At 43.2% G+C, this 57,671-nt stretch carries 47 protein-coding genes (2 of these 47 only partly in view); 31 read left to right on the top strand and 16 right to left on the bottom strand.

Translation table 11 applies throughout. The annotated features are described in order from the left end of the window. Positions 1-242, top strand: the end of a protein-coding gene (locus IW644_RS07635; RefSeq protein WP_442864431.1) for a M23 family metallopeptidase. Its footprint begins 610 nt before the window's first position; 242 of the gene's 852 nt are visible here — the last part of the coding sequence; its start codon lies off the left edge, out of view; its stop codon occupies positions 240-242. A gap of 127 nt (positions 243-369) precedes the next feature. Here IW644_RS07635 and IW644_RS07630 read toward each other — a convergent pair whose 3' ends face one another. Further along, positions 370-2,193, bottom strand: a complete 1,824-nt coding sequence (locus IW644_RS07630) for a M61 family metallopeptidase (protein ID WP_269917108.1) — start codon at positions 2,191-2,193, stop codon at positions 370-372. A 188-nt stretch (positions 2,194-2,381) separates the two neighbouring features. Here IW644_RS07630 and IW644_RS07625 point away from each other — a divergent pair, with 188 nt between their 5' ends. The 4 genes from IW644_RS07625 to IW644_RS07610 all read left to right on the top strand — a co-directional run bounded on the left by IW644_RS07625 (position 2,382) and on the right by IW644_RS07610 (position 5,634). Continuing rightward, positions 2,382-3,065 carry a PilZ domain-containing protein gene (locus IW644_RS07625; RefSeq protein ID WP_269917107.1) on the top strand — a complete coding sequence of 228 codons (684 nt, stop codon included), beginning with the start codon at positions 2,382-2,384 and terminating at the stop codon, positions 3,063-3,065. Positions 3,066-3,129: 64 nt separating this feature from the next. After that, positions 3,130-3,591, top strand: a complete 462-nt coding sequence (locus IW644_RS07620) for an Mpo1 family 2-hydroxy fatty acid dioxygenase (RefSeq protein ID WP_179983429.1) — start codon at positions 3,130-3,132, stop codon at positions 3,589-3,591. A 140-nt stretch (positions 3,592-3,731) separates the two neighbouring features. Next, positions 3,732-4,805, top strand: a complete 1,074-nt coding sequence (locus IW644_RS07615) for a sensor histidine kinase (RefSeq protein WP_269917106.1) — start codon at positions 3,732-3,734, stop codon at positions 4,803-4,805. A gap of 1 nt (position 4,806) precedes the next feature. Beyond that, positions 4,807-5,634 (top strand): LytR/AlgR family response regulator transcription factor, encoded by an 828-nt coding sequence (locus IW644_RS07610; RefSeq protein WP_269917105.1) that lies wholly within the window; start codon positions 4,807-4,809, stop codon positions 5,632-5,634. A 120-nt stretch (positions 5,635-5,754) separates the two neighbouring features. Here IW644_RS07610 and IW644_RS07605 read toward each other — a convergent pair whose 3' ends face one another. Further along, a complete protein-coding gene (locus IW644_RS07605; protein WP_269917104.1) occupies positions 5,755-6,759 on the bottom strand; it encodes an ATP-dependent 6-phosphofructokinase in 1,005 nt (334 codons plus the stop codon). A 210-nt stretch (positions 6,760-6,969) separates the two neighbouring features. Between IW644_RS07605 and IW644_RS07600 the strand changes: the two genes are divergently transcribed. Further along, entirely contained in the window at positions 6,970-7,812 is an 843-nt protein-coding gene (locus IW644_RS07600; RefSeq protein ID WP_269917103.1) for a DUF6279 family lipoprotein, read from the top strand. A 157-nt stretch (positions 7,813-7,969) separates the two neighbouring features. Here the strand turns inward: IW644_RS07600 and IW644_RS07595 are convergent, their stop codons facing one another. The 3 genes from IW644_RS07595 to IW644_RS07585 all read right to left on the bottom strand — a co-directional run bounded on the left by IW644_RS07595 (position 7,970) and on the right by IW644_RS07585 (position 11,968). After that, a complete protein-coding gene (locus tag IW644_RS07595) occupies positions 7,970-8,764 on the bottom strand; it encodes a TIGR03915 family putative DNA repair protein (protein WP_269917102.1) in 795 nt (264 codons plus the stop codon). 50 nt (positions 8,765-8,814) lie between these two features. Continuing rightward, positions 8,815-10,056: a putative DNA modification/repair radical SAM protein gene (locus IW644_RS07590; RefSeq protein WP_269917101.1), complete on the bottom strand. Its 1,242-nt coding sequence runs from the start codon at positions 10,054-10,056 to the stop codon at positions 8,815-8,817. Positions 10,057-10,327: 271 nt separating this feature from the next. Then, complete coding sequence (locus IW644_RS07585; protein WP_179983436.1) at positions 10,328-11,968, bottom strand: response regulator; 1,641 nt, start codon at positions 11,966-11,968, stop codon at positions 10,328-10,330. 121 nt (positions 11,969-12,089) lie between these two features. Here IW644_RS07585 and IW644_RS07580 point away from each other — a divergent pair, with 121 nt between their 5' ends. The 3 genes from IW644_RS07580 to IW644_RS07570 all read left to right on the top strand — a co-directional run bounded on the left by IW644_RS07580 (position 12,090) and on the right by IW644_RS07570 (position 14,037). After that, positions 12,090-12,662: a VC2046/SO_2500 family protein gene (locus tag IW644_RS07580; RefSeq protein WP_269917100.1), complete on the top strand. Its 573-nt coding sequence runs from the start codon at positions 12,090-12,092 to the stop codon at positions 12,660-12,662. 78 nt (positions 12,663-12,740) lie between these two features. Further along, complete coding sequence (trhO, locus tag IW644_RS07575) at positions 12,741-13,736, top strand: oxygen-dependent tRNA uridine(34) hydroxylase TrhO (RefSeq protein ID WP_269917099.1); 996 nt, start codon at positions 12,741-12,743, stop codon at positions 13,734-13,736. Positions 13,737-13,794: 58 nt separating this feature from the next. Beyond that, on the top strand, positions 13,795-14,037 hold the full coding sequence (locus IW644_RS07570; RefSeq protein ID WP_012518428.1) for an EF-hand domain-containing protein: 243 nt from the start codon (positions 13,795-13,797) through the stop codon (positions 14,035-14,037). Between the two features lie 370 nt (positions 14,038-14,407). On the opposite strand, the gene IW644_RS07565 is transcribed toward IW644_RS07570, so the two are convergent. From IW644_RS07565 to IW644_RS07545, 5 genes are all read right to left on the bottom strand, one after another. Continuing rightward, on the bottom strand, positions 14,408-16,369 hold the full coding sequence (locus IW644_RS07565; RefSeq protein WP_269917098.1) for a hypothetical protein: 1,962 nt from the start codon (positions 16,367-16,369) through the stop codon (positions 14,408-14,410). A 173-nt stretch (positions 16,370-16,542) separates the two neighbouring features. Next, complete coding sequence (locus IW644_RS07560; protein WP_269917097.1) at positions 16,543-17,076, bottom strand: hypothetical protein; 534 nt, start codon at positions 17,074-17,076, stop codon at positions 16,543-16,545. Between the two features lie 236 nt (positions 17,077-17,312). Continuing rightward, positions 17,313-18,638: a DEAD/DEAH box helicase gene (locus IW644_RS07555; RefSeq protein WP_269917096.1), complete on the bottom strand. Its 1,326-nt coding sequence runs from the start codon at positions 18,636-18,638 to the stop codon at positions 17,313-17,315. Between the two features lie 287 nt (positions 18,639-18,925). Then, a complete protein-coding gene (locus IW644_RS07550; RefSeq protein ID WP_269917095.1) occupies positions 18,926-19,579 on the bottom strand; it encodes a CoA transferase subunit B in 654 nt (217 codons plus the stop codon). Then, positions 19,579-20,286: a CoA transferase subunit A gene (locus IW644_RS07545; RefSeq protein WP_179983446.1), complete on the bottom strand. Its 708-nt coding sequence runs from the start codon at positions 20,284-20,286 to the stop codon at positions 19,579-19,581. The genes IW644_RS07550 and IW644_RS07545 overlap by 1 nt, the downstream gene beginning before the upstream one ends. Positions 20,287-20,406: 120 nt before the next feature. Here IW644_RS07545 and IW644_RS07540 point away from each other — a divergent pair, with 120 nt between their 5' ends. After that, complete coding sequence (locus IW644_RS07540) at positions 20,407-21,300, top strand: LysR family transcriptional regulator (protein WP_269917094.1); 894 nt, start codon at positions 20,407-20,409, stop codon at positions 21,298-21,300. 28 nt (positions 21,301-21,328) lie between these two features. On the opposite strand, the gene IW644_RS07535 is transcribed toward IW644_RS07540, so the two are convergent. Continuing rightward, entirely contained in the window at positions 21,329-22,087 is a 759-nt protein-coding gene (locus IW644_RS07535) for a hypothetical protein (RefSeq protein WP_179983448.1), read from the bottom strand. Positions 22,088-22,181: 94 nt separating this feature from the next. After that, positions 22,182-22,886, bottom strand: a complete 705-nt coding sequence (locus IW644_RS07530) for a sensor histidine kinase (protein WP_269917093.1) — start codon at positions 22,884-22,886, stop codon at positions 22,182-22,184. A gap of 210 nt (positions 22,887-23,096) precedes the next feature. On the opposite strand from IW644_RS07530, the gene cysB reads away from it, so the two are divergent. Then, the gene (cysB, locus tag IW644_RS07525) at positions 23,097-24,071 is read left to right on the top strand and encodes an HTH-type transcriptional regulator CysB (protein ID WP_118494818.1); all 975 of its coding nucleotides are present in this window, start codon (positions 23,097-23,099) and stop codon (positions 24,069-24,071) included. A gap of 82 nt (positions 24,072-24,153) precedes the next feature. Here the strand turns inward: cysB and IW644_RS07520 are convergent, their stop codons facing one another. The 3 genes from IW644_RS07520 to pabB all read right to left on the bottom strand — a co-directional run bounded on the left by IW644_RS07520 (position 24,154) and on the right by pabB (position 27,793). Beyond that, positions 24,154-25,527: an L-serine ammonia-lyase gene (locus tag IW644_RS07520; RefSeq protein ID WP_269917092.1), complete on the bottom strand. Its 1,374-nt coding sequence runs from the start codon at positions 25,525-25,527 to the stop codon at positions 24,154-24,156. Positions 25,528-25,680: 153 nt separating this feature from the next. Continuing rightward, positions 25,681-26,253 (bottom strand): CoA pyrophosphatase, encoded by a 573-nt coding sequence (locus IW644_RS07515; protein ID WP_269917091.1) that lies wholly within the window; start codon positions 26,251-26,253, stop codon positions 25,681-25,683. Between the two features lie 103 nt (positions 26,254-26,356). Next, positions 26,357-27,793, bottom strand: a complete 1,437-nt coding sequence (pabB, locus tag IW644_RS07510; protein WP_269917090.1) for an aminodeoxychorismate synthase component I — start codon at positions 27,791-27,793, stop codon at positions 26,357-26,359. 267 nt (positions 27,794-28,060) lie between these two features. Between pabB and IW644_RS07505 the strand changes: the two genes are divergently transcribed. After that, entirely contained in the window at positions 28,061-29,590 is a 1,530-nt protein-coding gene (locus IW644_RS07505) for a fumarate hydratase (protein WP_118494812.1), read from the top strand. A 283-nt stretch (positions 29,591-29,873) separates the two neighbouring features. Next, entirely contained in the window at positions 29,874-31,163 is a 1,290-nt protein-coding gene (gene rmuC / locus IW644_RS07500; RefSeq protein WP_269917089.1) for a DNA recombination protein RmuC, read from the top strand. A 42-nt stretch (positions 31,164-31,205) separates the two neighbouring features. On the opposite strand, the gene IW644_RS07495 is transcribed toward rmuC, so the two are convergent. Beyond that, complete coding sequence (locus IW644_RS07495; RefSeq protein ID WP_269917088.1) at positions 31,206-35,174, bottom strand: S8 family serine peptidase; 3,969 nt, start codon at positions 35,172-35,174, stop codon at positions 31,206-31,208. A gap of 515 nt (positions 35,175-35,689) precedes the next feature. Here IW644_RS07495 and IW644_RS07490 point away from each other — a divergent pair. The 18 genes from IW644_RS07490 to IW644_RS07405 all read left to right on the top strand — a co-directional run. Further along, the gene (locus tag IW644_RS07490; RefSeq protein WP_269917087.1) at positions 35,690-36,877 is read left to right on the top strand and encodes a thiamine pyrophosphate-dependent dehydrogenase E1 component subunit alpha; all 1,188 of its coding nucleotides are present in this window, start codon (positions 35,690-35,692) and stop codon (positions 36,875-36,877) included. Further along, entirely contained in the window at positions 36,877-37,854 is a 978-nt protein-coding gene (locus IW644_RS07485; protein WP_061095031.1) for an alpha-ketoacid dehydrogenase subunit beta, read from the top strand. Before IW644_RS07490 ends, IW644_RS07485 begins: the two co-directional genes overlap by 1 nt. A gap of 16 nt (positions 37,855-37,870) precedes the next feature. Continuing rightward, complete coding sequence (locus IW644_RS07480; protein ID WP_269917146.1) at positions 37,871-39,577, top strand: dihydrolipoyllysine-residue acetyltransferase; 1,707 nt, start codon at positions 37,871-37,873, stop codon at positions 39,575-39,577. Positions 39,578-39,721: 144 nt separating this feature from the next. Continuing rightward, complete coding sequence (locus tag IW644_RS07475; RefSeq protein ID WP_269917086.1) at positions 39,722-40,639, top strand: 23S rRNA (adenine(2030)-N(6))-methyltransferase RlmJ; 918 nt, start codon at positions 39,722-39,724, stop codon at positions 40,637-40,639. A gap of 109 nt (positions 40,640-40,748) precedes the next feature. Beyond that, complete coding sequence (locus IW644_RS07470; protein WP_269917085.1) at positions 40,749-42,632, top strand: protein kinase domain-containing protein; 1,884 nt, start codon at positions 40,749-40,751, stop codon at positions 42,630-42,632. Then, entirely contained in the window at positions 42,619-43,479 is an 861-nt protein-coding gene (gene tesB, locus IW644_RS07465; protein ID WP_179983459.1) for an acyl-CoA thioesterase II, read from the top strand. Before IW644_RS07470 ends, tesB begins: the two co-directional genes overlap by 14 nt. 11 nt (positions 43,480-43,490) lie before the next feature. After that, a complete protein-coding gene (locus IW644_RS07460; protein ID WP_269917084.1) occupies positions 43,491-44,015 on the top strand; it encodes a gamma carbonic anhydrase family protein in 525 nt (174 codons plus the stop codon). Between the two features lie 513 nt (positions 44,016-44,528). After that, on the top strand, positions 44,529-45,650 hold the full coding sequence (locus IW644_RS07455; RefSeq protein WP_269917083.1) for a pyridoxal-phosphate-dependent aminotransferase family protein: 1,122 nt from the start codon (positions 44,529-44,531) through the stop codon (positions 45,648-45,650). A gap of 314 nt (positions 45,651-45,964) precedes the next feature. Continuing rightward, positions 45,965-46,678 carry an SIMPL domain-containing protein gene (locus IW644_RS07450; RefSeq protein ID WP_269917082.1) on the top strand — a complete coding sequence of 238 codons (714 nt, stop codon included), beginning with the start codon at positions 45,965-45,967 and terminating at the stop codon, positions 46,676-46,678. Between the two features lie 12 nt (positions 46,679-46,690). Further along, complete coding sequence (locus tag IW644_RS07445; RefSeq protein WP_269917081.1) at positions 46,691-47,146, top strand: GAF domain-containing protein; 456 nt, start codon at positions 46,691-46,693, stop codon at positions 47,144-47,146. A 2-nt stretch (positions 47,147-47,148) separates the two neighbouring features. After that, complete coding sequence (locus IW644_RS07440) at positions 47,149-47,439, top strand: hypothetical protein (protein WP_118494789.1); 291 nt, start codon at positions 47,149-47,151, stop codon at positions 47,437-47,439. A 16-nt stretch (positions 47,440-47,455) separates the two neighbouring features. Beyond that, entirely contained in the window at positions 47,456-48,124 is a 669-nt protein-coding gene (gene proQ, locus IW644_RS07435) for an RNA chaperone ProQ (RefSeq protein ID WP_269917080.1), read from the top strand. A 3-nt stretch (positions 48,125-48,127) separates the two neighbouring features. After that, positions 48,128-50,170, top strand: coding sequence for a carboxy terminal-processing peptidase (prc, locus tag IW644_RS07430; RefSeq protein WP_269917079.1), 2,043 nt, complete (start codon positions 48,128-48,130; stop codon positions 50,168-50,170). An 86-nt stretch (positions 50,171-50,256) separates the two neighbouring features. Further along, positions 50,257-51,591, top strand: a complete 1,335-nt coding sequence (locus tag IW644_RS07425) for a sodium-dependent transporter (protein ID WP_269917078.1) — start codon at positions 50,257-50,259, stop codon at positions 51,589-51,591. Between the two features lie 73 nt (positions 51,592-51,664). After that, positions 51,665-53,140 carry a Na+/H+ antiporter NhaC gene (gene nhaC, locus IW644_RS07420; RefSeq protein ID WP_269917077.1) on the top strand — a complete coding sequence of 492 codons (1,476 nt, stop codon included), beginning with the start codon at positions 51,665-51,667 and terminating at the stop codon, positions 53,138-53,140. Between the two features lie 47 nt (positions 53,141-53,187). After that, positions 53,188-55,797, top strand: coding sequence for an aminopeptidase N (gene pepN, locus IW644_RS07415; RefSeq protein WP_269917076.1), 2,610 nt, complete (start codon positions 53,188-53,190; stop codon positions 55,795-55,797). After that, on the top strand, positions 55,784-56,026 hold the full coding sequence (locus IW644_RS07410) for a DUF2835 family protein (RefSeq protein WP_269917075.1): 243 nt from the start codon (positions 55,784-55,786) through the stop codon (positions 56,024-56,026). Before pepN ends, IW644_RS07410 begins: the two co-directional genes overlap by 14 nt. A gap of 341 nt (positions 56,027-56,367) precedes the next feature. After that, positions 56,368-57,671: the 5' portion of a DUF1302 domain-containing protein gene (locus IW644_RS07405; RefSeq protein WP_269917074.1), read on the top strand. It continues 757 nt past the right edge of the window; 1,304 of the gene's 2,061 nt are visible here — the first part of the coding sequence; the start codon lies at positions 56,368-56,370; its stop codon lies beyond the right edge, outside the window.

Below are 57,671 nucleotides of genomic sequence, written 5' to 3'. Positions count from 1 at the left end.
CCGACGATCTCTATTATTCAGGCAACACCTTGATTCTAGACCACGGTATGCGTGTTTTTTCAACGTTTTTGCATATGGATAGCTTCACAGTTGAGGTAGGCGATACCGTCAAGCAAGGTGAACAGATCGGAACGATTGGGTCCACTGGCCGCTCCACCGGTCCGCACTTGGACTGGCGTATTAACTTAGGGAAAACTCGACTAGATCCGCAGACCATAATCTCTGCTTCTCCCGAACACTAAAAGCCTATAGAACTCAGTGGTTAAAGCAGTATAGAAAAGGCGCTTTCAGGTAGAACTCGAAGGCGCCTTTTTAGTAATCTTTTTAAGTATTTTTTTTAGTATTGTTATTTAGTAATAAAGCGTTGCTTTATTTACCTAACCACTGATTAAGTTTCTCTTCATCAGTAATTTCAAAGTATGCCATTTCTTGTCTGGCCTGAGTGACTTCAAGAGGCAGCGTTAAAAGTCGCCCATCGCGAATCAGTGTTATGTCTACCGTCGAGGTCTGCGCGTTATCCAATAAGCGCTGTAGCTTTTGAACATTAACAATATGGCCGTCTAGAGCAATAATGACATCGTTAAGAAGAATACCTGCCTTCATCGCAGCAAGACCTTCAAATACCTGAACTACCGTTAGTCCAATCGATGCGGCTTTTAACGTGGCGCCAAGCTGATTTTTAATTGAAGGCAGCTGTGAAAAACCGCCTTTATCGTCAGCTGACACACGTGTACGGGTGTTGTAATTAACGCCCATGTCGGAAACCAATGAAGCCAACTCTACATCGTCTGTGCCATAAACAACACTGTCTAAATAGTCTGAAACATCAATGCCAAAATGGGAACTGCAAAGCGACTGAATCACGTTATCGGGTGTGCCACACTCGTCAACGCCATAATGCTTCCAGAGCAGTTGCATTAAGTTGTCTAAGGTTACTTGATTGTTTGACCTTTTGCGAAGCAGTAAATCTAATCCAAGGGCAATAATGCCGCCTTTGGTATAATAACTAACAATATTATTAGTAGCGCTCGCATCTTGTTTGTAAAACTTTGTCCAAGCGTCAAAGCTACTTTCAGCTGCACTTTGTTTAAAACGCCCAGCGTTTTGTAACAGACGACTGACATTTTGAGCCACAATATCGAGGTATTTTTGTGGCTCAATAACACCAGCTCTTGCTAGGGTTACGTCATCGTAAAAGCTTGTAAAACCTTCATAAATCCAAAGCTGGTTGGTGTAGGTTTCCTGAGATAGATCAGGTTGAACCATCACCTCAGGCTTGATGCGCTTCACATGCCATGTATGAAAGAATTCATGACTACACAAGCTTAAGAAGGTTATGTAGCTGTCGGTTTTGTTTTCGCCTTCACCTATCTGTGGCAAATCAAAACGCGGATAAAGAAGGGCGGTTGAGTGCTTATGCTCTAAACCACCAAAGCCGTTATCGGCAAGCAGAGTCATAAACAGATAATTATTTATGGGTTGTGGAGCACCAAACAAGTCCAAGTGATGCTTGCAAATAGGGGCGAGGTCTCTAGCTATGCGCGGGTAATCAATATTGTTGTTGCCAGAGAAAAGCAACGTAAAAGTAATACCGTCTACGTCGAAGCTGTGGGTGTCTGCAATACCAACGTAAATAGGGTGATCTATGAGTTCATCATAATTCTTTTCGGCGTAATGCCAGCGCTTCGAAGTCGTACTTTCGCTGCGAATTGGCATAGAGGTGTAAGCCTTCCAATTTGCGGTAGATGGGTCACTATCATCGAGTTCAATGTCTAGTTCGCAGGCTGATTGCTCAAAACCCGAAACCCGTAAAAACGCACTCGTACCATTTATAAATGCGTACTGATCGTTCATAAAGGCAGAGCGAATTGACAAGTCATTGGCATAAACCGTGTAGTTAACGGTGCAAGGTTTACCGTCAGTTTCAACACGCCACGTTTGTTTATCGAGCTTAGTTACCGGAACCCTATCGGAGTTTTCGTCGCTAGAATTCTCTATGTGGCTGGTACTTAACGTAGCACTCAATCTAATTATGCTTTTAGCAAAGTCGCGAACCATGTAGCTTCCTGGGATCCAGCTTGGAAGAGTAAGTGTTAGCGATGAATCTTTATGTTCAGGAATGTGTAGCGCAACAGTAAATTGGTGTGCACGCCAATTTGAAATAGTTAACGTATAGTGAAGAGCAGAAGGCATAGACGTCCAATAGGGTAAAAAAAGATACCTTAACTATATCAATCTATTAGGTTAATCCCAATAGATAGGCAAGCAGCCTGTAGATCTTTACGTTTATAGAAGTCGGTTTACCATCATAGTGTTGATTAGTTTTGATTTGATGCGTAAATTGGATGAACTTACATTAAATCCAGCAATAACAAATACAAATGGCTGACAAAATACAAAGCGACTTATTGAACGAAGATAATTTGGAATCGTTGCGAACGTTAGTACCTGGCGATATCGTCGACTTACAAATTGCGATGCCTGCTGCGCCGAAGCGTGTAAAAACAGACTATATTGGCATGCTTACAGATGAGTGCTTGCTTTTTCATATCCCCACCTCGGCCAAGTGGATAACCGTTCGCGATGCACTCACTGTAGGTAACGAAGTTGTCGTTCGTTCCATACTTGAAGGCGATACTGGCCAAGTTATTGCTTTTAAAGTAAAAGTTTTAAAGTTGCTCGCTAAGCCTTCAGGTTTACTTATCACAACGTTTCCTAAACGCATCGAAAGTATAGGGCTTCGCGCGGTTAAGCGCGCGCAATTGGGCGTATCTGTTACATTGGAGTCTGAAGTGTATCCAGAAGATGAAAATGTGACAGGTATAATCATTGATTTGAGTGAAAAAGGATGCAAAGTTGCACTTCAGGTCAAGCCAAATTGGCCTGTAATGCTTGATGAAGCCGAAGTTCGGCTAAACTATTCTTTAGACGGTAAAGAAGTAGCCCTCACAGCAAGGGTTAAAAACCATAAGCATGAAAGCGATATGGTTTATTATGGGCTCGCCTTTACCTGTGATGAAAAACTGATAAAAACGCTGTTGTCCCGACATACATTGTTGACCTAGTGGTTCGTTAAACGTGTTTTCGGGGCGATTTAGATAATTATTAAAAACAGGCAAAGGGGCAGGTATGAGAAGCATTGAGCGGCTTTTAATGCAGTATGGCGAAAGCCATCAAAACAAAACGAACGTTATCATTCACGCTATCGCCGTACCAAGTATTTACTTCGTTTCTATTGGCTTGCTTTGGAGCTTGCCGGTACCCGATTTTATTGCCCAGTTTGATATAACCTGGGCACACATTATTGCAGTCCCCGTGCTCTATTATTACTTCATGTTGTCTGGGCCAATAGGTGCAGCAATGACACTGCTCACCATATTATGCTTTGGCGCTGTTAATACGTTAGAGCACTTTAATATCTCAGTATGGTTATTCTCTTTAGTTTTGTTTGTCGTCATGTGGGTATTGCAGTTTATTGGGCACCATATAGAAGGCAAAAAACCATCGTTCTTCGAAGATCTACGCTTTCTTTTAGTTGGTCCTGCTTGGTGGTGGGTTCACTGGCTAAAGAGAATGAATATAAGCTATTAATATAAGCGACCATCTATTGAAAAATGCTTTATTTCAAGAATTTGCCCTGCGACCAGAGGTATAAGGTGTACGACCAAGCCGCTTGGGTCACAGCAAGGCTGGCGTATAATCTTCATATTAGTTTTTAAATTGGTAATATTGTGAGTCGCTTTCAGCGTGTAATAGAAAGTAATGAGCGGTTATTTTGGACGTTGCACAGCGCAGGCTGGGCAGGGTTTGCGATAATTTATTACATCGGTTCGTTTCTTCATGATGTAAGGCCCATTTGGGTTTTTATAATCATGCTAAACGCCTATGCAGGGTGGTTGTTAACCATTCCACTGCGCTACGTTTATCGTTGGGCAAGGAAACAATCGCCGCTAAACATGATCATAATAGTGATAGTGTCGTGTTATCTAATAGCGTTATTGTGGGCAGTAGTGAAAAACATTAACTACTGGGAAATATATAAACACGGGTATCGCCCAGACGAATGGTATATGTATTTCACCAACACCATTAACTCATTGATAATGGTGGGCTGCTGGAGTGGCGTGTACTTCGGCATCAAAAACTTTCAGATGCTGCAAAAAGAAAAGCAAAATGCGCTTAAAGCCAGCACCATGGCTCACCAGGCGCACATCAAAATGCTTCGCTATCAGCTTAACCCGCATTTTCTTTTTAATACGCTGAATGCTATTTCTACCCTTATCCTTTTGAAAGAAAATGATACGGCGGAGGCTATGGTCTCGCGCTTAAGTGATTTCTTGCGCTACTCGCTAGACAATGACCCGATAAAACGCGTCCCGTTAGGTCAAGAGATAAAGGCGTTAAGACTTTATCTTGAAATAGAAAAGGTGCGTTTTGATGATAGGTTAGATGTACAGTGGGATATCGACGAAGAGTGCGAAAGTGCGCTTGTACCCAGTATGATCTTGCAGCCAATTATTGAAAATTCAATAAAGCATGCCATATCTAAGATGGAAAATGGTGGTCGTATTTCCATAACGGCACGTACGTTTGGTAATGATTTATTGATGGACGTGGCTGACAACGGCCCAGGCGCAGATATCAAAGATGGCAACCTTAGCCGTGAAAATGGTGTGGGCTTAGCCAACATAAAAGAGCGTTTGCAATCCCTTTATCATCGTAATTTTGCATTCTCTATAGAACACAATCAGCCTTCCGGTGTGCGGGTTAGAATTCGCATACCGTATGAAGTTAAGGACGCATAACATGACAAAGCAAGTAATTAAAACCATTGTAGTGGACGACGAACCTTTAGCGCGCAGAGGCCTTCGTGCAAGGTTGGAACGCCATGATGATGTACAGGTTCTTGCAGAATGTCAGAACGGTCTTGAAGCTGTGAGCAGTATTTCTCAACATCGTCCAGACTTAGTGTTTTTAGACATTCAAATGCCGGGTTTAAATGGCTTTCAAGTTATTCACAAGCTTCGTGAATTAAAGCAGCCAATTCCAATGATTGTTTTCGTAACTGCCTACGACAACTATGCGATTAAAGCTTTTGACATACACGCGCTAGACTATCTGTTAAAGCCAGCGGACGATGAGCGTCTTGGCGCTGCGTTAGATAAGGTTCGTGAATACTTCTCAACCCAACATCAAGATGAGCAGTCTCAAAAGTTGGTGAGCCTAGTGGCAGAACTAACCGGTGATGATTGCGAGGAAATTCTACGTAAATTAGCTAACGGAGAGCCGGTTGAGACGAACCCTTACCCTGATGTTTTAGCGATCAAAGATGGTTCTGAAGTAACCCGTGTAAACGTACAAGACATTCAATGGATTGATGCAGCAGGCGATTACATGTGCGTACATGCGCTTGATGGCATGCACATAATGCGTAAAACCATGAAAGAGCTTGAGCAAGAACTAAACCCGCAATTTTTCGTTCGCGTGCACCGTTCCGCCATAGCTAATATTCGTTTTGTCAAAAAGCTAGTCAGTCACATCAGTGGCGAGTACCACTTAATACTCCAAAACGATACAGAACTTAAGGTAAGCCGTAGTCACCGCGATAAAGTCAAAGCGGCTATGAAAATGTAACTTAGCTCAAGTAGTAAAATGTTTAAGGCGTTGTTTAGAAATAGACAACGCCTTTTTTGTTTGTGGTTTTAAGTAACTAACAAATCTCTTGCTATTTAATTATAGCCTCTAACCGTCAATTCAGTTGCTGCTGTATCGCTCATTCATAAGCGTACGCATAGCGTCAACACGGGCTTCGTTCAGGGGTTTAGTGTTTTCCCACGTTTTGTTAAGGGGGACAGTAACAGGGCGTTGATTTACTTCACCCACCATAATGTTAGTAATGTCACTACCGACTAAACTTATAGCGAACTCTCCGAGCGTCGTTGCGAGCAACCTGTCTTGGGCAACAGGCGAGCCACCACGTTGAACATGGCCTAAGGTTACCGGCCTGACGTCACTGATATCGTGGCTCTGTAATGCCTCAGTAAGGCCAGCTAAGCCATTTGGCCATACGTTTTCAGCAACGACGACGATGAAACTAACTGGCCCTTTTAACGCGCGCTGGGCTTTTATTTGAGCAACAAGTTTCTCTATTTCTTTTTCAGCAGATTCAAAAAATTCCGGTACAACCACGTAGTCGGCTGCAGAAGAGAGTGCAGCATTCAATGCTAAAAAGCCCGCGTTCCTGCCCATGACTTCTATAAGAAATATACGCTCAAATGCATCTGCAGTATCTCGAACTTTATCGATAGAGCTCATCGCAGTGTCTATAGCGGTAAAATAGCCGATGGTTGCATCTGTGCCGCTAATGTCGTTATCTATCGTGCCGGGAACTCCCAAAATTTGGCCGTCCCATTCTTTCCCTAATTCCGCTGCACCACGAAATGAGCCGTCGCCGCCAATCACAATAAGCGTATCAACTTCTGCTTTCATCAAATTGTTAGCTGCTTTTTTAATGCCTTCTTGGCGCTTAAGCTCTTTGCACCTTGCACTGTGCAAAATAGTACCGCCTTGTTGGATCAAGTTGTGGGTAGTGTCAAGCGATAGGGGAATGTACTCTTGTTGCAACAGTCCATTGTAACCATGCTTATAGCCAAGCAGCGTATAGTTAGCTTTCTGGCATGCGATAATTGCAGCACGTATACATGCATTCATACCTGGTGCGTCGCCACCAGAGGTTAAAATTGCGACACGTTTTGACACATTAAAGTCCTTCTTTTTACCAGTATTACAGTTAAGGTAACGTTAAGGTAACAAGACGTAAAGTGAACATATGTATTGTAGAGAATTTAAATAATTTAAAATAACAAAGCAGAACGAGTAGCGAGCGTTTCAGCACCTACGTCTGTTTTTTAATTGAAGTTAATAAGCGAATTTGCAGCAAATGACGTAGTTAACAAAAAAGGATGAGTTATGCGTGTACTGTTAGTATTTATCTCTGTTGCGTTTCTTGCATCATGTAGTTCCAAATTGGCCTACAACAACCTGGATTGGTGGGTTTACTGGTACATGGACGACTATATTGAGCTTAAAGATGAGCAAGAAGAAAAATTTGATGACTATCTTCAAAACTGGCTACGCTGGCACAAAACCTCTGAACTTAAACGTTACCAAGCTCAACTTACCGATATTAAACGTCAGATCAAAGAAGGGGCCTTAGATTCAAACTCTGTCCATGAACACCTTGCAAACGCAAGAGCGCATTGGGAAAGAGTGCGTGATGAAGTTAGCCCTGCATTAGCAGAAATAGCCAAAACACTCGATGACGAACAAGTTGTTACGCTTTTTGCTGCCCTCGAAAAAGATAACAAAGAGGAAGAAGAAGAGCGAAAAGAGGCGCTGGAAAAGTCTGAAGAAGAACGGTTAAAAGAGCGTGTCGAGAGCATTGAGGAGACTATCAGTGAACGCATAGGCAAGCTAACTAGCGAACAAAAGCAGATAGTGTCCACTTACGCGACCCAGTTTATTTCTACGGCGGGGGAATGGCTTACCTATCGTAGGAATATTCAAAATGCGGCGCGAAAGCTATTTGTAACCCGTAAATTTAACGATAATTTTGAAGCGGAACTGGTTGATCTAATGCAAAACCCAGATAGCTATAAAAGCGATATTTACAAGCAAAGCAGCGCACACAATATGACCGTTAGCGCTACGTTAATATCCGAGCTTTTCACCACACTAACTGACGAGCAACGAGAAACCCTTATAGAAAGTATTGATGATCTAATTGATACTGTTGAAAATTTTAGAGACTAAGTTGGTATTACAAAGAGATACTAATCCAAAGTAGAATTACACAAATCAGCGCTAAATAAAGCTTGGCTCAGATGTACTAGCTCAGAGTTTATGGGCCAAGCTCGTTTATGGTTATTCGTTTGTGTTAGCTCGTTAATACAAGCTCATTTGTATTGACTCAGTGCTTATTGCCATCGTTTATCATTTTTCTGGCCCGAGCGTCCGATTGCTTAATCATATCGTCTATCAGCGACGTCTCTGGCATATTTTTCCAATACTTTTTAGGCATTTGATTTAACATCGCACTTGTCTTGATACGCGCTGGATTAAATATATTGGCGTAATAAGTCAGCCAGTATTTTTCAATGCGATCATCATCGGGTACAACGCTTGGATCGGGGTTATCTTCTAATACTAGGGTTTCGGTATCCCAATGAGCTGCACGATAGGGCGTTAATATAGACCACCGCATATTCTTAAAACGTGTTTGGAAGAAGTTAAGCTTTATCTCTAAACTGAAATGCTCTGGTTCATACCAGGCTACAAAATGCTCTTGCCCCTCTAGATTTAATTCTCTGAACCTCAGGAAGGCACTCATTTTGTAAGCATCACGTTTTACCGCTTTCGCCATCGCGAAAAGCTGGATGACATCGTCATCAGTTTTCATTTGTATGAGTTGCTTATTTTCATAAACGACACGCCATAACACTCGGTAACAAAGCGCAAATCGTTTATCATCGTTATGGCATAGGGCATACTTTAAAAGCATCAGTGTGGGTTTAGGAATACTAAGCTTGCTTCGCGGCCTTTTACTTTCGCATTGCTCATCATCACTACCGAACAGATCGTTTTGTACAGAATGAGCGCTCTGCCAAATAATATGTTCAGGGGGAATGCGCTCAGCAATGCATTCTCGCGAAGCTTCTCGCCATTCATCAAAGCCAGGTATTGAAGTAATGGTAATGGTCTTCATATAAAGCTACCTTTTAGACTACGGTTGGCTTAGCTGCATTAACAACACACTCAAGCGCTAAACAACTCAAACTGTTTAGGCTGTTTAAACTGAAGCTCGAAATTATTACTGTCGAGTAAATGGATATCAGGGAAGTAATCTCCAACGCTGATAAAAGGCTTCAATTTTTTAAGAGGTAGCCGCATTTTAGTAAGGTCAATCCAGTTGAGCTTTGTATTACGCCTTATAGATAAAATCTTTTGTACCGTTCGCGCACCAAGACCGGGAACGCGTAGCAGCATTTGTTTGTCAGCTTTGTTCAAATCAATGGGAAATAGATGACGGTTACGTAATGCCCATGAAAGTTTCGGGTCGTAGTCCATATCTAACATGTCGTCTTGCAAGATTTCATCTAGGCCAAAACCGTAAAAGCGTAAAAGCCAATCTGCTTGATACAAGCGGTGCTCTCGTATCAATGGCGCCGGTTTTAGCGGTAAAACTTCCGAAGCATCAGGGATAGGGGAAAATGCTGAGTAATACACACGCCGAAGCTTCTGATCGCTGTAGAGCTTAACGCTTGTGCCTAAAATGGTTTTATCGTTTGACCCATCGGCTCCTATAATCATTTGCGTAGACTGCCCCCCAGGTGCGAACCGTGGAGGGCGTTTGCCCGAATATGTTTTGTCTACTTTATGCTCTGCGATTTTTTCTTTTAACGTATTCATCGAACCGTGAATATCGCCAAGATCTTTTTCTGGGGCATACTTGTTTAGCGAAGACTGTGTAGGCATTTCCACATTAATACTAAGTCTGTCAGCGTAGAGACCTGCTTCTGCTTGTAGTTCTGGCGACGCATTCGGGATAGTTTTAAGGTGAATATATCCTTTAAACCCGTGATCAAGACGTAGCGATTTTGCAATACGTACCATGCTTTCCATAGTGATATCGGGCGAACCCACAATTCCAGAACTTAAAAACAAACCCTCAATGTAATTGCGCTTATAAAAATTTAGGGTTAAATCTACCGTTTCTTTAACTGTAAAACGCGCCCGTTGAACATTGCTTGAAACCCTATTAATGCAATAATGGCAATCATAAATACAGTAGTTTGTCATAAGGATCTTAAGCAGCGAAACACACCTTCCATCTGGTGTGAAGCTATGGCATATCCCCGAGCCACCGGTAAGCGAACCTATACCGGTCTTTTCGGTTTTTCCAGCTTGTCGTTTACCTGCTGAACCACTTGCGCAAGACGCGTCGTACTTGGCCGCATCGGAAAGAATCTCAAGTTTTTGTATCAGTCTGTCATGCATCGCCGATGTTTACTTCCTTTAACCAATCACAGTTAAACAGCCTAGTGTTTTTAACCAAAGTATCGATATGAGCGTTTTTTTGGCATAAGCTGCATGGTATTGCGTTATAGCATGTATATTTATACAGTACAATTGGTTACGGCAGTAGAGGGGAAAGATTTAATGTTAGCCAACGCGGCTTACAACACAGATGTATAGGCTAATAGCAATGATTAACCAGCGATAGAAAAAGGTAGGGTTGCTTTAAAAAGAACTAATATGTCACTGGGTATCAAAAGCCAATATATTTAGAAAGTTCATCTCGAATATTTTCGTACTTTTCTTTGTATGGCGCCTTAAGCGTCATATCATCAATCAGCTTAAACAAACGCTTACATTCGTTTATTAACTTCATTTCCGCTTTATCTTCTTTTATGGCTATTTGAAGAAGGCATTGAAGCAGGTTAAGTGCAACACCTGTATTAACAGGTGCAAAACCTTGAGCAAGGGCAAACGACGCTTTAGCGCGTTCAAAGTCTTGTTGCTGGTAATGTTGGATGCCCTCACGGTTAAATTGCTGATAACTTGCGAGGCTTTTTTGTGCGTTTTGCGCTTGTGTCTTTAACATGTAAGAACTGTTTTGGTCGAGTTCTTCACCCCTCGATGAAAGTAGAGAACTTAACTGCAGCGCGTCGTCGAACTCTCCTAGTTTGTACATAACGTTAATACTATCTGGAATGAACGCTGTAGGTACTTCTGCGTATTTATCATCAAGCTGTATTTGAGATGTATTGAGATGACGCTTTGCGTCTATGAGTTTACCATCAATCGCGCTTATCCTTGCATTTACAATATTGCCAAAAATTTCTACGTCAAACTCCCTGTCAATTTTATATAGGTGCTCATCAAACTTACCCCGCTGTAATGTGAGTAGGGCTTCTTGCTGATACTTATTGCGCTGGCTTTTGTCATCAGCAGATTCAGCGACATCAAGTAAACTACGTATCATTGTGCACCAATGTAAACTTGCTTTATGTACAGTGCGTTTTGATAGGTTCCAAATTGCTTGGCTAGAGTTGGCTGCTAGTACTAAATCGTCATTTTCCCGGCCAATTTCACAAGCCTTATAATGACGAGGTAATGAAAACGGGGAAAGCTTGATAGCTTCCCTAATTGCATCTAGGGCTTTTTCACCTGCGTCCAAGGCGTGATGCGCTTGCGCAAGAATATCATGAGCATCTGCATTGAAACGGTTGCGTTTTAACGTTTTCTTGGCAATGGATATCGCTTTTTCATATTCATTCAACAGCAAATAGGTTCTACCAATTGCTATTTGTGCCCATAGCACAGGCCTACCTTCAATATATTCTTTTAGTACATCTAGAGCTTTTTGGGGTTGAGAAATACGCCAATAGAGTTCAACTAGCAGTTGTTCGCAGTGTCCTTTGTAGTGGCGAGGGTTTTCTAAAAGTGTCTCAATATGATCTATGGCACTGTTGTATTCACCTTGCTCTATAAGGTTGAACGCTTGTTGAAGAAATTGTCGTTTTTGCCACGCACGAACGATGCGAGATTTTAACTGTACTTGTGAAAAGGGTTTAATTAGAAAATCGTCTGGGCGACGTTCAATACTGCCAAGCACAACCGGTCGAGCACTATCTGCACTGATAAGAATAAATACTGAGGTTGGGTTGATAAGCCTTCGCGTGCGCAACTCTTCTATAAGTTCATAGCCATTTTTGGTATCAGCACCCAAGTGTAAGTCGCAAATTACAATATCAAATTTGTGCTTTTTACACAGCGATACCGCTTGTTCAGCAGAAGATTTAGTGACGACATCAGACGCCCCCATTGAATGCATTAGCCCTTTCAAAAGAAGAAGGAAAGGACGTTGGTCCTCAACAATCAGTACTTGTTTGTTGCTAAATTGCATTTCGAATCCGTGAATAAACACACTATCAGTTAGTAGAAGTATATCTAACTTTAGGAAATAAGCTTAAGAAAAACATTATCTTGCCGACAACATACGTATACAACAACCGCATTGTGTACGTATGTCGCCAGATTTATCCTCAGCAAATGAACAAACAACACTAGACCCCAGTATTTACTGGGAGCGAAGTGGTGTACTTGCTCGCGCGTCGTCGCAGGGGGCCTTGTTCTCGTTATACCTTGCAATGCAGCAACATAGCGTAGCTGAACCGTTTGAAATTGAAGCGGCAACGTCAGACGCTGACACCGCCAATAGTATAGAGGCGCAACTTGCAGCGTTAAACCACTACAAGCGCCCCTCATTATCCGTTAGTGAAAATGAGTGGACAGACATGCATGTGCACTCAAATTTACTCGCTACTGACTATGAAAGTGCACGCCTTTTTCTTAGCATGAAGCCTGCGCCGTTAGCTCAAACCGATGACGCGAAGCGCATCCCGGATGACGTTGTAGACAACTGCAGTCTAGCTACGCAGAAACGACTGAAAAAGCAATATGACAACGCCATAAAAGAAGATAATACGTTACTTTACGATGTTATATCTTCGCAAGGCGACGCCGATGACGGGAAATATGGGAAAGATAAGCACCAAGCTACAACGCCAGACTTTTCTTCATTTGAAAATATCGCCTAGTTTTTAACGCGCAGTTTTGTTATATTCCGCGCCGCATTTTTGCACTGGTCTTACGCTCCAATCAGCAAAGGTTAAAATATGTCTAAATATATTGTATGCGCAATGTATAAATTTGTTGCGCTTGAAAACTTTAAAGAAATCCGCCAGCCGCTTCTAGAAACTATGGAAGCAAATGGTATAAAAGGTACGCTTCTACTTGCTCACGAAGGCATTAACGGTACAGTTTCAGGTACCCGTGAAGGTATCGACGCATTGCTCGCTTATCTGAATAGCGATGAACGTATCAATCCTATCTCCTACAAAGAATCACTTCACGACGAACAGCCGTTCTATCGCACTAAGGTGAAACTTAAAAAAGAAATCGTGACCATGGGCGTTGAAGGTATCGACCCTCGCCAAACTGTAGGCACTTACGTCAAGCCTAAAGACTGGAATGCGCTAATAAGCGACCCAGATGTAACCGTAATTGACACGCGAAACGGTTATGAAATAGAAATTGGCACTTTCAAAAACGCCATTGACCCTAAAACCGACACGTTTCGCGAATTCCCAGAATACGTAGAAAAAGAACTCGACCCGTCAAAAAACAAAAAAGTAGCCATGTTCTGTACTGGCGGCATTCGTTGTGAAAAGTCGACAGCGTATTTGAAAGAGCAGGGGTTTGAAGAGGTTTACCACTTAGAAGGCGGCATTTTACAGTATCTTGAAGATGTGCCGAAAGAAGAGTCTATGTGGGAAGGCGACTGCTTTGTATTCGATAATCGCGTTGCGGTAAACCACGACCTTGAAAAGAGTCATTACGAACAGTGTTACGCGTGTCGACTCCCTATTACTGAAGAAGATAAGCAAAGCGATAAGTATGAGCCTGGCGTAAGCTGCCCTCATTGTTACGGCACGCATACCGACGACCAAATTGCTCGCTTTAGAGAGCGCGAAAAGCAGGTTCAGCTAGCAAAAGAGCGTCAGCAGGAACACGTGGGTACTGAAGCGCGTTTGACCATGGAACAAAAGCGTAAGGAAAAAGCAGAAGCTCAACGTTTACGCGCACTTAAAGCAAAAGAAAATCAGGCGTAGACAGTCAGAAAGAAGGGCGTTACACTCGTGTTTATTGCAGTTGAAATAAGGAATGCGAGTGAGCACTCAACTTTCAGAATCTAAAATTGAAGAAATTAGAAAGGACTTCAGCTTTTTCGATCGTGATGGCAATGGCCAAATCGATTTACCTGAGTTCATCGAGCTTCTAACCGTAATTTCGCCAAAGACTAAAGCTAGCCACGTACAAGAAGGCTTTAAGCTTATCGATAGTAACGACGATGGTTACATCGACTTCGAAGAGTTTTTGGAGTGGTGGCAAGAAGGGTGGTGGGAGTACTAAGTTTACTTAGTAAGACCTATCGTTTTTTGGTGCTTTTCAATACGCTTTCCAAAGCGTGTTGGGAAACGTCTAGACCACGCTAAAAATACAAGTAAAACGAGTGCTTTTAAGCACTCGTTTTTTATTTGTGTGATCTGTTGATGGTAACTCAGTTTCGACTCGCGAGAGAATTACCTAAATTACGATTTCCTGTTTTAAATGATAGCAGTTCATACTTTGCGTTTGTCGAGACCATTGGTTGTATTCGAATAAAATTATCACACTAACAGTAAAGTAAAAAACCAACTCCATTATTAGTGCTTTTCGTTCCCTTAAACAATTATTCGGGCTGAGTAAGAGGGGGCGTTTACTCCCCCTTTGTTGGTTTTAGTTAGAAGGAGGTTACGGTGTTATAGTTCACCAGTCGTATTCCTTCAGTTTTAGGAAAAACTTCTTCTTGAAATGTATCAATTTCAGGATCGTCATATACGCTGAGCATGTAGTAAGCAAACTCATAGTTTGCGTTCAAATCGATACCATTAATGGAAGGCAGAGTGAAGACATTTTGTTCTTGTGTCGGGCCTGGCGCGTGCACAGTATGTAGCACATATGTGAAAGGCGATGTGCTTCGATCTAAGTAAGAGACTGTTGCTTCCAGCGTATTCGGTTTTACGTCGCTGGTAACACTATAAGCTATTTCGCTATCTTCAAATACCATCTCCGGTGAACTTTGCACCGAAAGACCAAAGTCTATAAATGAGATATCGTAATACGAGGCATCCTGGTCGATGTTGAATGCTAGTGTGCCCATATTAAAATTGCTACGCTGTGTATCCGCTAGCGCGGCAAGCACTAATGGCCATTCAAAAGCCTCTGCTTTTGATAATCTAAAAGAATTGGTGGTGTGAGCTCCTGGCGCGGTTGTGAACCTCTCTAGCACGATACCACTAGTTCCTTCCGTTGAAGAACGCCCGCTTGTTATAAAAAAGGCAGGCGTGGCTGTGTTAACAGTTATCATAGGAGCTTCCGTAAGCACAATTTCCGCAGCGCCACCATCTGGAATATCTGAAATGCGGATTGCTCCTGCAAGCGAGTGCTCATTAAGTCGAACACCATAGGAAAGTCGAGAATTGTAGGCTACTGCAAGATTCTCAGCATGACAAACTGTAACGATACCCTGAAGATCTCCTTCAGCGTTACGATCGAAGTGTGTTTGATTAGCCACTTGTGAAGGGGGATATGGTGTATCGGTACTCACCTCTATGTAAGCATCATTATCGAAGTTTACATCACCGGTGTTTAAAAATAGCATAATATCTTTACACTGCTCATCTTCTTCCGGCTTGTACAAACTGGTAAAAGGAGCATAGGTGCCACCTGGTGCCTCAATATAAGACTCGTAGAAAGTCTGGTACTGTTGGTCTTGCCAGTAAACGGTGAAGTTAACTGTGCCGTTACCCCGGTTGGGGATGATGACGTCTCCATCTGCTGGATCGAATTCGATTTCAACTGGCTCGCTGCCTTCCTCCCATGTCCATATATTCATAGGCGTATCACAGTGACTGTAGGAATAGTTCTCGCAGTGTGTTTTGATAACAATGTTTGAAGGCATGTTTTCTTCCGAGTAAGTCTCGGTGGTGAATGTGCCCATCATGTCACCAAATTTGTAAGCAAGCACAGCTGATTCAGCGTAGTTATCTGGTGCGCTGTAGCGCACCATGAAGGTGTCGCCATTTTCAATGTAAACTGGATCGGAGGTCCACTCCCCGTCATTTATCTGCAAATCAGCGTTAGTTACATCAGACAGGATTTCGGTCTCAATTCCTGAGACGGTAAAAGGGCCGAGGATAACCACTTCGCCTAGCGTATGTTTATTTTTATCTTCGATAGTAATGCTGTCTGGTAAAATATCAGCGCCGTCATTTTGTTGTGCTACATATATAGTAAATGTACGTACCATATCACCGATTGTGAACGTTACATCCCGAGAAGGATTAACAGCCTGTCCGTTCACAATATCTACATAGATGTCAGGTGACATACCGCGAAAGGTAAGTTTATCTCCATTTTCAACTGTTCCGGGTTCCGATGTCCACTCTTCATCGTTCACTTTATACTCACCACCCTCGATAGAAATATCTACAGGTGCATCAATATCCGAGACTGTAAAAATAGGAGTGTCGATCATTTCACCCAGTACAGCGTTGTAGATATTAGCAACAGTAATATCGGCAGGTGAAGTATCAGTCTGTTCAATCGGAAGTACAGGTGGTTCTTGTGTATCTGAGCCGCCAGAGCCGCAACCCATAAGTACGGCAGATATTGCCGCGGTGAAGATGATTTTGTTTTTCACTTAGCTTCCTTGTTTTACTTCTAGTTTTATCCCTACGGGATGGGCCTATCCCATCCCGAGAGTAAGCGCGCAACAATATACGGAGTATGAGTACGAAAAGGAAGCATTATTACCATAAATGTTAGTTGCCTATTCTGAAGTAAAGATTTGATAACTATACTACCAAGTAAAGGCTACCAGTCTGCGCTGTATTTTTTATTAGCTTTTGCTGCCTCGACTTCTAGTGGTGCTTGGTCGTAGCCGTACTCAGCCATATCGAAGAAATGTTGAGTAACAACCTCGTCTAAGCTAGCTCTTTCAATTTGTAACACGTGGACCAACTCATGGGCTAATTTTGGTCTATTAAGTACAAAGTCTTTACGCGCGTAAATCGAATAACCAAAGACTTGTGCGTTGTTAATGATTCCTTCGCCGACAAGCCCAACTGCTTCACCAAATACCTTCAAAGCAAAGTTTTCATAGGGATAGGGTACTGCATCAACGTATACAATTCTTACCTTCTCGGGGTGTTTAACACCTATGTTGGACGCAAGTAACCTTTCCTTTTCGTTTAACGGTACGCCAACTTCAAGCCCCTTATGGTCAGTTTCATGCGCCCATTCAATGTATTGAGGCAATAAGACACTCGCAATTATCTTTTCATAAAAAAGTGCGGAAATAATGAGTACAGCAACGAGTAATATTGAGAAGAGTTTTAATGCTTTCATGTCTATAAAGTCCGTTTTAAAGAAAGGCTAAAGAAGCTTTAAAGGTAATTAGAATAACTAATAACGCTAGAGGATAATCTCTCGCTATATATGCAAATTAAAGCATGTGTTACGAAGCTATGATAGAGAAAGTATGTAAGAGAATATTTGTTAGGAATAAATGAAGCGATGACCGCCGCTATTAACGCTAGTCTATGATAATTAGCGGCGGATTAGTGTTAACTAATAAACGGGTTTTACTCGTCGTCGTCCTGCTGTGTATTCCTTGGTTTGCGTTTCACAGGAACCATTCCGATATCTTCACCCAGCATGGTATCAACGCGCTTTTTCACATTTGGTTTAACAGGTTTAGCCACACGCTTTTTACCATTTTGCGCGTTGGCTTTTTTCGACACTTTTTTCTTTGGCTTGAAACCCTTGAACGAGGCTGCGAATTCGTCGTGCGGTGAGCACTCTAAAGCATATTGAAGGTGACTTTTAAGCCCTTCAAAACTGTTCCAATCGCGCGGGCCAATTAACGAGAAAGCTTCGCCTTTTTGCCCAGCGCGACCTGTGCGGCCAATACGGTGAATATACTCATCGGCGTTTTTGGGTAGGTCGAAGTTAACTACCAAGCCAACCTTTGACAGGTCCAGACCACGGGAGGCGAGGTCAGTGGTAACCAAAATACTGTGCTGCCCACGAGCAAATGCACTCATTACTGCTGCGCGTTGGCTTTGTAGCATATCACCACGAAGAGCAATAGCTTCTAAATTCTCTTCGTTAAGCAATGCTGCAATTCTATCGGTATCTTCACGGGTAGCAGTAAATACGATAGCTTGGTTGTAGGTACGTTTGGCCAACTCAAACTGTAAGATTTGATCTTTGTTATCAACGTTGTCTGCAAAGAAGCACTTCTGCTCAATGTCGCCATGCTCTGCCGTTGAGTCTCCTACCGCTACGCGCACAGCACCTTGGGTCAACTGCGTTGTCATATGCTTAAGCTCAATATTATCGAGCGTGGCAGAAAACAGCATAGTTTGACGTTTTCTGTGATCAGCATAGTCGTTAATCATTTTAAGCTGAGCAGAGAAGCCTAAATCTAACATTCGATCGGCTTCATCAAAAATCAGCAACTCTAGACCGTTTAGATACACGCTTTTGTCTAGAAGGTGATCGGCAACACGACCTGCTGTACCCACGATGATATGAGGGTTGCGTCGAAGCGCTTTAACTTGGTCGTTGTAGTTTTCACCGCCCACAATAAGCGAGCAAGTAAGATTTAGCCCAGTACACATTGATTTTGCTTCAATGAAAACCTGTTTAGCGAGTTCACGTGTAGGAGCAAGGATAAGTGCACGCGGGTCTTGTCTGCTTAGCGCTTTTTGCGACATTAGCCGGTTTAAAGCAGGTACTAAAAAGGCGAAGGTTTTACCTGACCCTGTTTTTGAAGACGCGATGATATCCTTACCTTGTATTGCAGGAAGCATAGTACGCTCTTGAATTTCGGTTAGCGTCGAAATGTTTTTCGTTTCGAGCTTTGAAATAATTTTATGATGGACAGGTAAATCAGTAACTAGCAAGAATGGTGAGCCTTTTTAAAAATAACGTTCGTGCGCATTATCCCTTAATGCACAGTGTATTAAAAGGCTTATTGCGTTACCCGCTATAAAGTCAGGTGTATGGCACTGATAACGAACAAACAACCGCTGTGTTGGGGCAGTATAGTCTTAAAATAAACGAATTAGCATGTTGCCTCACGAGTCGCGCTTACCTTGAACACATTATGTGCTACATAGTAAGCGCAACCTAATTAAACGCAAAAGTATAATGTTGTATGTAAACGTGTCGTGTTTATGTATTAAACTTTCTAAAACTGCATCTCTGGTACGTTTTCAGGTACAACAAGGTTTCCACCGGTTTTCTCTTTGATTTCGTCTACGCTAACGCCTGGTGCGCGCTCCTGAAGAACAAAGGCGCCGTCTTCAACGCTCAGAACCGCTAAGTCAGTAATTATGCGTGTGATACAGTTCACGCCGGTTAAGGGTAATGTACATTCGCTTAGTAACTTAGGGTTACCGCGTTTATCGGTATGGGTCATGGTAACAATTATGTTTTTCGCGCCAGCAACAAGGTCCATGGCGCCGCCCATACCTTTAACTAGTTTGCCCGGTATCATCCACGAGGCAATATTGCCCGATACATCAACTTCAAAAGCACCTAGCACAGTAAAATCTACATGTCCGCCACGGATCATGGCAAAGCTCTCGGCACTGTTGAATATCGATGCGCCGGTTATAGCTGTCACCGTCTCTTTACCTGCGTTTATCATGTCGGCGTCAACTTCACTTTCAGTGGGGTAACGCCCCATACCCAAAAGGCCGTTTTCCGACTGCAGCATAACGCTAATATCATCGGGGACATAATTAGCCGCAAGGGTAGGGATACCAATGCCTAAATTCACGTAATCTCCATCTTTGAACTCTTGGGCTACGCGCATTGCAATCTGTTCTCTGCTAAGCATTATACGGTCTCCTTACTAACTACACGGCGCTCTATGCGTTTCTCAAATGAACCTTTAATCACGCGATTTACATAAATCCCTGGCGTATGGATTTCGCTAGGGTTAAGCTCGCCAGGCTCTACAATTTCTTCTGCTTCTACAACAGTGATCTTGCCGGCGGTTGCTGCCATAGGGTTAAAGTTTTGTGCCGTGTGGCGATAAACACAGTTACCGTAAGTGTCTGCTTTCCAGGCTTTTACAATTGCAAAGTCGCCAGTAATGGCATGCTCAAGAATATAAGGGCGCCCATCAAACTCTTTAACTTCTTTCCCTTCACCAACCGGCGTGCCATAACCTGTGGCAGTGTAGAATGCGGGAATTCCTGCACCACCAGCTCGCATTTTTTCGGCAAGTGTTCCTTGTGGAGTTAGTTCAACTTCTAACTCACCGTTGAGTAATTGCTTTTCAAACAACGCATTTTCACCCACATAGGAAGATACCATTTTTGATATTTGTTTATCTTCTAGTAAAAGGCCTAATCCAAAACCATCAACACCACAGTTGTTAGACACTACGGTAAGGCCTGACACTCCCATCATCTTAATTTGACTAATTAGGCCTTCTGGAATTCCACAAAGGCCGAAGCCTCCAGCAATGACCGTCATACCATCTTCAAGGCCTGCCATGGCTTCATCGTACGAGGATACAACTTTGTTAAACCCTGCCATTTTTTATCTCCAATGCTTTTGTTAAAAATAAGTATCAGCATTGTTGCAAGATATGTAAAATCGAATTAATCTTTCAATTGATAAATATTATTTATTAATTAGCTTTAAAGGATGACACTTATGGATGTCTCATACCGTCAAGTAAAGGCGTTTGTTGAAGTGGCTAAGTCCTCAACCTTTGCGGAAGCTGCGGTGAACCTGCACCTAACCCAACCCGCTTTGTCTTCTGCGATAAAAAAAATGGAAGAGCAATTAGGCGGTAAATTGTTTCAGCGTAATACACGCAACGTAAGCTTAACGCCTGAAGGAGAGGTGTTATTCCCGAACGCGCTGCGTTTACTTCATGACTGGGACAACACTTTTTCAGACATGCAAAACCTATTCGCTTTGGCGAAGGGTCAACTCACTGTATGTGCCATGCCTTCCTTTGCCGAGTCACATCTACCCAATATATTATCGATGTTTCATCAACGTACTCCTAACGTAAACCTAAGAATAGTGGATGTTGTTATGGAGCAAGTTATTCACGAAGTAACTACCGGGCGCAGTGAAATAGGCTTTTCTTTTGAGCCAGAACGCAAAGATGGCCTGGTGTTCAACAGCCTTTTTACCGATGAATTTGTTGTAGTAGGAAATAAAACGTTGTTGCCTAACTTGGGCAAAGCACTCAATTGGAGGGATTGCCTCCAGTTCCCCTTAGTAATGATGAACAGGGGGTCGGCGGTACGTCACTGGACGCAGTCTAAACTTCAGCAGTACGGCGAGTTAAATATCATCGCAGAAACAGGGCAACTATCTACCCTTGGAAAACTTATACAAAATGGTTTGGGCATATCTATTATGCCTGCTATTTGTAAAGATCAAATGGAGGGGCTTGGTCTTGTGGCCCAAAGCATTGCTGATGAGCCTTTAGTGAAAAGCATTGGAATAATCAAAAACGCAAGAAAGGGGTTGTCGTTACCAGCTCAGTCGATGTGGGACTTGGCTATTGCGCATTATGCTCAAAAGACATAATACGCAATGTTATATACGAGAGTAGGGGCTACCACTTCTTTTTAGGAGCGAATAGCTCGTCCAGTTCGTCTCTTTCCTCTTCTTGCTTTTTAGCGCGATCTTTTTCGTTAACGCTCTTAAGATTGCTTTGAATTTCGTTAAGCCACTCGTTGAGTGTGGAAAGTTTAGATGCAGAGTATTCATCCTGTGGGTTCTGATTTTCCAGCGCTGTTTTGGCTTTTTCAAAATATTGTCTTGCTGAACCCAACATATTGGTTTGCAGTGCTGCGCGGCCGCGCTTAATAAGCGTCTCTACGTTTACTTTGACCTGCAAACGTTCCAATTGCTTATCTTCATCCATAAATACTTTTGAATCAATTTGCCCTTTGCTATGTTCAGAGCGAAGCACTATGCGCAGTTTCTTAACTGCTTGGATGTACTGAATTATCATTTTATCGTTATCGGGCAGCGAAAACTCAGAGGCCCTCGTTGACTTGTCTGAGAGCGCCGCTGCCGTGGCTTGCTCGCTACTCGCTATGCGTTGTTTTAATTCTGCGGTGCTCGATAATTCATTCATGGTTTTTAGCGCATTAAGAATTCGGTTATGAAGAATACCCATGATTCGTGAAGAAACCGGCATATTTACACTTGCGGCTATAATGTTTTCGGTTTCATCAACAATAGTGCGCTGCTTCGCCAACTCAGTTCGACGCTCTGCCTCTTGTTTTTGACGATGTTGTTGAATTGCATTAATGAAAATAGCTGCGATTAGCAAAACAACAATCAAAATAATAATAATCACGTACATGCGTGTGTTTCCGTCTGTTTTTACATCTTATAACGTCAGTTTTTTATCAACCACGAGCGTTACTTTTTGAATTATCTATTGTTATCGGACAATCTTACGGTATTTTTACTTCAAATACACTCCCGCCTAGGCTTCCACCATTATAAAGGGTAATTGATCCTATTCTGTCGCCTTGCGAATGCGCATTTGCAATGAGTTTAGCAAAGAACAGCCCAAGGCCTGTTCTACCTTGGCTTAATTCAAAGTCACATAGCGCGTCGTGGCTTTTTGACAACATTGCTTCGGGGTATCCACTACCATCATCTTCAACCCTTAAAGTCATAAACTCATCTTCATCAATATGGGCTGAAACAAGTATCTTTGATGTGCCATAGCGCATTGCATTTATAATCACGTCGTTTAAAAGCAAATAAATTAACTCGCTGTCTAAATACCAACTTAGGTCCTCTTCAGCATCGACAGTAATTTCTATATTTTTCTGAGATACGTAGAGTGCGTTGGAGCCGACAACATCCTCAACTAAATCTTTGACGAAACATTCATCAACAGTAATAGGCAAGCTTTCTAATTCTGCTCGATATAAAGAGAGTATCTGTACAAGATTCGTGTTTAGCCTTGATGCTTCATAATGGACACTTGCTACTTGTTCTCTTGCTTCAGTGTTTTGCGGTGAAAGCGAATCGCTTAATGTTTCAATAGATTGAATTAAGAGGAATAGTGAATTCTTCATATCGTGTACAGCGGCAGCTAATACAGATGAAAAATCGATTGAAGATGTAACTTGTTTACTACTGCTCATTATCTATTAAACGCCGTGCGACTCTTTAACCCTAAACATACTGTAGAAGAGATTAGAAAATGAAGGGCAAATTACGCGTAAATTTGTAAAAAAATGAATTAAATTCAACTTTATAATGCTAATTTTGTAATAGCAACTAGTAAAAAACCGTAGTTTTGGTTATAACGGAGGAAGTAAAGTGTCAGTCGATCCCATAATACGGTGTAAAATATGAAGCTACAGCAACTACGGTATATCGTAGAAGTTCTCAATAATAATTTGAATGTGTCTGCAACGGCAGAAAGCTTGTATACCTCACAGCCAGGTATCAGCAAGCAAGTACGTATGCTAGAGGACGAATTAGGCGTTCAAATTTTTGGCCGTAGCGGAAAGCACCTTACTCACGTAACCGACGCGGGTAATGATGTAATCAACATTGCTCGCGAGATTCTTGCGAAAGTAGAAAGCATCAAAGCCGTTGCAAGAGAACACACACTTCCCGACCAAGGCAAGCTGAATATCGCTACCACGCACACTCAGGCACGCTATGCGTTACCAGACGTGATCCAAGGTTTTATGACAAAGTACCCCAAGGTGTCGTTACATATGCATCAAGGTACGCCTTCTCAAATTAGCGACCTAGCCGCTAAAGGTGAAGCTGATTTTGCTATTGCCACTGAAGCGCTTCACTTGTACAACGATTTAGTTATGCTGCCGTGTTATCACTGGAATCGCAGCGTAATTGTAAACAAAGATCACCCGCTTTCTAAAAAGGGCACTATAGATATTTCAGATATTGCAAAGTATCCGTTAGTGACTTACGTGTTCGGGTTTACAGGGCGCTCAGAATTAGACCAAGCTTTTGAAAGAGCAGGACTGACACCAAAAATTGTTTTCACTGCCACCGATGCTGACGTAATTAAAACTTATGTGCGCTTGGGTGTAGGTATTGGTGTAATCGCGTCGATGGCCGTTAGTGAAGAGTTAGACGATGACTTGGTTAAAATAGACGCGAGCCACTTGTTTGATTACAGCACAACAAAGATTGGCTTTAGAAAAGGGTCATTCCTTAGAAGTTACATGTACGACTTCATTGAGCGATTCGCGCCTCACCTTACTAAAGACAAGGTGGAAAAAGCTATGATGCTGAAAAATAATGAAGAAGTTGAAAAAATGTTCAAGGGCGTGACGTTACCAGTTAAGTAACGTTGTGAAAAACCAATACGAATAAAAAAGGGGCTGTCGCCCCTTTTTTAATTTTTAATCTCTGTTCATTGTGCGTTTATTATTAACACTCGATGATATTTACCGCGAGACCGCCTCGCGCTGTTTCTTTGTATTTTGTTTTCATATCATTACCCGTATCTCGCATCGTCTTAATGACTTTATCTAACGACACTTTTTGTTCACCCGTACCGCGTAGTGCAAGGCGAGAAGCATTTATTGCTTTAATTGCACCCATGGCATTACGCTCAATACATGGAACTTGCACCAGGCCACCTACAGGGTCACAGGTTAATCCAAGGTTGTGCTCCATGCCGATTTCTGCAGCATTTTCTACGGATGCCGCTGTCCCGCCCATTATTTCTGCAAGGGCGCCTGCAGCCATAGAGCATGCAACACCCACTTCTCCTTGACAACCCACTTCAGCGCCGGAAATAGATGCGTTCTCTTTGTAAAGTATGCCAATAGCACCAGCGGTAAGAAGGAAGCGGCTTGCTACTTCTTCATCAACGGGTCTAATAAATTTATCCACGTATTGAAGTACGGCGGGGATAATACCTGCAGCACCATTTGTAGGCGCGGTGACAACACGCCCTCCCGCTGCATTTTCTTCGTTTACTGCTAAAGCAAAAAGGTTCACCCAATCCATAGTTTGCATGGGATCATTCGTATGCTCAGTTTGAAGGCGACGATAAAGCCCAGGTGCGCGACGCACTACCTTTAGGCCTCCAGGCAGTATGCCTTCGCTCTCAATACCGCGTTGAATACATGCTTTCATTACCAGCCAAATATGATGTAACTGCTGTTTTACTTCATGTTTCGGCCTAAAAGTCGTTTCGTTACGCAGCATCAAAGAGCTAATACTTAAACCGTTGTTCTTACACAGAGCAAGTAATTCTTCAGCGGTTTTAAAAGGGAAGGGCACCGAAGCTTGAAGGCTAGCGGCATGGGCTTTAGTTGCGTCAAAATCTTCGTCTTTGATAATAAAGCCGCCACCAATACTGTAATAGGTTTGCTCTCTAACCAGTTCACTTTTCGAGTAGGCGTAAAACGTCAGTGCATTAGCATGTTTAGGCAGTGTCTTACGGCGATGAAATACAATCGCATTTTTATTGGGGAAATGGACTTGCTTCTGACCATTGAGGCACAGTAGTTCGGAATTACGAATTTCCTCAAGTTTGCTGTCAATAGTGTCAACATCCACTACGTCGGGAATTTCGCCTAACAAACCAAGAATGACAGCTTTCCCGGTACCGTGTCCGATGCCTGTTTGACCCAGTGACCCAAACAGTTCAACTTTTACGCTATCAACTGAATCGAAAAGCGCAGTATCCTGCGCGAGTTCAGAAACGAACTCTGCACCTGCTTTCATCGGTCCTACTGTGTGCGAACTTGAAGGGCCAATACCCACACTGAACATATCGAATACACTGATCATAAACATTCATAAATTAAAACTAAGTAATATTAAGATCATGCATGCGCTACGTAAAAAGCTCAATACAGAAATGCTAATAGAGAGATTAGTTTTGCTAATAGGCTGTAAAGTTTAATTTATAGTGCTTTAGACAAAGGCGTCTAACTTTCGTTATCAGGGGTGAATATGGTGCGACAGGTTTCGCAGCATAGCTGCTGTTGCGCCCCAAATCATACGGTGCTGCCAAGGAATAAAGTATATAGGAAAAGTTTTGTTATTGCGGTGAGTATTATGGACTAGGTGGTTCTTTCTATCTAACACATGAGCAAGCGGGACTTCGAAAGCGCTCTCTACTTCATTCTTATCGATTACCGGTGTGAAGTCTGGGTTTACAAAGCCCACAACAGGGGCTATTTCATAACCACTGATTGTTCTATATTTTGGCAGCATGCCAATAACATCTACGTGAGTAGACAGAAGGCCAACTTCTTCTTCTGCTTCCCGAAGCGCAGCTGCAAAAAAAGAATTGTCGGTTTCATCCACCGCTCCACCCGGAAAGCTTATTTGGCCGGGGTGATGTTTTAGATGATGTGCACGTTCTGTTAGCAGAAGTTGAAGCGAGTTGCCATAGTCTATCAAAGGTATTAACACCGCCGCGGGCCGTCCTGTTTTCTTTAAAGGAAAGTCAGGCTCAGTGTGAGTCAGCCTTAAGTGATGAAATTGTGATAGAAATTCGCTTTTCTTCATAGATACTATTTATTTATAAGTCACAATCCAACGCAAGTTACAAACCAGGGCTGGTCAAAAGCCAGATATTTAGCTTGCCGTTAGAGCGCATAAAACTGTTCTGTTACTGATTCATCATTGCTAGCACGGGCAGTATTTTTGATACCTTATCAAGTGTTTCTTGATATTCTTCACTTGGTACAGAATCTAGCACGATACCACCGCCTGCCCAGCAATGTAATCTATTATTCTCAGCTAACACCGTGCGTATACAGATACTTGAATCCATATCTTCTCGGTACCCCATATAAAACACGCTGCCACAATATATATGGCGACGATGTGGTTCTAGTTCATCAATCACTTCCATAGCGCGTATCTTAGGTGCACCGGTAATTGAACCGCCTGGGAAGGCAGATGCTAAAAGCGCTAAAGGCGACGACGCGTCGTTTAATTCGCCTGTTACGGTACTAACTAGGTGGTGCACGGCTTCATAACTTTCAAGTGCAAAGAGTGCGGGTACTTTTACTGTGTGGGGCTTGCAGTGTTTAGAAACATCGTTGCGAAGCAAATCCACAATCATAAGGTTTTCTGCACGGTCCTTTTCGGCGTTAAGTAAACTCTGTGCACTGGCTTTATCTTTTTCTACATCATTAAAGCGAGGGCGAGTGCCCTTAATGGGCTTAGTTTCTACAACCTTGTTTTTTACACGTAAAAAACGTTCGGGGGAAATAGACGCTATACAGCCTTGTGGAAGGTTGTAATAAGCAGAAAAGGGCGCTTGATTCTGATTACGTAACTCGCAATAAGCCTGCCACATGCTTCCTTCAAACGCCGCACTAAATCGCTGTGCCATATTTACTTGATAGCAGTCGCCTGCGCGAAGATAAGCGTTAATTTTAGCTAAACATGTTTCGTAGGCGTCTTTCGACAGATTAGACTCAAAGGGCGATGTGAGCTTAAAACCCTCAGATGTTGGTACTTGCTTTAACGACTTAAATACTTGTGACAACGAACGATTATCTGCGCTGCAAAAATAGATATATCCGGTTTGTGTGTCTTCAATAAGTGAATACAGATACAAGCCAACGGTGAAGTCAGGTGTACTGTAGTCGTTTTGAGCCATACTGGGTAATGTTTCATAGAATCGACCGGTGTCATAGCCAGCCATTCCTGCTACACCAACAATGAAAGGTAAATGGGTAGTGTCGAAAGTAGCCTTTACTTCGATAGATTCGACTCTGGCATGCAAATGCGATTGAACCGCTTCAAAAGGCCGCATGTCAAGACGCTGGCGTGAAGAGGTGTGTAAATCGATTAGTTCTGTTTGTTTACCTTTCGCCTCTATAACAGCGGTAGGTGAAAAGGCCATTATATTAAACCTACCATCGCTTTTAGAAGAGCCTGAAGTGTCGAATAAAATAGCGTAAGGCTGTGCAGATACTTGTTCAAATAATTTATTGAAAACTGAAGTGTTATCGCCGTCTAGCGCAAAGTCGTTGACTAACTCCTGTTGAGTAAAACGGGTGACATGAACATTGATAGTATCTGCGTGTGGCATAGGTTTTTCTGTACTTCTTTTCATCTAGGCCGTCGAGTGCTTAAAAGCAAAAAAGAACGACCGCCAATTTGTAACTGACACTTGCGAACAAGCGTTTTTCTTGTCGCTATTTCAACGCTTTCTAATGCGTATAACGAATATAGCGCGTAAAAATATCTGGAATTAGCCCCAAGCACATGGTTTTGCATGGTGCGATGTCTTGAGATGCGCTAGTATACGCTTTTTTAGCTAGCTAAGACCACGAAAGCCAAATAAAAAGAGGATGTCATGACCGTTATCCGTCAACAAGACTTCATTGACAGCATTGAAGATGCCCTGCAGTTTATTTCTTACTATCACCCACTCGACTACGTAAAGGCCGTTGAAGAGGCGTACAACAAAGAGAAGAGCCAAGCCGCGAAAGATGCGATGGCACAAATTCTTATTAACTCGCGTATGTCGGCCGAAGGAAAGCGCCCATTGTGTCAAGACACCGGGATTGTAACCTGCTTCGTCAAAGTGGGCATGGGCGTTACATGGGACAAAACTGACATGACCGTTCAAGAAATGGTTGATGAAGGTACACGCCGCGCTTATCTTAATCCTGACAACCCGCTTCGTGCATCTATCGTAGCTGACCCAGCTGGTGCGCGTAAAAACACGAAAGATAACACGCCATCTGTCGTTCACATCGACATGGTTGCGGGTGAAAAGATTGAAGTAATGATCGCAGCAAAAGGTGGCGGTTCAGAGAATAAATCTAAAATGGTTATGCTAAACCCAAGCGATGATATTGCTGATTGGGTTGTTAAAACCTTGCCTACAATGGGAGCGGGCTGGTGTCCTCCTGGCATGCTGGGTATAGGCATTGGCGGTACTGCTGAAAAAGCTGCAGTACTTGCTAAAGAAAGCCTTATGGACCCAGTAGATATTCAAGAGCTTATTGAACGTGGCCCGCAAACTACTGACGAAAAACTTCGCTTAGAAATTTTTGACCGAGTTAACAAACTGGGTATTGGCGCACAGGGCTTAGGCGGTTTGACGACTGTTGTTGACGTAAAAATTAAGTCTCTGCCTACTCATGCTGCATCTAAGCCAGTGGCTATGATCCCTAACTGTGCAGCTACACGTCACGCACACTTTTACCTAGATGGATCAGGTCCAGCAGAGCTTACGCCTCCTAAACTTGAAGATTGGCCAGAAGTTACGTGGGAAGTGAGTGAAAACACCCGCCGCGTGAACCTTGATGAAGTGACCAAAGAAGACATTCAAGAGTGGAAAGTAGGCGAAACGGTATTACTATCAGGTAAAATGCTAACTGGCCGTGATGCCGCACATAAACGCATCCAAACCATGATGGAAAATGGTGAAGGCCTTCCAGAAGGCGTTGACCTAACTAATCGCTTTATCTATTACGTAGGTCCAGTTGACGCTGTAGGTGATGAAGTAGTGGGTCCAGCTGGCCCTACAACAGCGACGCGTATGGATAAGTTCACAGACATGATGCTTGAACAAACAGGCCTTATCGGCATGATTGGTAAAGCTGAGCGTGGCCCAGCAACGGTTGACTCCATTGCAAAACACAAAGCTGTGTATCTTATGGCTGTAGGTGGTGCAGCTTATCTGGTATCGAAAGCGATTAAGAATTCGCGCGTTGTGGCATTTGAAGATTTAGGTATGGAAGCAATCTACGAGTTTGACGTAGAAGACATGCCGGTAACCGTTGCTGTAGACAGCACGGGTGCAAATGCACATAAGAATGGCCCTGCTATTTGGAAAGCTAAAATAGAAGAGCTTGACGCTTCACTTTCTAAATAGTGAGTTACGCTGAGGCTTTTGCAAAGCTTTTACAAATAACTTGGCTAACGCGAAAATCATCACGAAGTGAGATTATTTCGCTTACCAAAACAAGTATAAAAGCTTCGAACGATTAAATGAAACGGGCGCGCAGTCGCCCGTTTTTTGTTTTTAATTGAGATTACATGGCCTCGGGTGAGAAACTAACACTCACTTGATTCACCTGTTTTAACCCTATACAAATTGGTATATTTTCATTATTTTGTTTATAGTGCTGTACAAAATAACAGTATGAATGTGCACTATGATTACCAACCTTATCTCAAGCGAACCCGTCGCTTTCTTAATTGCTTTTATTAGTATTTGTCTATTGGCACTTTATTCTTTCATCCGCAGCCAAAATAACTCGGCGAAGCTTTCTCAATCTTCACAGTATTGTGACAAGTTGCAAAATGAGTTGAACAGCGAGAGGGTGGCTAACGCCAAACTTCAGGCACAAAACGAGGCCCATCAGGCGAGAATTCAGGCGCTTCATACGGCGCACGAAGACAAGTTAGCGGCTATGAATGCCTCTGAACAACGGTTGCAAACCCAGTTTGAGAATTTAGCAAACCGTATTTTTGAAGAGAAACAACAGCGCTACACCCAACAAACCAAACACAACATTGAGGCTGTGCTGGCACCATTTAAGAATGAATTAGATGGTTTTAAACGCCAAATTTCAGAGCAGCACATACGTGAAGGGCAAGAGCGAGCGTCACTTAAAACGGAAATATTAGGCTTAAAAGCTTTAAATCAAAAAATTACAGAAGAAGCAGCTGCACTCACCAATGCACTAAAAGGTGATAACAAGAAGCAGGGTAATTGGGGTGAAGTCGTTCTTGAACGCATACTTAAGGAATCTGGTTTACGGGAAGGACACGAATTCGAAACTCAAATGTCTGCGACATCTGAACAAGGCAGGCGTTTCCAACCAGATGTGGTAGTGCATTTACCAAACGATAAAGATGTCATCATAGATTCAAAAGTAAGCCTTGCGGCTTATGAGCGCTATTTCAATTGTGATGACGAAGCGGAAAAAGCGCAGTTTTTAAATCAGCATGTAGCTTCAATTAAAGGGCATATTAAAGGCCTTGGCGCAAAAGACTACCAGAATTTAAAAGGTTTAAAGACGTTAGACTACGTTTTACTTTTCATCCCTATAGAACCTGCTTTTTTGATCGCCGTAGAAGAAGAGCCCGACTTGGTCACCATGGCGCTTAACCACAATATTATGCTGGTAAGCCCTACAAACTTACTTGTAGCGCTTAGAACCATTAATAATATTTGGCAATACGAGTACCAAAATCAAAATGCACAGCTTATTGCTGAACAGGCCGCTAAGTTATACGACAAGTTTGTAGGTTTTGTTACTGATATGGAAAAAGTAGGAAAATCGATGGATACGGCTCACGCAAGTTATGAACAAGCGATGAATAAATTAACTAGCGGGCGAGGGAATATCGTCAGACAAATTGAAAAGTTCCGTGACCTTGGGGTTCAGCCAACTAAACGGATGTCACAGCACCTACAGCAACTTTCAAAAGACGATTAAAAAAGGCCGCGATTGCGGCCTTTTTTACATTTTAAGAAAACGTTATGAACGTTTCATGCGTCTACGTAGGTATACCGCTGGAGCAAGAAGTAATGCAATCCAGCCCATAGAACCACCAGACTTATCGTTAACTGCGATAGTCACGGTTTCTGTAGTTGTATCGATACCGTCAGTTGCTGTTACTTGTACCGTTACACGATTTGATTGCTCGTGGCTTGGTGCAGTACCAGTAAACGACGTAGTTTCTACACCATCAATAGTGATGGTAACGTCATCGCCGTCTGCGTCGGTTGCTGAAGCAGTTACGGTAAATGATTCGCCTTCATCAACACTCGATGGTGCAGAAATTGAAAGTACTGGTGCATCTTGAACGCCAGCAACTTCTACAGTTACCGTACCTTCACCAATGATATCTCCTTCTACAACTTCACCTTCATCATTAGTAGTACCTTCTACTTGAACTGTGTAGGTAAATGAATCTTCACCGAAGAAGTCTGTATTTGGCGTGTAGGTTACCGTACCATCATCGTTAACTGTCACTGTACCGTTTGCTGCTTCAGTAGTAACCGTAACAGTTGACGGGTCAAGCGGCTCTTTATCGATAGTAATTGGCGTAAAGGTACGGAAATCACCTGAAAGCGATTCCATAGTAAACGTGTTAATGATTGTGCTATCCATCTCGTTAGCAAGGATGTTAGCCGTTACCGACGCATCTTCATCAACAGTTAGCATATCATCCATGTATTCGCCTGAAGGAAGGACAGTACCTGCGTAGCTGATCGCTACTTCATCACCAGCATTCGCTGTTAAAACGAATTCATCACCTTCAACAGGAAGCGTGCCTTGAAGGCCATCTGTCGTAAGTGCAGCGAAGGTAGTACCAACGCTACCAGATGCGTTTTCAGCACCTACAACCGTTGCATATACTGGTGTGTCCATTGGACCGTAAACAAAGTTGACGTTGCCTGTTTCATACTCAAACCAAAGCTGGAAGTTAAAGCTCGTACCATCTTCACCCCAGATCTGGGCATTTTCCCACTCAACAACAAAATGACCTGTGTTTAGGCTTACTGCGTAAATGTTACCCGTACCGGCGCCACCGTCACTACCCGCTAAATCGAAGTCAGTCCAATATGGAGCTACAACGTTATTCGGCTCACTTAAACCAGGAAGTACTTCTGCAAACGGAGTAGTAATGTTACCTGAACTTGTGCCTAGCGATACAAAACCATTCGAAGAAATTTGCATGGTCGTGTATTCAGTACCTAGATATGTGATGGTACGAGGTAGGCTAATTTCAATTGACGCATCATCACACGACCCCGAACACTCAAGCGGAGTAATACCAATCGCAGACATTGGAAGGTAACGAGGTAACTCGAACCCTTCAAGAAGGTCGCCGATTGAAGTATCTGCGGTAATGGAGAATGACGCAGTATTCAGTGCACCTTCCCAGTATAACGTGCCAGAATCAGCGTCGAAGCTTACCGGCTCTTGGTTGCCGTTTTTGACCGCAGAAATAGTTGACGGGTTTATGTCGTATTTATGGTCAATCTCACCAGAAATGCTGATCATACCAGTAACATCAGTGTTGGTAGCAAATGCTTCAGTAACAACTAGCTCGCCTTCAGCGGCAAGTTGAGTGCTCACATCACTATCAAATAGAGATGGTTCATCGCTGCTGATTGGGTAAACCGCAACAGGAATAAAGTAATCCGTTGTTGTATCGTCCGTATCTGCCCAGTTGATGCCACCGAAAGACCATGAGCCTGTAGAAGCTGTTGTAACGTCTACCGCAACCATAATTTCAGCAGAGGCACCTGCTGGCAATGTAGCCATTTGTGGTGTAACCGTTGCTACAATAGCAGCGTCGTTGAACATAGCTGTTGCATCAACAGTCACCTCTTCGTCGCTAGTATTAGTAACCGTGATAGACATTTCACAGTTCAAGTAGCAGCTACCATCTACCAAGCTTAAGTCACTGTATGTAAGCTCAACGGTTGTAGCACGAGGTAGATCTAGCCGACCTGCACCCATATCAAAGTTATCTGCTTGTGTAGCAGCATCTTCTTTAAGTACGTCTCGGATAGAAGACGTTACAAGAGCACTCTTAATTTGCTGTGCAGTCCAGTCTGGGTGCATTTGTTTAAGTAGGGCCGCTGCGCCTGCTACATGTGGTGACGCCATAGACGTACCACCTTTAAATGAGAAGCTCTCGCCTTCATGTCCTGGAGCATCTGGAGATTCACCAGAGAAAATACGTGTACCAGGTGCCGCAATATTTGGCTTAAGGAACGTAGGGTCGCCGTTTGGCCCGCGAGAGCTGCTTTCATTCATGATGTCAGCAAGGCTATCTGAGACCACTCGAACAATTTCACTACCAATGGTCACATTTAGCGACTCGTCTGTTTCCACTGCAAGAGTTGCAAGCGCTTGTCCTGGCGTAGCAGGGAGCATTAACGAAGGAATAGTTTGCGCTTCGCTTAGGCCGCCCATTAAGATTGGCGCTTCTCCGCGACCATCTACGTTGTGGATGAGCACGGCTTCGGCGCCTGCTGCTTCTGCGTTTTCAATTTTTGTTACGAAACCACAAGTGCCACGGCTGATAAGTGCAATCGCACCCTCAAACGCGCCAGCGTCGAATGCATCACAACCTTCCACATTTTCCGCATCAACTTCACCAGCATAAACAACCGGTGCAGTAATTGGGCTGTCGAACACGATAGCAGGGTTGCCCACTGAATAAAGTGCTGGGATTGAACCAATCGTGGTATCACCTTCGATAGTCACTTCATTTGCAAACAAACGACCCGTAGTTGTGTTTGCTACAGTGATAACGTCTTCAGAACAACCCGGGCAACCAATTGTCCCTTCACCAGGACCATCGTTACCTGCTGCAAAAACGGTTACTACGCCAGCATCGTGCATGGCTTCAAGTACATCTTCGTATACAGAGCCATTAGGGTTACCGCCAGCGCCGCCGCCCCAAGAGTTATTAACAACATCAGCGCCGTCTGTCAGTGCAGCTTCAAGCATTGACAGTAACATTGAAGATGCACCGCTTGAAGATGCAGGGTTTGCTGGAGTAGCGTACAAACCTTTGTACACCATAAGATACGCAGCTGGTGCAACACCAGAAATCTCTGCTTCAGCACCGTCGCGCTCAGCCATTACGCCGTAGTTACCTACCGCGGTACCAGCAACGTGAGTGCCGTGACCGTTAAAGCCTAGCGGGCTTTCATATTCTTCTTCAACAACTGAGAAGCCCTCTACGATGTCTGCCGCACGTGCCACAATTAGCTTGTCGTTACAAAAATCAGGAACTTCTGAACAGTAATCATCTGTAGGAAGAGAATCTGGTGCAGTAAAGTTTTCACCACTGAATAGTGGGTTTTCTGGACGGATACCACTATCGATGATAGCTACTTTGACACCCGCACCGGCACTTTCTTTACCGCCGAACTGTTCCCAAGTTTCAACCGCACCGATTAAGTCTAAGCTTGCATCCATTTGTGCGTGGTGAATAACGTCTGGGTATACCGCCTTGACGGTAGATAGGCTCGAAAGCTTATCAAGCGCGCTTTTTGATACAATACCAGCAAAGCCGTTAAAAGCTGCTGTGTAGGACAAGTCAGCTTTAAATGATTTATCAAACGCTTTGATTGATTGGATAACAGATTGCTGTTGAGTTTCAAGGAACGATTTATATTCCTTCGCTGCGTTTGACTCAAAGTTAACCTTTTGCCCTTTATGCGCAGACATGCTGCTTACACTCGGGTTCACAGCGCTAAATTGCGCCATAGGTACATCGTTTAACTGAACGATAACGCGAACACTATCACTACTTGTTTGGATAGCATTTGCAAGAATATTCTTTTTATCGAAAGAAGCCTCAATTGCGTTTTGTTGTTCAACGCTGTGGCCGGAGATTTGATTTGATAGAGCAAACGCGCCAAAAGCAGAACCTGCTAGTGCAGTTGCAACTACCGTACTGATAATTGTTTTTTTCATAATTATTCTCGTGTGAATAGTTCCCTGGGCCTGACGGTCTTTATTTGCTTAAAGGCTTATTGCCCTTTTTAATAGCTATTTGCCGTCATGACACATTTATTGTTAGCACAATTTCGGGGGTTATGTAATGTGTATTTCAGAAATACACAAATTACATATTTTGTTACATTTGGATGTGAGTTAAATTTGAAATAAAACTAGAATAATTAACCGCTGTAGTGATAGTTCCTCTAATGAAATTGAAATAAAATTACATAAACAACCACGAAAGAACGTCGTATTTAGCTCAATCATACAATTTTATTATGAGGTTTATCCTACGCTGTTTCCATAAATTTTACATGAGCTTTACTTTATTAGGACAATTATCCTTTTAATTTAGACTAATTGAGTATAGTGATTTCATCCATCTGAATTTTTACCTTTGAATAAGTAAGACGCTCCTGCAGTTCCTCATCTAGCATATCCCAAACTATAAAAGTCGCTATTAACCCTCATATTCAAGGGGAACAAACGTGAAAGACAGAAATCATTTGGCCGAAGTAAAAACAACAAATAAGGTCGAAATCATTACAAAAGGGGTTGTTGATATCCCAATGCTTCAAATCTTGTCATCAGAAGGCGAGGTTATCGAAAAAGCGGTAGAGCCTGATCTGGACCAGCATGAAGCATTAAAAATTTTTAACACCATGCATTATATCCGCGTGTTGGACGAACGCATGGTAGGAGCACAACGTCAGGGGCGTATAAGTTTTTATCTTGCTAGTACAGGTGAAGAAGCCGCATCAGTAGCAAGTGCGGCTGCGTTATCAGATGATGACATGATTATGTCCCAATATCGTGAACAGGGCGCGCTGGCCTACCGTGGTTATACGACCGAGCAATTCATGAACCAAATGTTTAGCAACAAGGACGACCCGAACAAAGGTCGTCAAATGCCTATCCATTACGGTGATAAGCCCCTTAACTTCATGACCATATCGTCGCCTTTAGGCACACAAATCCCTCAAGCTTCAGGTTACGCTTACGGACAAAAAATGTCGGGTAAAGACGTGGTAACCATTTGCTACTTTGGTGAAGGTGCAGCTTCAGAGGGCGATTTCCATGCTGGCTTAAATATGGCGGCTGTACTGAATTGCCCAGTAATTTTCTTTTGCCGTAACAATGGTTACGCCATATCAACGCCCGCAGAGGAGCAATTTGCCGGAGATGGTATTGCTTCTCGCGGCTTAGGTTACGGTATCAAAACTATCCGCGTTGACGGTAATGATGTGTTAGCAATTTATGCTGCTACTAAAGAAGCCCGCAGAATCGCCATTGAAGAAAAGTGTCCTGTGCTCATTGAAGCCATGACGTACCGCTTGGCTGCTCACTCAACGTCAGACGACCCAACAGGCTATCGCTCTCGTGAAGAAGAAGACAAATGGCGTGCAAAAGACCCTATCGTCCGTATGGAAAAATGGCTAGAAAGCAAAGGGTGGTTTGATGCAGCTGAAAATCAAAAACGTGTTGATAAAGCAAGACAAGATGTATTAGCAGCAATGAAGAGTTGTGAGAAAACAGACGTATGTGCTATCGACGATATAGTAGAAGACGTTTACGACACAGCGCCGTGGCACTTAAAAGAACAGCTTAACGAACTAAAAGCCCATATCAAGAAATACCCAAAGATGTACCCTAAAACCGCAGGGAGAGTGAAATAATGGCTAAGATGAACTTACTACAAGCAATTAATAATGCACTCATCACAGCCATGACCGAAGATGAGAAAGTAATGGTCTTTGGTGAAGACGTGGGTCACTTCGGGGGGGTATTTCGAGCAACGAGCCATCTTCAAGAAAAATTTGGTAAAGCTCGTTGCTTCAACACGCCACTCACTGAGCAAGGCATTATTGGCTTTGCCAATGGTTTAGCCTCGCAAGGCTCGGTTCCTGTTGCAGAAATCCAGTTCGGTGATTACATCTTTCCAGCTTTTGATCAAATAGTGAACGAAACAGCGAAGTGGCGTTATCGCTCAGGTGGACAGTTTGATGTAGGTACATTAACTATTCGCACTCCATACGGCGGTGGGATCGCAGGCGGACATTACCATAGCCAGTCACCTGAAGCGTTCTTTGCACATTGCCCAGGTCTTAAGATTGTTATCCCTCGTGATCCGTACCAAGCAAAAGGTTTATTGCTTGCGTCAATTCGCGATAAAAACCCCGTATTGTTTATGGAGCCTAAGCGACTTTACCGTGCTTCCGTATCAGAAGTACCAGAAGAAGATTACGAGCTACCGCTAGGTAAAGCGGATATTGTGCAGGAAGGTAGTGATATTACGCTGCTAGGTTGGGGTGCACAGATAGAAATCTTGCAAAAAGCTGCAGAAATGGCCCTTGAAGATGGTGTGTCGTGTGAAATTATTGACTTGCGAAGCATACTTCCGTGGGATGTGGAAACAGTGATGCAATCTGTCATGAAAACAGGTCGCCTACTTATCAACCATGAAGCTCCATTAACCGGTGGTTTTGCAAGTGAAATAGCAGCAAGTATTCAAGAGCGCTGTTTTTTATATCTTGAGGCGCCGATTGCCAGGGTTTGTGGTTTAGATACGCCGTATCCATTGGCTCATGAAAAAGAATACATGCCAGATGAAACCAAAACGTACGAAGCTATCAAGCGTACGCTTCACTACTAAGCCGGGAGACGATGAAATGACAATTGAATTTATCTTACCGGACATTGGTGAAGGTATTGTTGAATGTGAGCTTCTTGAATGGTTAGTTTCTGAAGGCGAACAAATTGAAGAAGACCAGCCCGTAGCTGAAGTAATGACCGACAAAGCCACCGTTCAAATTCCAGCTATGCATGCTGGGGTCGTTAACAAGTTGCATTATGCAGTTGGCGATATTGCAAAGGTTCATGAACCACTATTTTCAATGACGCCTGATGATGCGAACGATGCAAGTGCAAATAGCGACACAATCACTAAGGCAAATACGCAGAGTCGAGAAGAAAACGATAGCGCTGAGGGGCCTGAGCACACTACTGCAACCCAAGGAAGTTTATCAGCCTCAGGTAATTCCAACGGCAAGCACATTGAAGACTTTATACTGCCAGATATTGGTGAAGGCATTGTTGAGTGTGAAATCGTGAAATGGAATGTGGCCGAGGGCGACCACATAGAAGAAGATCAAGCTGTTGTTGAAGTGATGACCGATAAAGCGGTGGTTGAAATTCCTGCCAAAAATGCGGGAACCGTGCATCGGCTATATTACGGGCAAGGCGACATCGCTAAAGTGCATAGTGCCTTGTTCGCACTAGAAGTTATCGGCGATTCTGAAGTGTCAAACAGCACATCTGACGATTCAGGTGACGCATCTAAACTGTCAAGCACGAGTTCATCAAATGCTGTACCACAAAATTTAGATGACAGCCCACAATCGAAATTCAGTGACGGTGAGTTTGAGCCACCTATTGCTATTGAAGGTAAAGTGCTTGCGAGCCCTGCGGTAAGACGCATTGCTAGAGAAAAGAATATCGACCTTTCTTCGGTCAAAGGCTCTGGTAAGAAAGGGCGTATTCTTAAGTCTGACGTAATGAATTTACAACAATCAAATGTTGGTGCATCTGCACAAGATACGTCAGATGCTTCGACAGACAATCCCACCACACAAAAAGGCGGTAAAAATAGCGTAAACACTGTGGTTAAAGGCACCGTTAAGACTGAAAAAGTGCGCGGTATACAGGCCGCCATGGCCAAGCAGATGTCTGCATCAGTCTACACAATTCCTCATTTTACTGTAAGCGACGAGTTGGTGATGGACAACCTAATGTCTTTACGTAACTTGCTTAAGCCTGAGTTTGAGGCGAACAATGTTAAACTAAGCTTTATGCCGTTTTTCGTTAAAGCAATGTCGTTGGCACTTACCGAGTTCCCTGTAATTAACAGTCAACTCAATGACGATGCTACTGAGATTAGCTACTATTCTGATCACAATATTGGCTTTGCGGTAGATTCCAAAATTGGGCTTCTAGTGCCTAACATTAAGAGGGTACAAGATCTTTCACTACTGGATATTGCCGTTCAAATGCAAGATATTATCGAGCAAGCAAGGGCAGGGCGCGTAGCCGGCGAGCATTTAAAAGGCGGTACTATCAGTATCTCAAACATTGGTGCTATCGGCGGTATCACTGCTACGCCGGTAATTAACAAGCCGGAAGCCGCTATTGTGGCGTTAGGTAAAACACAAAAGCTTCCTCGCTTTGACGATGAGGGTAATGTTAGCGCACAACATATCATGGCAGTTAATTGGTCGGGCGATCACCGAATTATTGATGGTGCAACTATGGTGCGCTTCAATAATTTATGGATGAGTTATCTTACCCAGCCAGAAAAAATGCTAATGCACCTTAAATGATCTACTTCGTGCATTCTGATGTGCTGTAGCGAAATATTAGAGAGGCCAATATCCACGTATTGGCCTTCTTTGTTTTGTGTACCTCTTCGCGGGATGGCGTTATTATAGCCCCCTATAAACAAACAAAAATTTTACTGAGGTTTTGTGCTTAGTTATCAACACGCCTTTCATGCTGGCAATCACGCCGACGTCATCAAACATCTTTGTTGGATTGGTGTTATCAACGCCTTAAAAAAGAAAGACAAGCCCTTTACGCTTTTTGACACGCATGCCGGTGCTGGCACATACGATTTGACCGACGACCTATCGTCAAAGAACAAAGAGTACGAATCAGGTATTTCCCGTCTTTTCGGGCAAGGTGATGGAACTGCAACACCAGAAAACCTGGCTCCAAAAAACAAAAGCACGGAAAATTTGCCAAGCTTACTCAATGACTACCTGTCATTATGTGAACCTTTCTTAGCGCAACAGCAATATCCAGGCTCGCCTGCAATAAGCGCTAAGGCTAAACGCAGCATTGATACTTTACATTTGATGGAGCTTCATCCTGGCGAGTTTCAAAAATTAGAGAAAAACGTGTCACGACTTCGTACCGGACATAGCCACACGCACAAACGAGATGGCTACGAAGGGCTTCGAGCACTCACGCCGCCAAAGCCTAATCGCGGTGCTATTTTAATTGACCCTCCATACGAGAGAGTGAATGAGTATAGCGACCTTGTTAAAGGCGTTGAACAGGTGTTGAAACGTTGGCAGCAGGCGCAAATTGTCGTGTGGTACCCACTGCTATCAGAAAGGGCGGGAGCTAAAAGCGGTGCAAGTGAAACAATGTACCATAAACTCGCAGAGCTTGGCAGGCCCTGCTTTAAAGCTGAGATATGTGTTGCCGAAAATACGTCTGACGCAGGCATGTATGGTTCTGGTGTCTTTGTACTAAATCCCCCATGGCAGCTAGATACGAACCTAGACAGTGCATTAACAAGCGTTGTTGACATGCTAGGTGAAAATGAAACAGGTTTTCACGCCACCGCGCATGTTACTTGGGTAAATAATGATACCTAATTAACCGTATTGACGGTCAATCAGGGGCTAACTACGGTAGGCGCTTTGTTTATCACCATGTTACCGCATAAAAGGCATAAGAATAATTCCATAACCGTGAAACAATGAAATGTCTCAGCTTAAAGGCTTAAAACACTTCTACATACCAGACGAACAGTCGATTTACTTGCTATCCCATGCGGATGCAAAAAAATTGAAAGACTGGGTAAATCTCTGTATGTCTCAACTTGCAGGGTTGGGGTATAGCGATATTGAGCTTTTAGGAAAAGGTGCATTTGGTTTTGCATTTGCAGGGAATGCGCCAAGTGGAGAATCACGGGTATTTAAGTTCTCGCGTATAACCTTGCCGCAGCATGTCCAAGACCGCTTAGAAGAAGAAGCTTTTATGCTTTCTCACGTTAACCACGAGTTTGTGCCGCGTTTTATTGAATATCAGCAGATTCGTAAGCAATCAATTTTAGTGATGGGCAGAGCGCCTGGTGAAGATTTAGAAAAAGTAAGCTTGAAAACAGGCCCTTTGCCGCCTCGAATTATCGTGAAAATAGCCGTTCAAGTGGGCGAGCTTTTGTCGAGTTTCCGCCAATACAGCGAGAATGGCGAAACTAAGCCTATTGTCCACGGCGATATTAAACCCTCAAATCTGGTCTGGGATGCTACTAATGAATCCATAGGCTTAATAGACTGGGGGTCTTCGGTCTTCGCTCAGACCGACATTGCTGGGCAATATGTGGGTAACAACGTCATGGATTTGATGTCCGGCGAACTCCATCAGACGAACGCACGGCTGGGCGACGTTTACTTTATTGGCGAAGAACAGTTAAATGGGGCGCTTTCCAGTCCGCGTTTTGATGAGCAGGGTTTAGCTAGCACCCTATATGCACTAGCATCTGGGCAATCTTGTCGCTATGGCAGTAAAGTTATTACGCCATCATCCCTTGGTTTACCCAAAATGCTTGCCAATATTCTGGAGTATATGTTGAGTGATGACCCTGTTAAAAGAAGACAGGGTGGCGATTATTTGTTTAACCACCTTCATGTTTTAAAAAACATGGTTTTCACCCAAGACCAACAGACGCAATACACACCCTTAATACCCACTTGGCTCACCCATACTCTTAATGCTGATATAGAAACCGTCGTTTATAGTTCGCGGAAGTCTTATTTACGCCAACAGGCGCTGCTATCTGATTCTTTAGATGATAGAGACGTAGAAGAGTTACGCTACATAGACGATGCGCAATTTGACCGCTATTACAAAAACTACCTGCAAGGTATGGGTGATACTGAGAAAGCCTTTGTGTCGGCGATTAGCCGATTAGGGCGCTACCCAGTAGTAGGTGGTATGGCGGTGCGTTGGGAGCCAGAGGGTATTTATGTAGATTCCAGCTTGAATTTGTATGATGAAACCCTCAAAACTGCCTTTGATTTAGCGGTAAATAACGTCATCAATTTAGCGAGAGCCATACACAAACCAGCGGTATTTAAATGTTGTATGTTTAATGCGAAGAATACGCTTCATATTGAACGCGACAGCGAAGATGAAGATTTTTTGCCTGGTAGTGACCTTTCCATTCCTTATGAGTTGTCGCGTGTTTCTGCACAAAAAGATGAGAGTCGAACTCACTCTTATTTTGAAGACGGCGACGACCCAGATGAATTACTAAAACTGCCGCAAGATATCATTGAAACTATTGTACAGTTAAACTCGATACACCACACTGGATGCATTATATTTGAAGCATTGCCTAAACACCTGAAGATACACAACTATTATACGTTGCTTGACCATAGCCAAGAGAAGCGCTTTAAAGCTTTATTGGCGCAACTAGTGCAACAAATCCCTAACATAAAAGGGCTAGGCATTTCAGGGTTTATGAAGTTACCCTATAAAGATACGCGCTTTTTTGAGCATAAAGCAAAGTTGCCTGAAAAATATTATCCGCGAAACCCAAAAGCAGTTATTGAAGAGAACGTACAACATGTCCGAGATTAAACTATCATCACTATTTGAACTTGAAACAGTGGAAGCTGGCATCTATCGAGGTCAAAGCTGGGATTTAGGCTTTAGAGCTTTGTTTGGCGGGCAAGTTTTGGGGCAAGCTCTGGCTGCTGCCTATGAGACCGTATCGCCTGACAGAGTGGCCCACTCATTTCATACTTACTTCCTATTACCAGGCGATGCTAAAAAACCGGTTGTATACGACGTAGAAATAGTAAGAGACGGAAGAAGTTTCTCAGCTCGTCGCGTCAAAGCGATACAAGACGGCAGAAATATTTTCTATATGACAGCATCTTTCCAAGTGCCACAAGAAGGCATGGAGCATCAAAATCCGACCATGCCTAATGTTCCTGGACCTGAAGAAGTGCAATCTGACATAGAGTTTTACGAGGCGAATTTCAACAAAATAGCGCGCCCTATGCAGGAAGCGTTGAGCTACCACAAACCGGTTGATATTCGCACCGTAGATGCAGCTAATTCATATCACTCAGCTAAGCGTGAACCTACCCGCTATATTTGGTTAAAAGCAAGAGATACCATGGATGCACAACTTGCCGTACACCAAGCTGCACTTGCTTACGCGTCAGACTATCATTTTTTAAGTACATCATTACAACCGCATGGCGTTGCTGTAACTGATAAGTCACTGCGCATCGCAACCATTGATCATGCAATGTGGTTTCATCGCCCAATTAGCATGAATGAATGGATGTTATACGCGATGGAAAGCCCATTTAGCGGTGGATCTAGGGGCTTAGTTCGCGGTCAGATTTTTAATCAAAAGGGCGAACTTATTGCATCAACCATGCAAGAAGGGTTAATGAGAAAAGTAGACGAATAGGGAATAAGCGAATGCGTTATAAGTTAGGTTCAACAACACCGCAAGTTCACCAGAGCGCTTTTATTGCACCCGGGGCTCACGTCATTGGAAACACTGAACTTAAAGAGGGTGCCAGTGTTTGGTTTAACGCGGTAATCCGCGGCGACATGGACAAGATATCGGTAGGTGAGAATACAAATATCCAAGACGGTAGTGTGTTACATACCGATGCAGGAATTCCTTTGGTCCTTGGCAAAGGAGTGACAGTAGGTCATAAAGTTATGCTCCACGGCTGCGAAATTGGCGATTATTCGTTAATAGGTATTAACGCCGTGGTGCTAAACGGTGCGAAAATTGGAAAGTTTTGTATTATTGGCGCTAATGCATTAATCACTGAAAATATGGAAATCCCAGACTACAGCTTAGTTGTAGGGGCGCCTGGCAAAGTTATCAGGACTTTTGATGAAAACGTAGAGCCAAAGTTAAAGGCCTCAGCAGAACACTATGTCAGCAACGCAAAAACTTACATGACATCTTTGCAACAGATTGATGAGTAATCATCCTACTCGCCATTTAATTTTTTCTTTCCCCATAAAAAATGCCCAGAACAAACGTTCCGGGCCTAGGGGAATGGCTCATTGCTGAGCCGTGCGCTAACTTTTACAGGGAGAGTTTAAATAAAAAACTTTAAACGGACAATGATTATAGTTTAAATTAGCTCAAAATATAAACAACAATTGTATGAATTTTATCTTACACCCTGATTACTAACCTAAGTATAGAAATAACCTTAAATATATCAATGAACTAAATGCTGGTCGGATGTGGTAAAAAATTTTACTCAATTTGACGCACTTATTCACTCAGTTATACCTTTCCCACCTTCATAACATCGAACACCCTTCGCATACATAAAATCGAATGTATTGCATGGCGTTCATTCATGTTATTTATGTTCAAAACAGACGGTTGTTCCTTTTTACCAAACTTGTAGTATGACGGCATTGGTCATGCTTAGAAGGCAAGACACTAACTATAATAATTGGCTCTCACAAAAATAAGGATGGATTATGCAATCTTTTTCTACTTTTATACCGCCTGAGCGTACCTTGATGGGTCCAGGACCATCCGACGTTAATCCAAGAATACTAAATGCCATGGCCAGACCTACTTTAGGTCATTTGGATCCTCTATTTATTGAGTTAATGGATCAAACGAAACAGCTGTTGCAATATGCTTTTAAAACCGAAAATGCCCTAACTATGCCCATTTCCGCCCCTGGCTCTGCGGGTATGGAAGCGTGTTTTGTTAATCTGGTAGAGCCTGGTGATAAAGTACTTGTATGCATTAATGGCGTTTTTGGTAACCGCATGGTCGAAAATGTTGAGCGATGCGGTGGTCAAGCTATTACCATCAATAATACGTGGGGCGAGCAAACCGACCTTAACGCTGTTGAGGATGCCTTAAAAGCCAACCCCGATATAAAAATTCTTGCCTTTGTTCATGCAGAAACATCTACAGGTGTGCGTAATGAAGCAAAAGCACTCTGCGAACTAGCTAAAAAATATGGTTGTTTAAGTATCGTCGACGCGGTTACTTCGTTAGGCGGCATTGAGTTAGACGTCGATGGGTGGGAAATTGATGCGATTTATTCAGGCTCACAAAAATGCTTAAGTTGCGTGCCAGGTATTTCACCTGTTTCTTTTAGCGATAAAGCAGTTCACGTTATTCAAAACAGAAAAACAAAAGTGCAAAGCTGGTTCTTAGACATGAATTTGATTGTCGGTTACTGGGGACAGGGCGCAAAACGTGCGTACCATCATACCGCGCCCGTTAACAGCATGTATGCGATGTACGAATCGCTTCTAATATTGAAAGAAGAAGGGTTAGAAAATGCGTGGAAGCGACATGCTTCAGGTCACGAAAAACTTGCACAAGGTTTAAATGACCTTGGTTTAGAGTTAACCGTAGACAGCGCTTATCGTTTACCTCAACTAAATGTTGTCAAAATACCAGATGGCGTAGATGATGCAGCCGTTCGAAAGCAATTGCTTCAAGATTTCAATTTAGAAATAGGGGCTGGGCTGGGCGATCATGCAGGCAAAGTATGGCGTATCGGGCTAATGGGTTATGCGTGTAAGCCACGCAACATAGACCACTGTTTAGCAGCGTTGCGAAGCGTATTGAAATAAACTGGGTTAACCAAACCCAAGTGTATACTCTTACCTAATGTCTATAAAACGCCAACATGTTCAGCGAACTAGGTTATTGAACGTGTTGGCTTTCTAAGCTTCATCTTGTGAAGTTAGCCCATTAATACCCTTTGTTTTCTATTGTTAACAAGGGGCTTACCTTATAAATAATGCTGCTCGACGAAGTTGTAACTCTTTAGCTTATAGTTCAGTGCTAATATTTTCTGCATCGATTACATTCATACACTATTCAGCCATATACATTTATTCTCAATAACACAGTGAATAAAGATGTCGTCTGAAAAGGAATCATTATGAAAATATTTACGCATACAAAACTAATTACGTTTAGCAGAGCGTTTTGGGCCTCAGCAGTAATCGCATTGTCCGCCCCAACGTTTGCTCAGGCAGCGCAAGATGCAGTAATAAATGTGCAAGGCGTAGGCGCTGTAGAAGTGACACCAAATGCTTACTCAGTGAAGCTGGTTGTTGAAGAAGAAGGGGCGACTGTAGGCAAACTTAACACGCGACTAGATGCAGACTTGCGTTCTATCGTTAAGTTTTTACTTAATCAAGGCATAGATGAGAAGCATATTCAAAGTATGCAAGTGCGCTTGCAACCTCGTTATACCAATACACCACAGGGGCGACAGCAAGAAGGTTTCACTCTGTCTCGTGATATCACTGTCACCTCAACTGATCTTGAAACCTACGATAAAGTGCTAGATGGCGTGTTAAAACGTGGTGTTGACCGTATCCAACAGTTTAACTTTATTACCATTGGTGAGGGCGATGCATACCAAAAAGCACTTATTGCTGCTGTGAAAGACGCAAAGCAACGCGCCCACCTGTTGGCGAAAGAATTAGAGGTGGAAGTAGGTGAAGTAGTTGCAATCTCAGAATCTGGTGGCAATATGCCGATTCCAGTAATGCGTGCTGAAGCTTTTGCCAAAGACATGTCTATGTCTTTACCTGGGCAAGAGCGTGTAGAAGCGCGGGTTAATGTGTCTTTTAATATTGTTCAATAGCAGGAAATTCGTTTGAAAGAACAACAGTACAGCCGGTTAGTTGCCCAAGCAAAGAGCTTGGTTTCTGGTGAGCATGATCTTATTGCCAATATGGCCAACATCAGTGCGCTGCTTTTCAATAACCTCGAAGAGGTAAATTGGGCAGGTTTTTATCTTTTTAAGGAAGAGCAATTGGTACTTGGGCCATTTCAAGGTCAGCCCGCTTGCATTCGCATTCCTTTAGGAAAAGGCGTTTGCGGTACAAGTGCAAGTACCAGAACCGTTCAGCGCATAGCAGATGTTCATCAGTTTGAAGGACACATTGCATGTGATGCTGCGTCTAACTCTGAGATTGTTGTTCCACTTGTACTCAATGATAAGCTTATCGGCGTACTTGATATCGACAGCCCTGTTTTTGAACGCTTTAACGAAGAAGACGAAAAAGGGCTCGTCGAAATTGCTCAAATTCTCATGGATTCTCAGAAATAATTATGAAATCCAGTGTCGATATACACGTTGTTTTATCCACATTTGAAGATATGGAAGACTTTCATGATGACCCAGATGAGGCATCTGAACGTTTAAACTTCATTCTTCACGCGGTTTATGACAATGCAGAAGAAGATATTGAAACACAGCGTTTAGAGCAAATTTTGCACTACGCATGGGAATCTTGGCAACAAGATAAGCATTTATTAGAAATAGATGACGACGAATTGCTTGATTGGGTTGACCACACGCTGGCAACTTGGGATGATGCAAGTAACGATGAAATCTCCTGAATAATTTAGAAAGTTAATGGAATCACCAGAGAAGTTTACTAACAGTAAGGAAGTGATAGCTTTCCTTGCAGAGACCTTTCCGAAATGTTTTAGCATTGAAGGCGAGGCCCGCCCACTTAAGATCGGTATTTTTCAAGATCTTGCCACTCGTTTAGAAGAAGAGGAACGCGTTAGCAAGACGCTTCTTCGCTCTACATTACGTCATTACACCAATAGTTGGCGCTATCTTTATAGCATCAAAGAAGGTGCGAACCGTGTAGATTTAGACGGCGTTGAAGGCGATGCGATTGAAAAAGAACATGCTGAGCACGCGCAACAGCAGCTTGAGGAAAGCAAAGCAAAAGCCGCTGAAAAGCGTAAAGCTAAGCTTGCACAACAGCCTAAGCGTAAAGACAAACGTCAATTTAATCGCCCAAAAGGTGAAAAATCTGCAAATTCGGACCATGCTGATAGTAAGCGCGGAACTAAACCGAAAAATAACAGACCAAACAATACACCACCTGCGAAATTGACCGACAGCGATTTACAGCAAGGTACGCAAGTTACCGTTAAATTAGGTAAAGCACCTATGCCAGCAGTAATTACCGAAGTTGCTAAAGATGGCATCCACGTTCAATTAGACTCAGGCATGGTGGTTAAAGTAAACGCAGACGCTTTACGTTTGGCACGCTCCAAGAGGTCGTAAAATATGAGAGACATCCTTCGAATTTCCATCGCCAGTGCTTTTCTTACCGTAGGGGTAGGAGCTGGTGCCGTTACGTCAACACCAGAGGTAGACGAGCTTCCTATTTTACAGCAGGAATCTCAACACAGTGTTGCGGCAAAGCGAGTAAGCGCACTTTTTACAAGGGCGCATTACAAGGAAATATCGTTGGATGACGCGCTCTCTGCTCGAGTTTATCAGCGCTTTATCGATAGTTTAGATCACAACAAGCAAGTATTGTTATTGTCTGACGTGGTAGGTTTTGAAAAATACCGCACCTTGTTCGATGATGCGCTGAGTAAAGGTAACCTTTCAGTTGCCTACGATATGTATAACGTAAGTGCGAAGCGTCGCATTGAACGTTACGAGTTTGCATTATCATTGTTAGAAAAAGGGCCATTCGATTTCGAAAAAGAAGGCGATAAATTCTTTTACGATAGAGAAGATGCAGATTGGCCTGCAAGTAAAGCTGAGCTTGATGAGATCTGGCGTCAACGGGTTAAGTATGATGCGTTGAATTTGATACTTGCAGACAAAACTTGGGATGAAGCGAAAGAGCTGCTTACCAAACGTTACACGCGAGCAATTAAACGTACAAAGCAAGCAAAAAGCGAAGACGTGTTCCAAACTGCAATGAATGCCTTTGCACGCACCATAGAAGCCCACACGAGTTATTTATCTCCGCGAAATGCTGAACGTTTCCAAATGGACATGAACTTGTCGTTTGAAGGTATCGGTGCGGTATTGCAAAGCGAAGATGATTACACAGTTATAAAAAGTGTAGTGCCAGGCGGTCCAGCAGACGAATCGGGGGCAATAAAGCCTGAAGATAAGATTGTTGGCGTAGCGCAAGATGATGAAGAATTTGTAGACGTAATTGGATGGCGACTAGACGAGGTCGTTGAGCTTATCAAAGGCCCGAAAGGAAGCACTGTCCGATTACAAGTTGAAAAAGGCGCCTCTGAGTCTAAAACTACCTCGGTGGTTAGTCTTACTCGTGATAAAATTAAACTTGAAGATCGCGCCGCTAAGTCTGAAGTATATGTACCTGAAACAGGCCCCCACGCAGGCGAACCCTTAGGTGTAATCACCATTCCTAGCTTTTACAACAATCTAAGTATGGATGTTGCAAAAGAAATAGAGAGCTTGAAAGCACAAAACGTAAAGGGCATGATTGTTGATTTACGCGGCAACGGAGGTGGCTCACTTACCGAGGCCACATTGTTAACCGGCTTATTTATAGAAAAAGGCCCAGTAGTTCAAATTCGCTATGGTCAAAGCAAAGTAAGCGTGAATCGAGATACTGACGGTGAGGTCGCCTACGATGGTCCACTGACGGTATTAGTTGATCGCTATAGCGCTTCTGCATCAGAAATTTTTGCAGCGGCCATGCAAGACTATAACCGCGCACTTATTGTTGGCGAACAAACTTTTGGTAAAGGTACAGTTCAACAACACCGCGGCTTAGGCAAAATTTATGACCTCTACGATAATCCACTTGGCAGTGTTCAATTCACTATCGCTAAGTTCTATCGTATTGACGGCGGAAGCACTCAGCATAAGGGCGTTATTCCTGACATCCTTTATCCATCTGCTGTAGAGCCATCAGAGTGGGGCGAAGCGCAGGCTGAAAACGCACTGCCATGGGATAGTATAAATCGTGCTAACTATACGACGTTTGCTGACGGCACTGCCGCTCTGGACGTATTAACAGCCAAACACAACAAACGTATTCTGCAAAATCCAGAGTTTTCTTATATTTATGAGGATATTGAAGAATACAAAGAAAACAAAGATAAGAACTTTATCTCACTGGTGAAGTCTGTGCGTGAAGCAGACAAGAAAGAGGCGGAAGAGAAGTCACTCGCACGTGCTAACGAACGTTTACAGCGAATGGGAATGGAAACTGTCACATCATTGGACGACTTACCGGAAGATATGGAAGAATTAGATCCATTCTTGGATGAAGCAGCCAACATCACGTTCGATATGATTGAAACAGGCCGTTACGCTATCACAAGAAACTAAGTGATTAGAGAAAAGGGCTGGTCTAGGGCCAGCCCTTTTTTTGTGTCTATAAATAAACTAATAAAACAATAATAAAGGGAAATAACATGGCTATCAGAGGCGAATTTTCCTCTCGAATAGGGTTCGTGCTAGCAGCGGCAGGCTCAGCAGTTGGACTCGGCAATATTTGGGGTTTCCCCACAAAAGTAGCGAGTAACGGAGGGGCTGCGTTTGTTCTTGTATACTTACTCCTTGCATTCGTTCTTGCTTACCCAGTTCTCATGGCTGAACTTATTATTGGACGCAGCTCCCGTTCAAATATGGTTGACGCGTTGGGTAAAATATCAGGTAATTTCGCCGGAAGACTAACCGGAATATGGGGCTGTGTTACCGTTTCCCTCATTCTTGCCTTCTACGCAATTGTTGGTGGATGGATGCTAGTTTATTTCGCCGATGCTGCTGTTAGTTTAGTCGGATTAAGCGATGTAAGCGACTGGTTGCTTACTTCATCGGTTACGCGTAACGTTATTTTTTGCTTTTTATTCATGGGGTTAACCGCATTTATCGTTGTTGGCGGTGTCAAGTCAGGTATTGAGAAGTGGTCAGTACGACTTATGCCAACTTTAGTTGTATTAATCCTCGCGCTTATTGTTTATGTAAGCCTTCAGCCCGGTGCAGTCGAAGGTTGGTCAGCTTATCTAGTGCCTGACTTCTCCCGTGTGCTCGACCCAGAACTACTAATCAATGCAATGGGGCAAGCGTTTTTCTCAATGTCATTAGGTGTAGGTACCATGCTGGTCTACGGTTCATACCTCAGCAAAAATGAAAACTTACCGTCCATTGGTGCTTCTGTTGCTTTAGTCGACATTGGGGTAGCCGTTATTGCTGGTATGCTTATTATTCCAGCTATGTACGTTGCGCTAAATAACGGCGTCGAAATCTTTACGCCAGAAGGCGCGTTAATTCAAGGCGATACACTAATTTTTAAAGTACTGCCCGCGCTTTTCGACACCATAGGTACTGTAGGGCTTTTTGTTGCTTTTACTTTCTTCGCATTAATGGCTATCGCAGCGGTAACCTCTTCTATATCGATGTTGGAAGTGCCGGTTGCCTTTATGGTGGAAAGCAAAGGTCTACAGCGTAAAAAAGCAGTTGTGCTAATGGCTTCGATTATCTTTTTGTTAAGCTGCGTCATTATTTTAAATTTCGAAACCTTGTTTGGCCTTGTAATCGCACTAACCACAGAGTACAGCCAGCCACTCCTTGGGCTAGCGTTATGTATTTTTGCCGGTTGGGTATGGCGTAGAGACGCAATACTGGAAGAACTCAAGCAAGGTGATCAGTATGCTGAGCACAGTATATTCTGGAAAATTTGGCCTTGGTACGTGCGCTTTGTATGCCCGGTTATCATCGCGCTAATGTTCTATCGCTCAGTGTTCTAAAGCACTAAAAGTTGCAGCAAGCAGCACGTTTAACGCGTTATAAATACAATAAAAAAGGTTTTTAAAAACGACAATGACGAATAAAGAGATAAAGACGCCGTCACTACTCGATGCAATGCTTCCTATTCTTGCGCTAGTGGTCATGATGGGAAGTGCGGTTTACCTGTTTGCGGATAACTCTTCATATGGTCCAAACCAAATTGCGTTACTTTTAGCAATGGGCTTAGCTGCTATTATCGGCATGAAAAATGGGTACAGCTGGAAAACGATAGAGAAGGGGATCGTAGATGGAATTTCCATGTCTCTGGGAGCCTGCCTAATATTGTTAGCCGTAGGCTCACTCATTGGTACATGGATGCTTGCCGGCACAGTGCCTACGCTCATTTATTTTGGTTTAGAGCTACTAAACCCTTCGTTTTTCTACGCCGCTGCATGTTTAATCTGTGCGGTAGTTGCTATGAGTATTGGTAGCTCTTGGACTACCGCAGCAACGGTAGGTGTGGCATTAATGGGTGTATCAGCGGGAATGGAAATGTCAGCTGCTATTACGGCTGGCGCTGTTGTCTCTGGTGCGTATTTTGGCGACAAAATTTCGCCATTATCTGAGACCACTAACTTAGCTCCCGCTGTTGCAGGCACTGATTTGTTCGAGCATATCCGCTATATGCTGTGGACGACCATTCCAAGCTTTGTCATTGCCCTTGTATTATTCACTGTCCTTGGCTTTAGCGAAGTAGGTGAAGCTAAAGCAGAGCGTATTGAACAAATGCAACTACTGCTTAATGACTCTTTTGACTTGGGCTGGCATTTGTTAATTCCTCTTGCCGTTCTACTTACTTTAGCAATTAAGAAAATGCCGGCTTTCCCAGCGGTTTTCATTGGCGCTTTGTTAGGGGGCGTTTGGGCTGTTGTGTTTCAATGGGATGTCGTTACATCTATGGCAAGTAGCGATGACTCTGCAAACATTGGTGCGCTAAAAGTTGTGTGGACAGCGCTATTTGATGGGGTGAGCTTTTCTACGCCAGATGAAAATTTAAATAGCTTGCTGTCTCGCGGCGGCATGTCATCTATGCTAAATACAATTTGGCTTATTATTTGTGCTATGTCTTTTGGAGCCGTTCTTGAGCGTGTAGGTCTGCTAAAACGTGCCGTGTCTGCCATATTAATTGGCGCTAAGTCAGCCGGAGATATGGTTAGTCGAACCATCCTTACGTGTTTTGGAACTAACCTTGTAACGGCCGATCAATATATTTCTATCGTTATGCCAGGCCGCATGTACAAAGAAGAATTTAAAAAGCGAGGGTTAGACCAGCTTAACCTTTCTCGTAGTCTTGAAGACGGCGGTACACTTACATCTCCGCTAATTCCTTGGAACACCTGTGGTGCCTACATGCACAGTGTTTTATTGGTAAACCCATTTGATTATGTGTTCTATGCATTCTTTAACGTAATCAACCCGATCCTTGCTGTTGTGTATGCGTACTTAGGTATTAAGATTCTACGTATTACACCACCACACGTTGAAGTTAACGGTAAAGAAACGGTTTAACCAAACGTTCCAAATAAACCCACGTAGGCTTTCTTTTAGGAGGATCTATGTCAGTTCAAGCTAAACGCCGGGCGGATTATCAGCCGCCCGCTTTTTCAATAGCGACAGTTGACCTACATATTACGCTACATCCAACGCAAACGCAGGTTATCAGTACATTATCCGTAACTCGTAATGGAAAACATGCCGGCCCTTTAATTCTAGATGGCGATAACTTGTCGCTAAACGCTATTGCTATTAACGGTGATACTTTATCTGATGAAGAATACACAGTGTCTGATACATCGTTAAGCATTGCTACTCATCTCGATGAATTTACCTTAGAGATTACTAACACCATTGCGCCTGAACAAAATAAAGCCCTTGAAGGCTTATACTTATCGGGCGGCGCTTATTGCACACAGTGTGAAGCGGAAGGGTTTCGCCGAATTACCTATTTTATGGACCGCCCTGACGTTTTGTCCGTTTACACGGTTACTGTGGTTGCTGAGAAATCAGTGCCTATGCTACTTGCCAACGGCAACCCGGTAGATAAAGGGGATATCGATGAAAACACCCATTTCGTGAAATGGCACGACCCGCATCCCAAACCTTGTTACCTTTTTGCATTGGTTGCCGGTGATTTCGATTTACTAACCGATAGCTACACAACGACAAGCGGTAAGGAAGTTGCGTTAGAGTTGTATGTCGACAAAGGCAAAAAGTCCCAAGGCGTATTCGCTTTAGAGTCTCTTAAACGAGCGATGAAATGGGACGAAGATGTTTTTGGGCTAGAGTACGATTTAGATATCTACATGATTGTTGCCGTCGACTTCTTTAATATGGGAGCGATGGAAAACAAAGGTTTAAACGTCTTTAATAGTAAGTTTGTTTTAGCCGACCAAAAAAGTGCGACTGACGATGACTTCTTCAATGTGGAGTCTGTTATTGCACACGAATATTTCCACAATTGGACTGGAAATCGGGTTACATGTCGTGATTGGTTCCAACTAAGCCTCAAAGAAGGGCTTACCGTTTTCAGAGACCAACAGTTTAGCGCTGACATGACCTCGGCACTAAGTAACCGTATTAAGCATGTTCGCGTAATGCGAGAGCATCAGTTTGCTGAAGACGCCAGCGCAATGAGTCACCCAATTCGCCCTGAAGAAGTGATTGAAATGAATAACTTCTACACGGTAACAGTTTATGACAAGGGCGCAGAAGTTATTCGCATGTTCCACACCTTACTTGGTCCTGATGGATTCAGACGAGGTATGGATGAGTACTTCAGAAGGCACGATGGTCAAGCGGTCACGTGCGATGACTTTATTTCAGCCATGCAGTCAGTGACTGATTTAGATTTAACTCAGTTTACGCGCTGGTACAGTCAATCTGGTACCCCTGTGATTTCTGTTAAGCACAGTACAGAAGCTATCGACAACGAGACCATCAGACATACCTTTACTTTGGCGCAACACACGCCCGCTACTTCAGATCAAAGTGAAAAGCTTCCCCTTTATATCCCAGTGAATATTGAGATAATTGATAAAGAGGGCAATACCTATACTGACAATGAATCGCTTATCGATGACGGTATGGTTATCTTGAAAGATGCCTCTATGCGTTTAACCGTAGATGCTAAACACAGTGAATTAACACCGGTAGTGTTAGGTAACTTTTCAGCGCCAGCTAAAGTTGAAAACCCGCTAGATACAGAATCATTACTTACCATTTTTAAACATGCGAAAGATCCATTCAATCGCTGGGACGCAATGCAAGCCTTGTATGACCGCTGTATAAAGCAGTTGGAAGAATCTCCGGGCTCTGCCATTAGTAACGATATTTGGAATGGTATTAAGCAGGCTATAGCCCAGGAGCAGAATAACTTGGAATTACTTGGCGAATGTCTAGTTATTCCTTCTTTTGAGACCTTGTGTCAAAGTCGTAGCAATATCACTGTGTCCGCGCTCTCAAAAGCTCGAAAGGCATTTTGTGACCAGTTTTCTCGCGCGCTAGAGCAAGAACTGTTTGCTGTGTTCAACAACATTGAACAAAGTGCATACAGCTACACACAAGATGCAATTAATCAGCGCCGTTGTAAAAATGTGGTGCTTGCGCATTTAGCACGCTTACCTCAATACGAAGACCTTGTTGTGTCGCAATTTGATAATGCAGATAACATGACCGATACACTTGGAGCATTGAGAAGCGCACAACACTGTAGTTCGACCACGTTTGATAGCTTGATGGCTCGATTTGAGCAAACGTGGAAACACGACCCACTTGTGCTAGACAAATGGTTTGCGCTGCATGCAACACAGAATCGCGAAGATATCTTTGCTACTATCGCAATGCTTTGTGAGCACCCGCAGTTTGCAATGAGCAATCCAAACCGTGTTCGCTCAGTCATTGGTAGTTTTGCATTTTATAATAGCGAAAGGTTCCATGCTGCAGATGGGAGCGGTTATAAGTTTGTAACTGACTACTTGCTTAAGCTGGATGCAGTCAACCCGCAAGTTGCCGCTCGTATAGTTACACCGTTAACCCAATGGCAGGGTTTTGCTAGTGAACACCAAGTTCATATGAAGCAGCAGCTTGGCCGCTTACTTAACCACAAGGGCCTAAGTAAAGACTTGTTTGAAAAAGTAAGTAAAAGCCTTGCTTATGAAAAGCATTAACGCATCAGACTCCGTCTTTTATTTTTCAATAAACGCACCTTACAAGCAATGTGAGGTGCTTTATGCCCCGTCTATGCCAGATGTGGTCATGTTAAGTGAATCCGGTCTAAGTGTTCAGGTACCTACGAATCGGCTTCGCCAATTTGTCACATCGGACGGTATCAAAGGCCGTTTCAGAATGGTCATTGACGCTAATAAAAAAATTAAATCTTTTGAAAGGCTCGGATAGGGCCTTTTTATATTCTCACAGCTGTAACTTACGCAATACTACAACTGCCTGCGCATCTTGAGTTCAAGGTCTTCACACAAACGCCACACTCTTAAAAAAAGCTACTCAACGATAAACCAAACCTTCGCTCATTAAACTTGTACAAATTTCCTGCAAGTTTATAAATGCCTTTTATACTCACAATAAAGCAATAACTATTTGATACGACTAATGTTGTAAATTTTGTTAACTGGTAGGATTAGTTCTTGCGGTTATGGCAAAATGATGTAATGATTTTGTTAATCGTTATGGTTGGTCATGATGTCACGTATTAAGTCACATCGACTTGGGAGTATAAAAATATGAAAAACGGGCCTAGCGCTTTTAAGATATCACCGGTAGCAGCGGGAGTTCTCTCTCTGTTAGGTGCTGCTGCAGTACCAGTACACGCTGCAAATTGGCAAGTAGGTGATGTAAGTATTTCTTTAGATTCGACATTTACATTAGCTACAAGTATTCGAACAGAGGCAAGAGATTACGACCTTATTGGTAACAGTAACCATCCTCAGTTTGACTGGAGCGGTTATCACGCAGCTTTCAATCCTTTATACCCAAGTGGCGATGTGTGGGGTTTAGCAGATGGTGCGTATTCAACGAATGGTGACCTCGGGAACCTAGCGCACGATCCAGGCGATGCGTTCGCAACGCAGGTTTCAGGTTCACATGAATTAGATATTAACTTCGGCGACTATGGTTTCTTCGCTCGGGGATTCTGGTTCTATGATTTTGAGCAAATGGATGGTGACCGTCCTTACTCTAACCCAATAACCGGCAACCAATACGATCTCTGCCAAGACCCAGAGGCGGAAGACCTTTTATGTACAGATGTTCGTTTGTATGATGCTTTCTTCTATGGCGACTGGTGGATTGGCGACAAGCCACTAACACTTCGTGTTGGCCGCCAAGTAATAAGTTGGGGTGAAAGTACGTTCATCCAACATGGTATCAACACGACCAACCCTGTGGATGTAACGCGTGCTCGTGCACCAGGTGCCGAACTAAAAGAAGTATTCCTACCGGTAGGTATGGTTTACGCGTCTTTAGGCCTAACCGATACGGTGAGCATTTCAGGTTACTATCAGTATGAGTGGCAACGCAGCTGGCTTCCTGTGTCAGGCAGCTACTTCGCCGGTAACGACTTTGCAGGTGAGGGCGGTCAGCGCCAGAATATTCAGTTAGGCTTTAGTGGTAACCCTGATATTGACTTGGATCACTTATTAACTGCTTTAAATGGTTACGGTGATTTATTACGCTCAGGTGCTGATGCTGCAGATATCTCTCAAGCTTATCTTGCTTACCCGACAAAAGTTGCAATTCGTGGTTTCTCTGATGAGGCACATAACGATGCAGACGACCAAGGCCAGTATGGCTTGCGCTTAACGTGGTTTGCTGAGAATTTGAATGAAACAGAATTTAGTTTCTATCACATTAACTATCACAGCCAGCGTCCGCTTATTTCTGGTAAAACATCAGATTTTACTGCCGAAGGTATTGGCGCAGACCTAGCGTTCCTAGCTACCAACACGGTTACTCGAGATAACATTACAGAGTTGGGTGCCTTCACGCAGTCTGAATTCTACTATCCAGAAGACATCAAACTTTACGG

The sequence above is a fragment of the Alteromonas sp. PRIM-21 genome, from assembly GCF_027563165.1.
GTDB lineage: Bacteria > Pseudomonadota > Gammaproteobacteria > Enterobacterales > Alteromonadaceae > Alteromonas > Alteromonas macleodii_A.
Note: the sequence above shows the minus strand (reverse complement) of the source record. Positions and strands in the feature narration are given on the sequence as shown.

Coding starts and splice junctions, on each gene's coding strand:
- IW644_RS07630 (WP_269917108.1), bottom strand. CDS start 2,193: ATGCCTTCTGCTCTTCACTATACGTTAACTATTTCAAATTGGCGTGCA.
- IW644_RS07625 (WP_269917107.1), top strand. CDS start 2,382: ATGGCTGACAAAATACAAAGCGACTTATTGAACGAAGATAATTTGGAA.
- IW644_RS07620 (WP_179983429.1), top strand. CDS start 3,130: ATGAGAAGCATTGAGCGGCTTTTAATGCAGTATGGCGAAAGCCATCAA.
- IW644_RS07610 (WP_269917105.1), top strand. CDS start 4,807: ATGACAAAGCAAGTAATTAAAACCATTGTAGTGGACGACGAACCTTTA.
- IW644_RS07600 (WP_269917103.1), top strand. CDS start 6,970: ATGCGTGTACTGTTAGTATTTATCTCTGTTGCGTTTCTTGCATCATGT.
- IW644_RS07595 (WP_269917102.1), bottom strand. CDS start 8,764: ATGAAGACCATTACCATTACTTCAATACCTGGCTTTGATGAATGGCGA.
- IW644_RS07590 (WP_269917101.1), bottom strand. CDS start 10,056: ATGCATGACAGACTGATACAAAAACTTGAGATTCTTTCCGATGCGGCC.
- IW644_RS07585 (WP_179983436.1), bottom strand. CDS start 11,968: ATGCAATTTAGCAACAAACAAGTACTGATTGTTGAGGACCAACGTCCT.
- IW644_RS07580 (WP_269917100.1), top strand. CDS start 12,090: ATGTCGCCAGATTTATCCTCAGCAAATGAACAAACAACACTAGACCCC.
- trhO (WP_269917099.1), top strand. CDS start 12,741: ATGTCTAAATATATTGTATGCGCAATGTATAAATTTGTTGCGCTTGAA.
- IW644_RS07560 (WP_269917097.1), bottom strand. CDS start 17,076: ATGAAAGCATTAAAACTCTTCTCAATATTACTCGTTGCTGTACTCATT.
- IW644_RS07550 (WP_269917095.1), bottom strand. CDS start 19,579: ATGCTTAGCAGAGAACAGATTGCAATGCGCGTAGCCCAAGAGTTCAAA.
- IW644_RS07545 (WP_179983446.1), bottom strand. CDS start 20,286: ATGGCAGGGTTTAACAAAGTTGTATCCTCGTACGATGAAGCCATGGCA.
- IW644_RS07540 (WP_269917094.1), top strand. CDS start 20,407: ATGGATGTCTCATACCGTCAAGTAAAGGCGTTTGTTGAAGTGGCTAAG.
- IW644_RS07535 (WP_179983448.1), bottom strand. CDS start 22,087: ATGTACGTGATTATTATTATTTTGATTGTTGTTTTGCTAATCGCAGCT.
- IW644_RS07530 (WP_269917093.1), bottom strand. CDS start 22,886: ATGAGCAGTAGTAAACAAGTTACATCTTCAATCGATTTTTCATCTGTA.
- cysB (WP_118494818.1), top strand. CDS start 23,097: ATGAAGCTACAGCAACTACGGTATATCGTAGAAGTTCTCAATAATAAT.
- IW644_RS07520 (WP_269917092.1), bottom strand. CDS start 25,527: ATGATCAGTGTATTCGATATGTTCAGTGTGGGTATTGGCCCTTCAAGT.
- IW644_RS07515 (WP_269917091.1), bottom strand. CDS start 26,253: ATGAAGAAAAGCGAATTTCTATCACAATTTCATCACTTAAGGCTGACT.
- pabB (WP_269917090.1), bottom strand. CDS start 27,793: ATGCCACACGCAGATACTATCAATGTTCATGTCACCCGTTTTACTCAA.
- IW644_RS07505 (WP_118494812.1), top strand. CDS start 28,061: ATGACCGTTATCCGTCAACAAGACTTCATTGACAGCATTGAAGATGCC.
- rmuC (WP_269917089.1), top strand. CDS start 29,874: ATGATTACCAACCTTATCTCAAGCGAACCCGTCGCTTTCTTAATTGCT.
- IW644_RS07495 (WP_269917088.1), bottom strand. CDS start 35,174: ATGAAAAAAACAATTATCAGTACGGTAGTTGCAACTGCACTAGCAGGT.
- IW644_RS07485 (WP_061095031.1), top strand. CDS start 36,877: ATGGCTAAGATGAACTTACTACAAGCAATTAATAATGCACTCATCACA.
- IW644_RS07480 (WP_269917146.1), top strand. CDS start 37,871: ATGACAATTGAATTTATCTTACCGGACATTGGTGAAGGTATTGTTGAA.
- IW644_RS07470 (WP_269917085.1), top strand. CDS start 40,749: ATGTCTCAGCTTAAAGGCTTAAAACACTTCTACATACCAGACGAACAG.
- tesB (WP_179983459.1), top strand. CDS start 42,619: ATGTCCGAGATTAAACTATCATCACTATTTGAACTTGAAACAGTGGAA.
- IW644_RS07460 (WP_269917084.1), top strand. CDS start 43,491: ATGCGTTATAAGTTAGGTTCAACAACACCGCAAGTTCACCAGAGCGCT.
- IW644_RS07455 (WP_269917083.1), top strand. CDS start 44,529: ATGCAATCTTTTTCTACTTTTATACCGCCTGAGCGTACCTTGATGGGT.
- IW644_RS07450 (WP_269917082.1), top strand. CDS start 45,965: ATGAAAATATTTACGCATACAAAACTAATTACGTTTAGCAGAGCGTTT.
- IW644_RS07440 (WP_118494789.1), top strand. CDS start 47,149: ATGAAATCCAGTGTCGATATACACGTTGTTTTATCCACATTTGAAGAT.
- proQ (WP_269917080.1), top strand. CDS start 47,456: ATGGAATCACCAGAGAAGTTTACTAACAGTAAGGAAGTGATAGCTTTC.
- prc (WP_269917079.1), top strand. CDS start 48,128: ATGAGAGACATCCTTCGAATTTCCATCGCCAGTGCTTTTCTTACCGTA.
- IW644_RS07425 (WP_269917078.1), top strand. CDS start 50,257: ATGGCTATCAGAGGCGAATTTTCCTCTCGAATAGGGTTCGTGCTAGCA.
- nhaC (WP_269917077.1), top strand. CDS start 51,665: ATGACGAATAAAGAGATAAAGACGCCGTCACTACTCGATGCAATGCTT.
- pepN (WP_269917076.1), top strand. CDS start 53,188: ATGTCAGTTCAAGCTAAACGCCGGGCGGATTATCAGCCGCCCGCTTTT.
- IW644_RS07410 (WP_269917075.1), top strand. CDS start 55,784: ATGAAAAGCATTAACGCATCAGACTCCGTCTTTTATTTTTCAATAAAC.